At 34.1% G+C, this 52,492-nt stretch carries 49 protein-coding genes and 3 tRNA genes; 12 read left to right on the top strand and 40 right to left on the bottom strand.

Annotated features, from left to right (window positions below; translation table 11 throughout):
- The 13 genes from CLV62_RS21660 to CLV62_RS04125 all read right to left on the bottom strand — a co-directional run.
- On the bottom strand, positions 1 to 1,211 hold a 1,211-nt coding region (locus CLV62_RS21660; protein WP_170120010.1), incomplete at its 3' end, for a leucine-rich repeat domain-containing protein.
- 259 nt (positions 1,212 to 1,470) lie between these two features.
- A complete protein-coding gene (locus CLV62_RS04180; protein ID WP_110309539.1) occupies positions 1,471 to 2,583 on the bottom strand; it encodes an ABC transporter permease in 1,113 nt (370 codons plus the stop codon).
- Between the two features lie 2 nt (positions 2,584 to 2,585).
- Positions 2,586 to 3,695 carry an ABC transporter permease gene (locus tag CLV62_RS04175; RefSeq protein WP_110309538.1) on the bottom strand — a complete coding sequence of 370 codons (1,110 nt, stop codon included), beginning with the start codon at positions 3,693 to 3,695 and terminating at the stop codon, positions 2,586 to 2,588.
- Positions 3,692 to 4,219 carry an HXXEE domain-containing protein gene (locus CLV62_RS04170; protein WP_170120009.1) on the bottom strand — a complete coding sequence of 176 codons (528 nt, stop codon included), beginning with the start codon at positions 4,217 to 4,219 and terminating at the stop codon, positions 3,692 to 3,694. Before CLV62_RS04170 ends, CLV62_RS04175 begins: the two co-directional genes overlap by 4 nt.
- 13 nt (positions 4,220 to 4,232) lie before the next feature.
- On the bottom strand, positions 4,233 to 4,976 hold the full coding sequence (locus CLV62_RS04165; RefSeq protein WP_110309536.1) for an ABC transporter ATP-binding protein: 744 nt from the start codon (positions 4,974 to 4,976) through the stop codon (positions 4,233 to 4,235).
- Positions 4,973 to 5,887: an ABC transporter ATP-binding protein gene (locus CLV62_RS04160; RefSeq protein WP_110309535.1), complete on the bottom strand. Its 915-nt coding sequence runs from the start codon at positions 5,885 to 5,887 to the stop codon at positions 4,973 to 4,975. Before CLV62_RS04160 ends, CLV62_RS04165 begins: the two co-directional genes overlap by 4 nt.
- 18 nt (positions 5,888 to 5,905) lie before the next feature.
- Positions 5,906 to 6,802: an HlyD family secretion protein gene (locus tag CLV62_RS04155; RefSeq protein WP_110309534.1), complete on the bottom strand. Its 897-nt coding sequence runs from the start codon at positions 6,800 to 6,802 to the stop codon at positions 5,906 to 5,908.
- A 129-nt stretch (positions 6,803 to 6,931) separates the two neighbouring features.
- On the bottom strand, positions 6,932 to 8,191 hold the full coding sequence (locus CLV62_RS04150) for a TolC family protein (protein WP_110309701.1): 1,260 nt from the start codon (positions 8,189 to 8,191) through the stop codon (positions 6,932 to 6,934).
- A gap of 70 nt (positions 8,192 to 8,261) precedes the next feature.
- Positions 8,262 to 8,876, bottom strand: a complete 615-nt coding sequence (locus CLV62_RS04145) for a TetR/AcrR family transcriptional regulator (RefSeq protein ID WP_170120008.1) — start codon at positions 8,874 to 8,876, stop codon at positions 8,262 to 8,264.
- A 189-nt stretch (positions 8,877 to 9,065) separates the two neighbouring features.
- Entirely contained in the window at positions 9,066 to 10,139 is a 1,074-nt protein-coding gene (locus CLV62_RS04140) for a toxic anion resistance protein (RefSeq protein WP_110309532.1), read from the bottom strand.
- 15 nt (positions 10,140 to 10,154) lie between these two features.
- A complete protein-coding gene (locus tag CLV62_RS04135; RefSeq protein WP_110309531.1) occupies positions 10,155 to 12,209 on the bottom strand; it encodes a BREX system ATP-binding domain-containing protein in 2,055 nt (684 codons plus the stop codon).
- Between the two features lie 93 nt (positions 12,210 to 12,302).
- Complete coding sequence (locus tag CLV62_RS04130) at positions 12,303 to 13,103, bottom strand: metal-dependent hydrolase (RefSeq protein ID WP_110309530.1); 801 nt, start codon at positions 13,101 to 13,103, stop codon at positions 12,303 to 12,305.
- A 6-nt stretch (positions 13,104 to 13,109) separates the two neighbouring features.
- Positions 13,110 to 14,357, bottom strand: a complete 1,248-nt coding sequence (locus CLV62_RS04125; protein ID WP_110309529.1) for a tellurite resistance TerB C-terminal domain-containing protein — start codon at positions 14,355 to 14,357, stop codon at positions 13,110 to 13,112.
- A gap of 167 nt (positions 14,358 to 14,524) precedes the next feature.
- On the opposite strand from CLV62_RS04125, the gene CLV62_RS04120 reads away from it, so the two are divergent.
- The 4 genes from CLV62_RS04120 (at position 14,525) to CLV62_RS04105 (ending at position 18,930) form a co-directional block, all read left to right on the top strand.
- Entirely contained in the window at positions 14,525 to 15,430 is a 906-nt protein-coding gene (locus CLV62_RS04120) for an ABC transporter ATP-binding protein (protein WP_110309528.1), read from the top strand.
- Entirely contained in the window at positions 15,427 to 16,713 is a 1,287-nt protein-coding gene (locus CLV62_RS04115; RefSeq protein ID WP_110309527.1) for an ABC transporter permease, read from the top strand. Before CLV62_RS04120 ends, CLV62_RS04115 begins: the two co-directional genes overlap by 4 nt.
- A 98-nt stretch (positions 16,714 to 16,811) precedes the next feature.
- A complete protein-coding gene (locus CLV62_RS04110) occupies positions 16,812 to 17,705 on the top strand; it encodes a bile acid:sodium symporter (RefSeq protein WP_110309526.1) in 894 nt (297 codons plus the stop codon).
- A 169-nt stretch (positions 17,706 to 17,874) separates the two neighbouring features.
- Positions 17,875 to 18,930 (top strand): hypothetical protein, encoded by a 1,056-nt coding sequence (locus tag CLV62_RS04105; RefSeq protein ID WP_146212697.1) that lies wholly within the window; start codon positions 17,875 to 17,877, stop codon positions 18,928 to 18,930.
- A gap of 92 nt (positions 18,931 to 19,022) precedes the next feature.
- Here CLV62_RS04105 and purN read toward each other — a convergent pair whose 3' ends face one another.
- On the bottom strand, positions 19,023 to 19,598 hold the full coding sequence (purN, locus tag CLV62_RS04100; RefSeq protein WP_110309524.1) for a phosphoribosylglycinamide formyltransferase: 576 nt from the start codon (positions 19,596 to 19,598) through the stop codon (positions 19,023 to 19,025).
- Between the two features lie 156 nt (positions 19,599 to 19,754).
- On the opposite strand from purN, the gene CLV62_RS04095 reads away from it, so the two are divergent.
- The 4 genes from CLV62_RS04095 to CLV62_RS04080 all read left to right on the top strand — a co-directional run bounded on the left by CLV62_RS04095 (position 19,755) and on the right by CLV62_RS04080 (position 22,670).
- Positions 19,755 to 19,991 carry an acyl carrier protein gene (locus tag CLV62_RS04095; RefSeq protein ID WP_050710464.1) on the top strand — a complete coding sequence of 79 codons (237 nt, stop codon included), beginning with the start codon at positions 19,755 to 19,757 and terminating at the stop codon, positions 19,989 to 19,991.
- A gap of 19 nt (positions 19,992 to 20,010) precedes the next feature.
- Positions 20,011 to 21,273, top strand: a complete 1,263-nt coding sequence (fabF, locus tag CLV62_RS04090; RefSeq protein WP_110309523.1) for a beta-ketoacyl-ACP synthase II — start codon at positions 20,011 to 20,013, stop codon at positions 21,271 to 21,273.
- Positions 21,274 to 21,283: 10 nt separating this feature from the next.
- Entirely contained in the window at positions 21,284 to 22,138 is an 855-nt protein-coding gene (gene rnc / locus CLV62_RS04085; protein WP_110309522.1) for a ribonuclease III, read from the top strand.
- Positions 22,139 to 22,277: 139 nt separating this feature from the next.
- Positions 22,278 to 22,670: a DUF1398 domain-containing protein gene (locus CLV62_RS04080; protein ID WP_110309521.1), complete on the top strand. Its 393-nt coding sequence runs from the start codon at positions 22,278 to 22,280 to the stop codon at positions 22,668 to 22,670.
- Positions 22,671 to 22,689: 19 nt separating this feature from the next.
- Here CLV62_RS04080 and CLV62_RS04075 read toward each other — a convergent pair whose 3' ends face one another.
- From CLV62_RS04075 to CLV62_RS03965, 23 genes are all read right to left on the bottom strand, one after another.
- Positions 22,690 to 23,307 carry a tetratricopeptide repeat protein gene (locus CLV62_RS04075; RefSeq protein ID WP_146212696.1) on the bottom strand — a complete coding sequence of 206 codons (618 nt, stop codon included), beginning with the start codon at positions 23,305 to 23,307 and terminating at the stop codon, positions 22,690 to 22,692.
- Positions 23,308 to 23,482: 175 nt separating this feature from the next.
- Positions 23,483 to 23,545 (bottom strand) — tRNA-Ser (locus CLV62_RS04070).
- 91 nt (positions 23,546 to 23,636) lie between these two features.
- Positions 23,637 to 24,260, bottom strand: coding sequence for a hypothetical protein (locus tag CLV62_RS04065; protein WP_110309519.1), 624 nt, complete (start codon positions 24,258 to 24,260; stop codon positions 23,637 to 23,639).
- Between the two features lie 11 nt (positions 24,261 to 24,271).
- A complete protein-coding gene (locus CLV62_RS04060) occupies positions 24,272 to 24,856 on the bottom strand; it encodes a hypothetical protein (RefSeq protein WP_110309518.1) in 585 nt (194 codons plus the stop codon).
- Between the two features lie 70 nt (positions 24,857 to 24,926).
- Positions 24,927 to 25,736, bottom strand: a complete 810-nt coding sequence (locus CLV62_RS04055; protein WP_110309517.1) for a leucine-rich repeat domain-containing protein — start codon at positions 25,734 to 25,736, stop codon at positions 24,927 to 24,929.
- A 16-nt stretch (positions 25,737 to 25,752) separates the two neighbouring features.
- A complete protein-coding gene (locus CLV62_RS04050) occupies positions 25,753 to 27,075 on the bottom strand; it encodes a WG repeat-containing protein (protein WP_110309516.1) in 1,323 nt (440 codons plus the stop codon).
- A 547-nt stretch (positions 27,076 to 27,622) separates the two neighbouring features.
- On the bottom strand, positions 27,623 to 28,672 hold the full coding sequence (locus CLV62_RS04045; protein ID WP_110309515.1) for a DUF3871 family protein: 1,050 nt from the start codon (positions 28,670 to 28,672) through the stop codon (positions 27,623 to 27,625).
- Positions 28,644 to 29,519: an AAA family ATPase gene (locus CLV62_RS04040; protein WP_110309514.1), complete on the bottom strand. Its 876-nt coding sequence runs from the start codon at positions 29,517 to 29,519 to the stop codon at positions 28,644 to 28,646. The genes CLV62_RS04045 and CLV62_RS04040 overlap by 29 nt, the downstream gene beginning before the upstream one ends.
- Before the next feature lie 90 nt (positions 29,520 to 29,609).
- The gene (locus CLV62_RS04035; RefSeq protein WP_110309513.1) at positions 29,610 to 29,882 is read right to left on the bottom strand and encodes a hypothetical protein; all 273 of its coding nucleotides are present in this window, start codon (positions 29,880 to 29,882) and stop codon (positions 29,610 to 29,612) included.
- 162 nt (positions 29,883 to 30,044) lie between these two features.
- Positions 30,045 to 30,710 (bottom strand): hypothetical protein, encoded by a 666-nt coding sequence (locus CLV62_RS04030; protein ID WP_110309512.1) that lies wholly within the window; start codon positions 30,708 to 30,710, stop codon positions 30,045 to 30,047.
- Complete coding sequence (locus CLV62_RS04025; RefSeq protein ID WP_110309511.1) at positions 30,707 to 31,186, bottom strand: hypothetical protein; 480 nt, start codon at positions 31,184 to 31,186, stop codon at positions 30,707 to 30,709. The genes CLV62_RS04030 and CLV62_RS04025 overlap by 4 nt, the downstream gene beginning before the upstream one ends.
- Positions 31,187 to 31,405: 219 nt before the next feature.
- Positions 31,406 to 32,071, bottom strand: a complete 666-nt coding sequence (locus CLV62_RS04020) for a DUF4145 domain-containing protein (RefSeq protein ID WP_110309700.1) — start codon at positions 32,069 to 32,071, stop codon at positions 31,406 to 31,408.
- A 49-nt stretch (positions 32,072 to 32,120) separates the two neighbouring features.
- Positions 32,121 to 34,265 carry a DEAD/DEAH box helicase gene (locus CLV62_RS04015; RefSeq protein WP_110309510.1) on the bottom strand — a complete coding sequence of 715 codons (2,145 nt, stop codon included), beginning with the start codon at positions 34,263 to 34,265 and terminating at the stop codon, positions 32,121 to 32,123.
- Between the two features lie 587 nt (positions 34,266 to 34,852).
- Complete coding sequence (locus tag CLV62_RS04005; RefSeq protein ID WP_110309508.1) at positions 34,853 to 35,218, bottom strand: hypothetical protein; 366 nt, start codon at positions 35,216 to 35,218, stop codon at positions 34,853 to 34,855.
- An 18-nt stretch (positions 35,219 to 35,236) separates the two neighbouring features.
- Positions 35,237 to 36,178, bottom strand: a complete 942-nt coding sequence (locus CLV62_RS21875) for a hypothetical protein (RefSeq protein ID WP_185144245.1) — start codon at positions 36,176 to 36,178, stop codon at positions 35,237 to 35,239.
- 189 nt (positions 36,179 to 36,367) lie between these two features.
- Positions 36,368 to 36,592, bottom strand: a complete 225-nt coding sequence (locus tag CLV62_RS21870; RefSeq protein WP_185144244.1) for a hypothetical protein — start codon at positions 36,590 to 36,592, stop codon at positions 36,368 to 36,370.
- A 644-nt stretch (positions 36,593 to 37,236) separates the two neighbouring features.
- Entirely contained in the window at positions 37,237 to 38,187 is a 951-nt protein-coding gene (locus CLV62_RS03995; protein ID WP_110309507.1) for a hypothetical protein, read from the bottom strand.
- A 52-nt stretch (positions 38,188 to 38,239) separates the two neighbouring features.
- Positions 38,240 to 39,109 carry an Abi-alpha family protein gene (locus CLV62_RS03990; protein WP_110309506.1) on the bottom strand — a complete coding sequence of 290 codons (870 nt, stop codon included), beginning with the start codon at positions 39,107 to 39,109 and terminating at the stop codon, positions 38,240 to 38,242.
- Between the two features lie 80 nt (positions 39,110 to 39,189).
- Positions 39,190 to 40,389, bottom strand: coding sequence for a site-specific integrase (locus CLV62_RS03985; protein ID WP_110309505.1), 1,200 nt, complete (start codon positions 40,387 to 40,389; stop codon positions 39,190 to 39,192).
- Positions 40,390 to 40,502: 113 nt separating this feature from the next.
- Positions 40,503 to 40,575 (bottom strand) — tRNA-Phe (locus tag CLV62_RS03980).
- A 56-nt stretch (positions 40,576 to 40,631) separates the two neighbouring features.
- The gene (locus CLV62_RS03975) at positions 40,632 to 43,589 is read right to left on the bottom strand and encodes a glycoside hydrolase family 3 N-terminal domain-containing protein (RefSeq protein WP_110309699.1); all 2,958 of its coding nucleotides are present in this window, start codon (positions 43,587 to 43,589) and stop codon (positions 40,632 to 40,634) included.
- Positions 43,590 to 43,715: 126 nt separating this feature from the next.
- Entirely contained in the window at positions 43,716 to 44,543 is an 828-nt protein-coding gene (locus tag CLV62_RS03970) for a bifunctional metallophosphatase/5'-nucleotidase (protein WP_110309504.1), read from the bottom strand.
- A gap of 76 nt (positions 44,544 to 44,619) precedes the next feature.
- Positions 44,620 to 45,372 carry a 5'-nucleotidase C-terminal domain-containing protein gene (locus CLV62_RS03965; protein WP_110309503.1) on the bottom strand — a complete coding sequence of 251 codons (753 nt, stop codon included), beginning with the start codon at positions 45,370 to 45,372 and terminating at the stop codon, positions 44,620 to 44,622.
- Between the two features lie 555 nt (positions 45,373 to 45,927).
- Here CLV62_RS03965 and CLV62_RS03960 point away from each other — a divergent pair.
- From CLV62_RS03960 to CLV62_RS03950, 3 genes are all read left to right on the top strand, one after another.
- Positions 45,928 to 48,723, top strand: a complete 2,796-nt coding sequence (locus CLV62_RS03960) for a TonB-dependent receptor (protein WP_110309502.1) — start codon at positions 45,928 to 45,930, stop codon at positions 48,721 to 48,723.
- Positions 48,724 to 48,841: 118 nt separating this feature from the next.
- A tRNA-Lys gene (locus CLV62_RS03955) sits at positions 48,842 to 48,914 on the top strand.
- Between the two features lie 240 nt (positions 48,915 to 49,154).
- Positions 49,155 to 50,381, top strand: coding sequence for a site-specific integrase (locus tag CLV62_RS03950; RefSeq protein WP_110309501.1), 1,227 nt, complete (start codon positions 49,155 to 49,157; stop codon positions 50,379 to 50,381).
- 113 nt (positions 50,382 to 50,494) lie between these two features.
- Here CLV62_RS03950 and CLV62_RS03945 read toward each other — a convergent pair whose 3' ends face one another.
- Together CLV62_RS03945 and CLV62_RS03940 are read right to left on the bottom strand one after the other, a co-directional pair.
- Positions 50,495 to 50,671 (bottom strand): helix-turn-helix domain-containing protein, encoded by a 177-nt coding sequence (locus CLV62_RS03945; protein ID WP_110309698.1) that lies wholly within the window; start codon positions 50,669 to 50,671, stop codon positions 50,495 to 50,497.
- 126 nt (positions 50,672 to 50,797) lie between these two features.
- Entirely contained in the window at positions 50,798 to 51,091 is a 294-nt protein-coding gene (locus CLV62_RS03940; protein ID WP_110309500.1) for a helix-turn-helix domain-containing protein, read from the bottom strand.
- A 320-nt stretch (positions 51,092 to 51,411) separates the two neighbouring features.
- Between CLV62_RS03940 and CLV62_RS03935 the strand changes: the two genes are divergently transcribed.
- Positions 51,412 to 51,924, top strand: coding sequence for a helix-turn-helix domain-containing protein (locus CLV62_RS03935; RefSeq protein ID WP_110309499.1), 513 nt, complete (start codon positions 51,412 to 51,414; stop codon positions 51,922 to 51,924).
- A gap of 83 nt (positions 51,925 to 52,007) precedes the next feature.
- Here CLV62_RS03935 and CLV62_RS22330 read toward each other — a convergent pair whose 3' ends face one another.
- Positions 52,008 to 52,379 (bottom strand): transposase, encoded by a 372-nt coding sequence (locus CLV62_RS22330; RefSeq protein WP_221409213.1) that lies wholly within the window; start codon positions 52,377 to 52,379, stop codon positions 52,008 to 52,010.
- Between the last annotated feature and the right edge of the window lie 113 nt (positions 52,380 to 52,492).

Here is a 52,492-nt window from a genome sequence, read left to right as displayed (position 1 = left end):
TCGGAAAAGTTCAACGTCTCAACACTGATATTACCAAATGTATACTGACCGATATACGCTAGACTGCCTTTGGTTTTACTCAAATCAAAGCTGCTTTTGATTTGGTATAACGCACCATTGCCCAGTGATTCAACACTGGAGGGGAAAATTAATGGACTAGTCAGAGTAGTATTCTTAAAACAATTATCGCCGATAGTTTTTATACCTTCATGCAGGGTAACACTACCGGTAAAACTCTCAAAAAGACAATTCGGTAAAGATATTAGATGCAAGGGTAAAATAACATGACCTCTGTACTCTTTAAAAGGATTATTGACACCATTTATTCCAAAACTACTCAGTTTGGTAAAATCGGAAAAGTTCAACGTCTCAACACTGATATTACCAAATGTATACTGACCGATATACGCTAGACTGCCTTTGGTTTTACTTAAGTCAAAGCTGCTTTTGATTTGGTATAACGCACCATTGCCCAGTGATTCAACACTGGAGGGGAAAATTAATGGACTAGTCAGAGTAGTATTCTTAAAACAATTATCGCCGATAGTTTTTATACCTTCATGCAGGGTAACACTACCGGTAAAACTCTCAAAAAGACAATTTGGTAAAGATATTAGATGCAAGGGTAAAATAACATGACCTCTGTACTCTTTAAAGGGATTAGAAGACCCATTAATACCAAAACTACTCAGCTTGCTAAAATCCGAGAAATCCAATGTTGCAGCACTGATATTACCAAATGCATACTGACCGATATACGCTAGACTGCCTTTGGTTTTGCTTAAGTCAAAGCTGCTTCTGATTTGGTACAACGCACCGTTGCCCAGTGATTCAACACTGGAGGGGAAAATTAATGGACTAGTCAGAGTAGTATTCTTAAAACAATTATCGCCGATAGTTTTAATGTCTTCCGGCAATACAATCCTATCCATAACTCTATTCTCAAATGCCGAAGCCGGTATCGCCCCGTTTACAATATTAACAGTAGACATATCCAATACCTTGAGTAAAGACATCTGCTTGATTGTAGTAAAATCGGCGTCATTAATAGTACCGGTAAGGGTCAGTTCACTGACTTTTGTTTTATCATCTCCAAGAGAGAGGGACAATGTTCCCGGGGTCGTGACATCAATTGTCTTCGACAATTGTGCATGCGAATACGTTATACTCAGAAAAACACTGAGTAATGTTAAGAAAAGTTTGTTCTTCATTTTGTTTTTGTTAGTTTATAATTAAAAGCTGATTGTGTTTTCACAAGAGAGGCTCTATCGAAATCTAATAGATAAAATTGGGTCGCACATCTTTGGAAATTAAAACTTAGACGACCTCCTTGTGTTAATTAAAAATCAAATATAACAATTAAAAATAAACAAAATCTCTTTTTATTTCTAAAAAAATCTCACATAGGCTAATACTTAGAAAAAGAGATCCCAATTAACAGTTAAATGAAAAAACAGAATAATACATAATCTAACTACTCTTTCTATAACTCAACACAGCCCAACCGTTAAAGAATAATGCGAAGCAACATAAAGCAATCATCTGCATTGTGAGATCTGTAATACCACTACCTTTCAAATACACCATTCTCATTACCTGTATAAAGTATTTCAGCGGATTAAAAGCTGTAATATCTTGTGCCCACTGGGGCATACTTGATATTGGGGTAAATAGCCCGCTCATCAGAATAAAAATCATAATAAAGAAGAACATCACAAACATAGCCTGCTGCATCGTATTGGAATAGTTCGACACAACTAACCCAAAGCCGGAAACAACTAAGATATACAGACTGGCAAATAGGTAAAGAGTCGTTAGACGACCTGCGGGTATCAATCCATATATAGTTGCAGCCAATGTAATACAAAGTGTAAGAGCTAACAGACCCACTATCCAATAAGGAATTAGTTTAGCCAAAATAAAAGTTAACTTATTAACAGGAGTAACATTCATCTGCTCGATAGTACCTATTTCTTTTTCACCCACAATATTCAATGCAGGTAAAAATCCACATAGCATAGTTAATAATGTTACCATTATTGCAGGAGCCATAAATACTTTATAGTCCAAATACGGATTGAAACGATTTTGAGGTACTATATTTATTATTGGTAAAGTTGCCATTACAGGAGCCTGTTTCCATTCATCTCTTATTTCACTCGTATAATCCTGCAATATTATAGAGAGATAAGAAGCTCCTAAACCGCCCTTCATACCATTGACCGAATTGGCTGAAATCATCACATTGGCTGATCCTTCTGTTATCAAGTGCCTTTCGAAATCGGCTTGAATTTCTAAGATTATATCCGCTTTATCAGATTCTATACTTTGCAAAGCTTCATTATTGGATGCAGAAACATCTGTCAAATTAAAATACCCCGAAGCTGTTACTTTCTGAATCAGACGTTCCGAGTATGTACTATGATCATTATCAACAATGCTCAATCTCAAATTCTTTATTTCCTGATTAGCAGCCCAGGGAAAGACAAGCATCATCATGAGTGGCATGGCAATAATCATTCTTGGAAGAAACGAATTTCTAAGAATCTGCTTAAACTCTTTTTCTAAAAGAAATTTTATCATGATCAATTAAGTCTGGTTTTGAAATTCTTAAGACTAACGGTGATTAAAAAAACTCCCATACCTAATAGTACAGCCAGTTCTTTATAGACCGAAGTAATGCCTAATCCTTGTATCATCAACTTCCTGACAGCTGAAATATACCATTTTGCAGGAATAATATCCGATATCCATTGAAGGACAACAGGCATACTTTCTATAGGAAATATCATTCCCGACAGAATCATCACCGGAAGTATCATTCCCATCCCTGAAACCAGCATGGCAGCAACTTGTGTTTCGGCAATAGTCGAAATAAGTATACCCAGCGACAGTGCTACCATTATGAATAACAGAGAAATCCCAATCAATGAATAGAAATTTCCCGATACTGGCACTTTCAATATATAAATAGACAGCAATAGAATTGTAGTAAGATTGATTATGGATATTGCAAAATAAGGAATAGCCTTCGCAACAATAATATAAATAGGTTTCATCGGTGACGCCAACAAAATCTCCATTGTACCCGTCTCTTTCTCACGAACAATTGATATAGAAGTCATCATAGCGCATATGAGCATAAATATCAACCCCATTACTCCGGGAACAAAATTATATGCACTCTTAATCTGAGGATTATAAAGCATCTTCATCTCCGGTTTTATTCGTATCGGAATCTTATACTCCTGTAAAAGTTCCTGCTGATATGAGTTTATTATACTTGTTGCATATCCCGAAAGGGTTGTAGCCTGATTGGGGTCGGTAGCATCTGCAATCAATTGTATAGATGCTTCCCCTGTATGTAAGAGGTTTTCATTGAATTTTTCATCAAATACAACAACCAGATTAATATTGTGATTCTCCTTAAATACTGCATTTATCTCATCAGGATTATTCAACATCTTCACCACATGAAAATATTGGCTGGCATCCAGTTGGTTAATTATGCGCTCTGTTGAAATATCTTTTGATGGATCGAACACAGCAACTTGTACATTCCTTACCTCTGTTGTTATAGCAAAACCGAAAAGAAGCATCTGTATAACGGGAATCCCCAATATAATCATCATCGTTCTTGTATCGCGAAAGATATGGAAGAACTCTTTTTTCACAAATGATAAGAACTGTTTCATTCAATTGATCTTTTTTTATCGAACTTTTCTGCAAGGCCATGAGCTAGAAGAAGATTTACCACCATAAAAAACACACCTGCCAATGACAGCAAAATAATTTCGGGTACAGTAAATAACTGACTTCTCAAAATTACTATAAACCCATATATGCAATATAATAAAGCAAGTATAGCAGTCACTATAGCAGGTATGTACCTTCTGAGTACAATCCATTGAATAATATGGGCAAACAGATGAATAAAAAAAGCCATAAATACTGCCAGCCAAATACTGTAATAGTCAAAATAGAAAGCAGTGAAAGTTATTATACACAACAATATAAATTCCTCAAAAACAGCTAAAGCAAATGCAGGCACAGATAATGCTTCCATACGTGGCAATAAGCGTTTGTCTAAAAATGGAAATCGTTTTTTCAAGTAGAGACTATTTTTAGTAACCCATGGTTTGAAGAAAATTATTTCCTCAAAGTCATGCATTATAAAAACAATAGGCAATAACCATACTATTATTTGAAGTTCGTCCATATCTAACTCAACTTTAGTTGTCCGATCGTGTTGCCTTTCTTGCCAATTGCTGAAATACCTCATCCATAGTATCAGCTTCAAATTGCAACTTCAGTTTTTTAGGTGTATCCAAAGCCTCTATTTTACCATCAACCATAATCGATACACGATTGCAATATTCCGCCTCATCCATATAGTGAGTGGTCACAAAGGCAGTAATTCCTCTGTCGGTGGCTGCATAGATAAGTTCCCAGAATTGGCGGCGGGTTACAGGATCAACGCCTCCCGTGGGCTCATCCAAGAAAACTACTTTCGGCTCATGGAATATAGATACCGAGAAAGCCAGTTTCTGCTTCCATCCCAATGGCAATTCTCTTACGAGCGTATTACGCTCAGCTAAGAAACCCAGTTCATCGAGGATTAAATCTGTTTTTGATGCAATCCGCTTTGATTCCATTCCATAGATTCCTCCAAACAAGCGGATATTTTCCCAGACTTTCAAGTCTTCATACAACGAGAATTTTTGGCTCATATATCCTATGTTTTTCTTAACTTTTTCAGACTCTTTCAGGATGTCATATCCGGCAACAGCACCTTTACCCGATGTAGGATGGCTCAACCCGCAGAGCATACGCATAGCTGTGGTTTTCCCTGCTCCGTTAGCTCCCAGGAAACCGAATATTTCACCCTTATCTACACTGAAGGATATATTATCGACAGCAGTAAATGCTCCAAATTTCTTTGTCAGGTTTTCGGTATATATTACAGGTTCATTCATATAGCTACCTTTTGTGCCAATTGCATATAACAATCCTCTATATTTGGTTTCATCGGATAGATTTCGATATCCACATGACCTTTTTCTTTTAGATAATTTTCCAGCTTTTCCATCTTCAAATCCTCTTTTACCGTTATATGGTGGACTTCGCCAAATGTAAAGCAGGTCTTTATAGGATCATACTGCCTCAAATCATTCAGAAGCCTGAACATCTCTGCACTTTTCACAGCCCAAAGTATTTCAGTAAACCGTTCAATGATATTATCAGGTGTATCAACTTGCAGAAAAGTTCCTTCCTGAATCAGAGCAATACGGTCACAAAGCATAGCCTCATCCATATAGGGAGTCGATACCAGTATTGTTATATTCTGTTCTTTCAGATTCCGGAGCATCTCCCAAAATTCTTTTCGGGAAACAGGATCGACACCCGTTGTAGGCTCATCCAAAAATAATACAGTCGGTTTATGAATCAAAGCACAGCTGAGTGCCAGCTTTTGCTTCATTCCTCCTGACAATTTTCCGGCTCTACGATCTTTAAACGGTTCTATCTGGCTGTAAATATCTTTGATCAGATCGTAGTTCTCCTTTATAGTGGTATTGAAAACTGTGGCGAAGAATTCGAGATTTTCCTCCACTGTCAAATCCTGATAAAGAGAAAACTTTCCGGGCATGTACCCTATCCTATTTCGAATCTGCTTATAATCTTTGACAATATCCAATCCATCTACTTTTGCGGTTCCACTTTCAGCAAGCAAAAGAGTGGTAAGAATACGAAAAAGCGAAGTTTTACCTGCTCCATCGGGACCGATAATACCATATATTTCCCCTTGCCGAACCTCGAAACTGATATTATTCAGTGCCTGAATATCTCCGTATTTCTTATTTATATTTTGTACTGAAATCGCAACCATATCTTTAAGTACTTTACCTTATAGTTTTATTTCTCCGTACATTCCTCGTTTGATATAGCCATCGTTCTTTACGGCTATCTTTACAGCATAAACCAGATTAGCACGTTCGTCCCGTGTTTGTATCGTTTTAGGCGTAAACTCGGCTTTATCGGATATCCATCCTACCGTACCCGAATATTCCTTTCGGTCTGCTTCTCCCAAATCGGAGAATACTTTCACGGTTTGTCCTACTTTCAATTGAGTCAACTGGCTTGCTGTGATGTATGCCCTAAGGATCATATTTTCAATGTCTCCCACTTTAAACAAAGCTTTACCTTGCACGGCAAGTTCTCCTTGTTCTGCATATTTAGATAGTATCGTTCCTTTGATAGGGCTTTTAATCACCGATTTTGCAATCTGGTCATTTAATTGGGCTACTTGTATTTGCATGGAAGAACTTTCTTCGGAGATACCTCGATTCGAATTCATCAATACTTCAGTCTGTGCAGCCAATTGTTTTTCGAGGTAAAGAATCTGTGCATTGATGTCATCCAATTGTTTTTGATTGGCTGCATTCGATTTCACCAGATTCTCGAAACGTGCCTGTTCTTTTTTTTGTGTAGCAATCTGTTGTTGTATTGCCGCAATTTGTCTCGGCACATCCGTTTGTTTACTTTTTACGGCCTGATTACTTGCCAATAACTGCATCTTTTTAAGATATAGTTGTGTTGTATCAATATACCCCAGAGGCACATCAGGATTGACGATTTGCCCCTCTTCCAGATTAAATTCTAATATTTTTCCGTTTGCTTCGGATGAAACGATAACCTCCGTAGTTTCGAATATTCCCGAAGCATCATAGTCGCCCTTTTTATTTCCGCATGCAACAAATAAAAAGCTTATAACTAGAATGAATACTGCTTTTATAGTTCTCATATATTTTATCTTAAATATTTCCGAGCTGTGTCAGACCTTAATTAAGGTCTTAGACCTTTTTATTGCTTTGGTAAGCATAACAGTGAGTAGCCTGTTATAATCCGAAAGTATATCATTAAATATTTTCATTTACTTATTAGTTGTATATTTCAGATTATAGATAGATAGTAAGAGCTCTATTTCATGCTGAATTTTATCTTGTTTAGCTAAATCCTCGGCATTTACTTCTCTCATAAGATCTGTTACCGTTAAAGTTCCATTTGCAACCTTTACTTCTGCCGATTTCTTGACATTGTTGCGAAGAGTTATTATGTCATCATCATACTTAAGTAAATCGCGATTTCTCTTCACTTCACTTTGTTCCTGAGTTACTTCCAGATTGGTATTGAAGAGGAATGTTTCCTTTTCGGCGGCTAACGAACTCTGATTGGCTTCGATCAGTTTATGATCGTTCTTTTCAGTATAAAGTCCTCCAAAATTCCACGACAAACGAACACCTGCTATATAATAAGCTGCAAATTTATCTTCCAGCATATTCAAGCCGGGTCTTCCATATCCTCCGGTAGCAAACAGACCCAGCTTTGGCATATAACCTGCCTTAATTTGTTTTTTCTGTGTTTCGAGATCATTATACTGTGCATCAAATAAGTGTAATTCAGGACGTCCAATTTGTGACGATAATAACTGATTCTCCGAATTTGGTTTCTCCAAAACAGTATTTTCATTGATCGATTCTCCGATCAATACGGACAACATATCAATAAAAGCTTTTCTATTCGAAGCTAATTGAGTTTGTGTCTGTATCGTTTTTAGCTGTTCCACTTTTATGGCATCCAAATCAGACTGATTGGCAACTCCATTTTCAATATAGCTTGAAATGAGATTAAAATTTCGCTCTAGCTCCTCTTGAAGTAATTGATTCTGCTTGATTTTTGCATCGAACAATAGTATACCAAAATACAATTGATTTACTCTGTCATTAATAGTATACAGATTAACTTCCAGCTGTTTAGCAGCAACCTCTGATGCTGTTTTAGCCATTTCCTTTTTAGAACTGATAACTCCACCGTCCCAGATTGACTGATTCACATCCAACGTTACCCCATATTGATCCTGACTCAGAGGTCTTATATTAACTCCCGGTACAGAAATAGGAAGATGCGGAACATCCGATTGATAGGTAGCTTTAGCTGACATCGAGAATTGAGGTAAGTATCCTTTACCTGCATTCGACAAGTTATATTCCTTTGTCTTCTCTATCAAGCCGTACCGCTTAATCAAAGGATAATTCTGCTTCGCTTTTTCCTGACAAGCCTCAATTGTCAGTTGTGCAGATGCCATAAAGCAACCGTTTATCAAAACACACAGAATGAGTAATATTTTTTTCATATTTTCAGATGAAGTTTCCATTCCACGAACATTATTACTTAACAATTTTGTTAGTTGTAGTCTAAAAAAATTAAACTCTCAACCCATTTATAATAAACAGAATATTATTTTCTCTTCTTTGGAGAAGAAGCTTTTCAACCTCTTTGCTATCTCGTCTTATAACCTGCAATAAAGGCATAGCCAGAAATGTAATTGCATTCAAAGCAATTATGTTCATCAACAATTCGGTAGGTCGGATAAAACGGATAGTGCCATTCTCCACCTCAGTATCTATTCCCTCTTTTAGTCTTCTTACTATATTCTTCAATTTAGGGAATACACTCTTTACAAGCATTTTTTTCCGTTCATCATCTGTTATTATTTCACCATAAATAAAAAAGAGTAACCTGGGGTTAGCAGCGACAAAATCGTAATGATTGCCTATAGCTAATCTTAACTGTTCTGAAAAAGGTAGATCCTGATTAAATGACTGCGAGAAAGATTCAGCTAGAGTCTTTATTTTTTGCTGATAAACCATAGAGAACAAATTCTCCTTGGTTCTGAAATAATAATGAATCATTGCATGATTTACCCCTGCACGCTTTGCAATGGCAGTAGTTTTAGCTCCGGCAAAACCCTTCTCCAGAAATTCATGCTCGGCAGCCTCTAATATGGTTTGTTCGGTAGTTATATCTTTCTTTTCCACTATCAACTTATTTGTTTAATAATTTTGTTAACAATGCAAATATAGGAGATATCTTATAAAATACAAACATTTACAGAATAAAATTATAAAGTAAAAAATCCGGGTTCTTAAATTACAGGCTAACTTTTAGAACTTAGAATCACCTATTTACAACCTAGCTGAACAGAGAAACGGCTAAAATATCCTTCCTCAGATATTCTCCAATCCACTAGCCAGTTGGCTCAACTCTCTTTCGGCACTAAGCAAACCGGATTCAGCTTGCCCTCTCAATCGACTCCCTTCTTGCTGTACATTCAAAACATCACGGACAGTTGTTAGTAAACTACCGTTTATCTCTTGAAGAGTAGATAAGCTTACAATTTCGCGCTCATTTTCTCCAGCAATCTGAGAGCTCAATTTACCGAGTGTCTTACTATTACGCCTCATGGCTTTATTGATAAATAAAGACAAAGTACGCTGAGCCTCCAACACTTGTTGAGAGTTAGCAATATTCAACGATAAAATCATCTGATTTTTCCACAAAGGCAAAGTATTCAACATACAGGATTGAAGTTTATCCAACAATGATGTGTTATTACTTTGTATCAACCTTATTTGTGCCGCCAGTTGCATGGAGACAACCTTACTCAATTTCAGGTTATGTACTCGCCTCTCCAGTCTTTGGAGTTGCTCTTCGAGCTTTTGAGCTTCAAATCTCAACTGAGAATCTTGATTTTCTTGTGCCTTTGCTTTTAGATATGGTAACTCTTTCTTTAAGTCTTGTACTTTTAATTCTCCTGCATATATGTAAAGTGAAAGATTCTCAAAATGCTGCTTATTTTGCTCAAACATTTTTTCGAGTATCTTCAAATCAACTGACAATGTCTGGTACTGTTTTTCTAGCTGACGATCTATATCAGAGACAGTCTTTTCTGTTTTTTTGTATTCATTATTAATTCTGAAAATACGCTTTTTATTACTCTCAAATAGTCGACAGATGCTCCATTTAGTAATCGATCTATCAAAGTTTTTTAATTCAAAAACCAATGTGCTTAATGTATTATCAATAGCAAGAGTATTCTTCGACCGCATTTGCTTCAAGACTATTTCCGAAAATGCTCCCAGTTGGTTTTGAGAGACAATGCCATATTGCATGGCTGAAGTATTATTCAAATCTATTTTCGATTTTATTTTTTCGATCTGCTCTTGATACAGAGGCGTAATATCCACTGATTTCTCAATCAGATCGTCACCGAGGATACTTATCTTAAACAATTCTCCCATTTAAAATGCGTTTTTTTATGACTCTATAAAACCTTTATTCCGCAAATTATCAAGATATACTTCCGATTCTGCATCTACGCTCATCATCTCCGTTTTAAAGATAGTATTTAACTCTTGTTCAAAAGCACTTCCTGCCGTCCTTATAGCTTCCTCTATACGTTGCATCGAAGTTTTTGTTTCTTCTGTCTCTAAACCCGAATTTTCAAGAAGACAATATTGACTCAGAAGTTTAGATAAAGTTTCGGTATGCCTTAGAAAGAATGTTTCTTCTGTTGATGAATCTTTTTCCTGAATAATAAAAGCAACTCGTTCCATTTTAGAAAGACTCATTTTTATCTCTGCATTTTTAATCAGCTTATTCCAATAAGCTAATTCCGCAGCCAGAGTTTTTCGCTCTAATATTTCTATTTGAGATTCTAAAAGAGCAATCAAAGGCTTTATTTGAACATTAGGGATCAAATCAACACTCAACTTCTCATCATTACGGGTTATATATAAAGAACTGTTCTGAGTACCTCTGGCATAATGCAATTCAGTAATCTGACTATAAGGGAAAGACTCAACAAAATTCAATTGCTTATTAATAAAAACCAATCGCTTCTCGGTAGCAATCAGAGTACCTGCTTTATTCTTGAATGAACCGACTACTACCCTCAGGCAGTTTTCATCATCTAATAAGGTTTCTACTAATTTATCGGTGAATTGAGGCGAGAAGTTCAAACTCTTATACTGTTTCATTATCTTCTTGACTTTCTCGGCTCTGTCTATTTCTTGCGCTTCTTCCAGATCAAGAGGTCTTTCATCCGAAACCTGAATTTCTGCGATCAACAGGTTCTTATCCGTTTCGGGATTTTGACGAAGGATATTCAGAATATTCAAGAAATCACGAATCACCTCACGGGGAGTTAAAAATTCTGCTGCATTGGGTTTGTTATAGACCTCTTCCATAAAATGCTGGATATCTCCATCCGAAAAATCCATCGAAACATTATAGTTAAAATCGAATATCTCTTTCAGGTTTTTAAGCAGTACAAATATCTCATTATCGCTTAAAGGCATTAAGCGGATAACCGGCTGAGCAAAATCCCGAATTTTAGCAGTCTCAAACTTATTGACCTTTAATCGGGTTTTTAAGGCATCATAACTATAAAAGCCTCTGACTTTATCTTCAAGAGTTTCACTCGTTCCTGCAAAATTAAGAAACAGATGTTCTATTTTTCCCTGAAAACAATCGTTATACATGCTCATCAGTTTTTCATAGTTTTTCTGCCGCATTCCCGTATTAGATATCTTATAAAGATTGATACATTCATCAAGATTGATAACAAACCCGCTATATCCTATCTTCACAAATAGTTTCGTCAGATTTTTCAACATCTCGTAATAATTACGATCATTGATAATATCGGAAACCCCTAAATCGTTCTTAGCTTCAGTTTTAGTAGTATATTCTCCTTTAAGCCATTTCAATGCATTTTTCTTAAGCTCGTCATCCGCTGCTATAAATCCCTCGTAATATTTCACTATGACCAGACCGAAATCGAAACCTCCAACCTCTGTTATCTCATTGGTGGTTTTCATTATTGTATTCCTTATTGCAGGAAGATACTCAGTATCGCGTATTTTAGTTAATTCAATACTGTTTTCCGCAGCTGTTTGCATGATTGCCTGCTCTATCCATTTTTCCAGTAAGATAGACAAGGCTCCACCTTCGGGCTTGGTAAGAACTGCAATATTATCAACCAATGAGGTATAGAGAGATTGAGCCTTTCCATCATTAGAATAAAGACGGGTGTGTGGTGTAAAATCGGCATTACTTACCACAAATCGCTGTTTTAAAGCGACAGTTGTCAAAAGATGTAGCATGAATGATTTTCCCGATCCGAAATCGCCGATCCAGAATTTCACCATACTATGCCCTTCTTTCACATTATCCATCGCTTTCACAAACATCTCCACTTCGTCTGTTCTCCCCACAGTAATATGCTGCACCCCTATTTTGGGAACAACTCCCCCAATTAACGAGTTTATTATAGCAGTGGCTTCTTTCGGTTTTATATTTAGCTCCATTTTTCGGTTGATTATTTACAAAAGCAGTGTAACACTACAAAGATATTTATTTTCTAAAGGCAATAAGGTTAACATAATTGAATGCCGTTACAATCAAAAATTGATTTTTAAACTTCTATCCAGTTTATCCATATAACGATATAGCCTGTCACCTAGGACTCGCTTTTGTTCCTCTTTCGATTTTTGCTCCATCTTTGTATAATTGGATCTATTATCAGCATATGAATAATCGTAATGACGGGTATTGATCTGCACCAGAATCAAAAGAAAAGTAACAATGGCAACGGATAGGCTGAAAACTCCGGATTTTGACCGAATAGACTTTGAAATTGCAGGCATCGCAATATTTAAGGCAATGCAACATACTATCAGTAGAAAAATATCATAATTATTCCACCACCAGATTTTACCATATCCTCCAATATAGTTTTCCGAAGGCCAAAAGAAACCTATTCCTCCCCATACAGATGCAGGTGTGGGCAAATCTCCCGCAAGATGTGCCCAATACCCCAGTATGAAAGCTATAAAAATACTTGAATAGGTTTTATAGAAAGCCATTAAATCGCGAGATGAGTCTCTTTTTTTGATTAAATAAATAACCAAAAAAAACAAAATCGCTAAAATGAGGCTTCCTGGCAGCGAGTGAAAGAAAGCATGGTGCGAATACCAAAACTTACTTCCATAGATGACACGCCCCGAATGTGACAGATTAAACAATGCTCCAAAGGTCTGATCAAATTCAGACCACATACTTACGGCATCAATATCAGGCAATGCTCCACCGATGGCTCCCGCTGATAATATCTGAGCTTTACGAAGCGGAGTTACCTTATTATAATTGGCTACAACGGTAGCTACAGCTACACCCGAAAGAGTATGGGTTAGAATATCCATAAAAAATCAACCTTCCATTACTTTTTTATAATACTGCTCATTCAAGATATAATTATCTTCGGCTTCTTCTATCAACATATCGTCTAATAAGTCGTAACATAAATCATTGATACCATCGATTAATTGGCTTTTAAATACACCTTTCGAGTTAGCAAAGACATCAACTTCCGCAAAAGAGAGAATATATGATTGGAACACAAACATTTCTAAAAATTCTATTTGAATAATATTAAAGTCTATACTAATAGATGAAGAAGAAACTACACTTTCCATAACGGGAGTCACTTTTACTTCTGCAAACTCGTCATCCTCCAAGTACTCATTTAATAAGCCCACCACACCTATCAGGTCTTCTTTTGCTGATTTTATCGCATTTTCGTCCAGAAGAACTTTCTTTCTCTTTTTCACAAACAAGTCTTCAATCTCACTTAATGCTTTATTCAAGTTTTCATTTTTCTTATAACCTTTCAGTATTTTTTGAAAGTATTTTAATTGAGTTTCATTTTCAAATAAGATTTTTTGATGGGGTTTAGTTATAGTTTTAAATTTAAAAGTATCTGAAGCAGAACCGACATCCAAATAATGCATATAAAATTTCAAAGCTAAGACCTTGTCTTTATCCAACATAAAAGAATAAGAATCATAGCAAAGATTGCGTTTAGCAACCACAGATCCGCTTAAAGGCACCCTGCCCTTAATATCTTCATAGAACTGAATACCATCTGAAAAATCAGCTTTAAGCTTCTCGAAAATGGTTAACCATCTTTTACTATCTTCTCCATATAGTAACCTCTCCTGCTGAGCATCGAGCTCGGGCAAAGCCAAAAATTCTTTTTCTATCAGATCTCTAACCGAATCTGCAATAACTGATTCGAACCTCTTAACCTCAGCCCTTTCAGGGCTGCATACATCATTAGAAGGTAGTAAAAAAACATACTTTATCTTTAATATATAGCTACAATAATAGAACAGATCAAAATATTTACTACCTATAAGAAACGAGGGAAACTTTCGGTACACACTTAAAAACAGCCTGATGGCATTTTCCCTGCAAAAAGCTACTTTGTAAAAAGCATCCGGTCTGATCTGAGTTGAGATTTTATTCAATAAGTCCTTTTCAGCACTGCTTAAACTTAAGTTTTCAGCGTAATAGTTACCCCAACCGGAAGCTAAAGAATTCTTCGGTTTTAAGCTGGCATATACAACTAAAGATACTAAAATTATAAAAAGTACTACTACAAACAGTATTTCCATCGGTTATTCGTTAGTCTCGCAAATTTATACTTTATAATCTAGAATAATAAATTAAATTAGCAGACTAAAAGGTTACAAAATTATAGACAGATAAAAAAAACTCATGTCTCTGTGATTTTCATTACCCTATCAGCTACTAATTATAAAGAAACAACACCTAGATAAATATGATATATCTTGAAGCCAGAAACGTAATAAAGCAATATGCAGGTCATAGGGCTCTTAATGATGTGAGCATAAAAGTTCCACAAGGGAAAATTTACGGTCTGCTTGGTCCCAATGGAGCAGGCAAAACTACATTGATACGAATTATCAATCGAATCACAGCTCCCGATAGTGGCGAAGTATTTCTAAACGGTCGTCCCTCCTCTCAATCCGACATTTACAACATCGGCTATTTGCCCGAAGAAAGAGGACTTTACAAAAAAATGAAAGTAAAGGAACATGCTTTATTTCTGGCAGAGCTAAAGGGACTGAAAAAAAAGGAAGCCAACCGAAGGATAGACGAATGGTTTGAAAAATTCGATATCACTTCATGGAAAGACAAAAAGATAGAAGAGTTATCAAAAGGTATGCAACAAAAAATACAATTTATAACTACCGTTATACATGACCCCGAATTGTTAATTCTGGACGAACCATTCAGCGGGTTTGATCCGGTGAATGCGGAACTTTTGAAGAAAGAGATTCTTGAACTAAAGGAAAAAGGAAAAACAATTATCCTTTCGACTCACAACATGGAATCGGTTGAGGAACTTTGCGATGAAATCACCCTCATCAATAAATCGCAGGTAGTACTTCAAGGTAATGTAAAGGAAATACGCAACAAGTACAAGAAACATGTTTTTACCGTAATTGTAAATGGTAATGGTTTCGATTTCTCCTCCGCCTTATTTTCGTTGGAATCAAAAGAATCGAATATTGAGACCACTAAAGTAAAAATAAAGAAACTAGGGGATTCGTCCAACTCACAAATACTAAGAGAAATTACCGATAGATACGAAGTTCTTTCTTTTGAGGAAGAATTACCATCTATGAACGAAATATTCATCCAAACAGTCACAAACCTATGAATGCATTAAACCTTATTATAAAACGAGAATATCTGTCGCGGATCAAGAAAAGATCATTCGTGGTTCTCACCCTATTAATGCCTGTTCTGATGGTAGCAATAATAGCCGTTCCCCTATTACTTTCAGATATACAGGATTCGGGAATAAAACGAATTTCGGTAATCGATAATACAGGGAAATACGCCTCTCATCTGAAATCTTCGGAACATTATGCGTTCGAAATAGCAGGTAAAGAACAAAACAATCATCTAAAATCAGAAGTAGGAAAAGACATTTTCGGCATACTCCAAATTACGGGAGACTTAGCAGAAAACCCCACAGCAGCTACATTTGTATCCGAAAAACAAATACCTCTCGATTTACAAGGGTATATAAACAATACTCTGTCGGAGGTTATAAAATCGGACAAAATAAACCTGTTGGCTCAAGAGGCAAATATTGATACAAAGATCATAGTTGATATTCGGCAAGTTATCGAAACTTCCGGCAATATAAAAGTTACCACAAAAAGATGGAGTGATGACGGCTCGGAAAAAGAAACATCCTCCTCTATAGCCGCAGGAGTAGGAGGAATCTTTACCTTCATCATGTATATGTTTATACTCATGTATGGCACTATGGTAATGCAGGGTGTGGTAGAAGAGAAAAGCAACAGAATTGTAGAAGTTATGATTTCATCGGTCAAACCTTTCGATCTTATGATGGGGAAAATTATAGGTATCGGTTTAACAGGTATTACTCAACTCTGTATTTGGTTTGGTATCTTAGCTATTATTCTGGGTGCTAAAAGTACTCTTTTTGCAGAAGCTGATATGGGCGGATTATCTTCTCAATTAGCCGGTATAGAAATGTTATTTTCTATCAATTGGGCAGAGATTATTATATCCTTCTTACTCCTGTTTATCGGAGGATACCTTATCTATGCTTCGCTGTTTGCCATGTTCGGTGCTGCTGTAGATAATGCACAGGATACCCAGCAGTTTGTAATGCCTGTAACTCTTATCTTTATATTCTCGTTTTACGTGGGCATATACAGCCTTCAGAATCCCGATGGACCTCTTGCTTTCTGGTGCTCGATGATTCCGCTGACCTCGCCTATTGTTATGATGGTACGAATTCCTTTTGAGATTCCACTTTGGGAAAAAATACTATCTATAGTTATATTATATACAAGCGTTTTCTTCACAGTTAAGTTTGCTGCTAAGATTTACAGGGTCGGGATTCTTATGTATGGAAAGAAACCTAGTATAAAAGAACTTATTAAATGGTTTTCATACAAGTAATTATCAGCCAACAGTTATCAGCCGGGCAGATTTGTTAACTGCTGACTGAAAGCTGTTGGCCGAAAAAGCATATCTTTGCAGCTAAATAAAGCACAGAGATGAATATCAAAAAGATCAAATCGTACATGATGCCTGTATCTATGATTGTAGGGACATTATTTTATTCCTATCTGGCACAGCTGGCATTCATAACACCCTACCTGATCTTTTTTATGTTACTCATCACCTATACTAATATTTCACTTCGAGCTGTTCGGTTTACGATGCTTCATTTCTGGCTGTTGGCAATCCAATTAGTCGGCAGTATTGCTGCTTATGTAGCAATCCGGGGCATCGACCCTATTATTGCACAAAGCGTAATGATCTGTATTTTGGCTCCCACAGCGACTTCGGCTGTTGTTATTACAGGAATGTTAGGAGGCAATACCGCCAGCTTAACGGCATTTAGTCTTCTCAGCAATTTAACAGTTGCACTAGTAGCACCTCTTATGTTTACAATTATAGGTGATCACTCGGGTTTCTCTTTTTGGGAAGAGTTGCAGAGCATCACTCAACGAGTCTTCATTTTGCTTCTACTACCCTTTTTCCTAGCCATACTTTTAGGCAGGTTTCTGCCAAAAGTTCAGAATAAAATAAGAAACTCGCAATCATATTCGTTTTATCTATGGAATCTGGCTCTTATGATAGTAACAGCACGCAGTGTAGACTTTTTACTATTGGAGGGTCGTGCTCACTTCTCTACAGCACTAGCAATCTTCGGCTTAACTCTATTCATCTGCTGTATTCAATTTTACACCGGAAGGCGATTGGGAAGATACTACAGCGACACTGTTGCAGGAGGACAAGGCCTAGGGCAGAAAAATACAATACTCTCTATATGGATGGCTCAGACTTATCTGAATCCTATTTCATCTATTGGACCGGGAGCATACATATTGTGGCAGAACATAATCAATTCAACCCAAGTATGGCATAAACAGAGACGAAATTGACACACTGTCACAGAGTTAACAAAATTATATTTTTTATGTCAAAGATTTGTGTTAAATTTGCAGGTTCCAAGATAACTGAAACGTATAGTTTTACGAAACGCACTTACTTAAGAATACCTTAAAAAAGGTCGGAATGTATAGCTATTTTTTTAACAGAAATGAAAAAAAGATGAAACTCTCAATAACCATAGTTCTGCTTGCTATAGCATCTTATGTATTTGCTCAAAGCAACAATTCGAATTCTCGCAGTACTAAAATTGACGAGAATGAGAAAAAACGTCTTGAAAATCAGTTTAAAACTCTCAACAACTTTTATATAGACGATGATGGATTGGTCGTATATCAAACACAGGAGAATCAATCATCAAAATCGCAAGAAGAAACGCCTGTAACCACTACCGGCAAAACATCTTCGGCTTCAGAAAATGTTAAATCACAGGAAAGTGAAAAACAACATTCGAAAAAAGAAGAGAGTCCTAAAGCTAAAAGTACTCCGATTGAAAAACCAATCAATAACCCGCAGACTGTATCTTCTAATGAATCTCAAGCACCTGCTACAAACAGAGCTTCAACTTCATCCGGCATCATAAGAAAAGAGGCTCTCAGACCAACAGAAGCCATCACAGACACCAGAGCGAGTGAAAGAGTGAGTACAGAAACAGGAAGCGAAACAAGAACAATAAAAAACTCTCCTATTATAACACAACAAAGAGAAGAGTTACCGCAACCGGAGACAAAATTGGCGGAAACAAATACAAAAAATACCGCTCCGGCTAAATCAACCGCCAAGAAGTCTTCTGTTTTTGACAAAAAGGTTAAGCCTAGTCAATTCAAAACAATGGAAGAAGCAGCATTAGCAGTAGAAGCTCTATTGGAAGACCTGCGGAAAGAACAATCACAAACGACAAGTGCCGGTTCTATGTCATCTCGCCTATCAGGTGGGGCGGGTCGGTCGACATTAAGAAAAAAGCCTGCTACAAATCCATCTTATAATACCGACAGCTCATCTGAAGCCACTCCCAAAAAGAACCAGACTATCATCGAAGAAGAGGAATCGCCATTTGGAAATGAACCCACCTACTATATAAATGGCAAGGAAGTTGACAGAGTGGAAGTAAACCGATTAAGGAAAAAAGAGATTATTTCGAAAGAAGTCCGTACCAGAAATACAGTATCAGGCAATCCTAACGGAGAAGTGTGGTATGAAGTAAAATATGATAATTAAAAAGATTATAGATATACTCTAAAAATGGCGAGAAGCTACCTTTCTCGCCATTTTTTATACTCGAAAAGAAAAGACCTGCTCTTCTCTACTTCTTATTTAATTGTATGATTTAATACCTTATCTATAACTTCCGGGAAATGAAGGTATTCTAATTTGTGCACCTTTTCGGCAACATCTTCATACGTATCTGTAGGTAAAACATCACATTTTGCCTGATAGATAATGTTTCCCTCATCGTAGTTCTCATTAATATAATGTATGGTTATACCTGATTCTACCTCTTCGGCAGCCACTACAGCTTTATGAACATTGTCACCATACATACCTTTTCCTCCAAATTTGGGTAGTAACGCCGGATGAATATTTATTATTCTCTGAGAATATGCATCTATTATATTTTGAGGTACTTTTAGTAAAAAACCGGCCAAAACTATAAAATCTATCTGTTTACTTTTTAAACAATCAAGAACTTCATTTGTATTTTCGAAACTATTTTTAGAAAAAGTTACCGATTCTATTCCTAATTTTTCCGCTCTCTCATGTACATAAGCATCCTTCTTATTCGATACAATAAGCTTTATAGAGACGTCCTCTCTTTCTTTAAAATAATTGGTAATATTCTCAGCATTAGAGCCTGATCCGGAAGCGAAGATAGCTATATTGATCATAAACAGGTTTTATATGATTTTGCACACAAAAACAATAAATGTGCAGTTTTAACGAATTTTCTCCTTAAAATATTTGTTTCGTATTAATAAAATACGCTTACTTTGCATCGACAAAATTAGAAATAAAATTTAATTATTCATTAAAATCAAAAAGTTATGTCTGACGTAGCATCAAGAGTTAAAGCAATTATCGTTGATAAATTAGGTGTTGAAGAAACAGAAGTTACAAATGCTGCTAGTTTTACAAACGATCTAGGAGCTGACTCACTTGATACAGTAGAACTTATCATGGAATTTGAAAAAGAATTCGGTATTTCTATTCCAGATGATCAAGCTGAAAAAATTTCTACAGTAGGAGACGCAGTTTCTTATATTGAAGCTAACGCAAAATAAAAATTTCCACAAATAATTTATGGAATTAAAAAGAGTAGTAGTAACGGGTTTAGGTGCAGTAACACCGTTGGGTAACGATGTGCAATCCACATGGAATAGTGCAATCAACGGAGTTAGTGGAGCTGGGCCCATTACTCAATTTGATGCGTCGAAATTCAAAACACAGTTCGCCTGTGAAGTGAAAGATTTTGACGTAGCTAAATATCTTGACAGAAAAGAAGCACGCAAGTGCGACAGATATACGCAGTTGGCTATAGCTGCATCGGAAGAAGCAATTGCTGATTCCGGAATTAAGTTCGAAACTGAAGATTGTGATAAAATAGGTGTAATAGTATCTGCCGGAATCGGAGGTATAAAAACGTTTGAAGAAGAAGTTGGATACTATTTCCAAAATAAGGAAATGGGACCCAAGTTCAATCCGTTTTTTATCCCCAAGATGATTGCTGATATTGCATCCGGTCACATTTCGATGAGACACGGTCTTCGCGGACCTAACTTCGGAACAGTTTCTGCTTGTGCATCATCGACCCATAGTGCAATTTGTTCTTTTGACCTGATTCGTCTGGGCAAAGCAAGTGTAATGGTAGTTGGTGGAGCTGAAGCCTCTATTTGCGAATCGGCTATAGGCGGATTTAATGCAATGACTGCCCTGTCGACAAGAAACGATTCTCCGGAAACAGCATCACGCCCGTTCAGTGCGTCTCGTGATGGTTTTGTTATGGGTGAAGGAGCAGCTTGTCTTATTTTTGAAGAGTTAGAACATGCATTAGCTCGAGGAGCTAAAATATATGCCGAAGTTGTTGGTGGTGGAATGTCTGCTGATGCATATCACTTAACATCTTCTCACCCTGAAGGACTTGGAGCTAAGATAGTAATGAAAGCTGCCCTTGAGGATGCTAACATGACAGCCGAAGAAGTTGATTATGTCAACGTTCACGGAACATCTACTCCGGTAGGTGATCCTTCGGAAATCAAAGCTATCAAGGAAGTATTCGGAGACTCTGCTTACAATTTGAATATCAGTTCAACTAAATCAATGACCGGACATCTTTTAGGTGCCGCCGGAGCAATGGAATCTCTGTTTTGCGTACTTTCTGTACAAAACGACATTGTTCCTCCAACAATCAACTTCACTGAAGGAGATGAGGATAGCGAAATTGATTATAAATTGAATCTAACATTCAACAAAGCTCAAAAAAGAGAAGTTAGAGCTGCCTTATCGAATACATTTGGATTTGGTGGACACAATGCATGTGTAATCGTAAAGAAGTTTAATAAGTAAGTATAAATAAGTGCTTAAAAAACTATATCGAACTATAAGGCTTTTTCCCAAAAGAGGGAGAGAGCCTTATGTTTCGTTTTACAAGATACTAAATTTCTATCCGTACAATATAATGTTGTACGAACAAGCTCTGTTGCACAAATCCTCATCTATCAAGCTTAAAGACGGCAGATGGATTAACAATGAGCGCCTGGAGTTTCTGGGAGACGCTATTTTGGATGCGATAGTAGCAGATATTGTATTTAAGGAATTCGAGTACAAGAAAGAAGGTTTCCTTACCAATATGAGATCGAAGATTGTACAACGCGAAACCCTGAATAAGCTTGCGCTCAATTTAGGACTTGATCGCCTCATAAAATCCTCAGCTAAAACAGGCAACCACAAGACACACATGTATGGCAATGCTTTAGAAGCTTTAATTGGAGCAATCTACCTTGATCAGGGATATAGAATTGCTAAAAAGTTTGTACACGAACGACTCATCGTAGAACATCTTAATATTGAGACTGTGGCTCAACAAGAAGTCAACTTCAAATCACGTCTTATCGAATGGAGCCAGAAAAATAAAATACCTGTAGAGTTCAGACTCATAGAATCATTTACTGACGATAACAATAATCCAATATTTTATACCGCTGTTGATATTTACGATTTTGAATCGGGAACCGGACGGGGTTATTCGAAGAAAGAGTCACAACAAAGAGCTGCCGAGGAAGCTTTGGATAAAATAAATATGGATAAAGAATTCTTAAAAGAAATACTTATTCTTAAAGAAAAAGAATCAGAACTTCCCGCACTAGAGGAAAGCCCTGAGGAAAATCCTTCGACAGACTTCACCACAAACAACGAGACTGAGAAAGCCTAAACAATATACTATGCAAATATTAATTTGTATATCTCTACAACTCAAAAAAAACATCCCTTAACCTCCTAGAACAAAGCTCTCTAATAAATTGTTATAATTGAATATATCGAATTAGTTATAATATATAAATTATAAGATTATGTTCACACTTCATGAGATAGAAGAAATCCATTCAAGAGTAAAAAGCGGAGCAGATTTCCCCCGTTACATTCAAGAATTAACAGAAGTGGGAATTATCAGCTATAGTATTTACGTGAATGACGGACACGCCGATTATCATGGCAAAGATAATTTTCACATTGCCTCCGATGCTAAACACGCTACACTATTAATTGCTGAAAACGGTGACATCGAAAGACTCAAGCACGCCTTAGCAATACATCAGCAAGGACAGACCAACTACATGACCTTTTGCAAGCACTCAGCAGCTGCCGGGGTTCAAAGATGGACAGTTGATATAGCTCAAATGCTTTGTACTTATTACGATAAAAACGGAAAAATAATGTTGCTAGAACATATACCTACAATTTAAAGAAGAGCGGTATATATCCTCAATTTATCTCTGGAATATCTGTTCTTAATTGATTTTTTAATGCCTCTTTATTTGATTGGGGTATATTCAACATATCAAGTTTTGCATATAAGTACTGAGCTAAGTTTGTATTATGCATTTTTTTATATGTAAAAAAAGTATTTCCCACTATAAACTCTGCAAACATCTGATTACTTGGATTCATTTGAGTAGGACTATCCGGATCTACCCTAGTATTTATTTTGTCACAAGTAAGGTCTAACATTTTTATAGCCTCATCTGTTTTGCTGGTTAAATCCAGAATAACAACATATGATGAATAAACAGCAATATTTGTACTATCAAGAAGCCATGCTTGATTTATTCTTTTCATTGCTGTATCGTAATCTCCTTGATGTAAATAATACCAACCCGTATTCATTATATCTATAGCAGCTTTAGCTCTATTTGGCTCTTTTTGATCAGACTCTTTTAAGAATTCGGAATCACTATCCAATTGCTCCTTACACTTTTGAACTCTTCCATACATAGGCAGCAGGTTTATTCCATCTTGGCATGTAGCATCTCCATTACAATTAAAAGAGATCATCCCTAAAGAGATGCACATAAAAAATAGTATTAGAGCTTTATATTTCATAATATTAGTAATAATATATTAGCGCAAAGATAGTGATACTTGCAACAAATTACATCATTTATTGTAACACTTATAGTTTATACAGATTATCTCCCCACCAACAACATCTGTTTTTTTTTAGATAAAAAAAAGAGTTACATTTTCATGTAACTCTTTAATCTAAAACTTTTTAAAGTGGTGCCACCAAGAATCGAACTAGGGACACAAGGATTTTCAGTCCTTTGCTCTACCAACTTATATTCATTAGTAATCAATTAGTTACACTTGATTTATTTCCTTTATCAATTTAGGTTTACACAGTGACTTACACAGGTTGTAATTGTTAATAATTATTTAATTAAATTCTCACTTATCTTACTATTCAAATACTCTTCAATAGCATCATGTAAGATGAATATTCCTTCTTTATCATCTATTGGTTTAGCATATAAATATAACTCATTAAAGACTGCTGAAAGGTTATACACTCCACTATCTTTAATAAATCTTTCTCTATTATCAGTAGAATTTTTCTTTATACTATCAAAGTTACAATGAGAAGGTAAATACTTTTCAAACTTCTCATGTAGTTCTTTAGTCCAATCTATTGAGGTACTTAAAATAAAATCCCATACTACTTTATTTTTAAATTCTTCTAATAGTTCAGCATCCCAACAAAGGATAGATTGATTACTCCAAAGACTAAACCAATACCACTTATCTTGATACTTTTTAATCATTTCAGCAGACCATTTTACTTGTCTATTAGATGATATTGATTCCCAATCTAAGATGGTTTTCCAATCCTCTAATTGGTCTATCTCAAATGGATAGTATAAAGAGAAGTCTTTAGCAGGAGAAATGAACCTGTATAGCTGCTTTATCTTCTCCTGCATATCCATTCTAATATCATCATTAAAACCAACTTGAACAATAGTTCTATCTGCTTTAGTGATACTTTCAATTTTCTTCATCTTTCACATATTTAAGTCATAAAATGAGTTCTGTATTTAATATTTTTTGATGTACACTTAGAACAAAAGATAGGTTCTTCTCTTTCTAAAATTCCTCCACATTCACAATAAATTGGTTCATTGTTATCTATACATCTACTCCAATCATTTAAAGCATGGAACTTCCCACATGACTGGCATTGTAAACCAGTAGATGAACTATCAAATCCATGAATAAATGATACTATTTTTTCCTGATAGTTACAGTCTAAACATTGGATATTTCCTACACCATTTGTCTTCCAGAAGTATAGATTATTATCCTTAACCTCCTCTTTATTAAATGTTTTCTTGTCAATATTTCTAGTGTGCCTATTATATTTGATTAATAAAGGTAAAAGCAGTGGAGTTAATATAAAGAATAGAATCATTACAAATGGAAAGATAATAAAAAGAAAAACTTTTATCATCTTATTGTAACTACCCTTTTCAATAACCCTATAATTCTGAGGTATTGATTTAATAAAATCTTTCCATTGATTCCTTACAGCAGGAATAGCTATTACAGCTAAAGCACAAATAGATAAGTAGATTATAAGGTAAGTAGATGTGTTCATAGTTTGTCATTTCTAATTGTAAAAATAGAAGGGATGATTGGTTCCATCCCTTTGATAATACTATCTCAGATCAATTATAAACAGTCCAACCTTTCTTTTCAGCTATTGACTTATCACATATTTTCCAGCCAGGATTTTCCAAACAATTAATCCATCCATTTACTTTAGGTAAGCTATTGAATAGCTTATTTAATTCTAATTCTGAGAGGTCATTACCATAACATTCTATATTTTTTAAAGATTGACAGTTTTTTAATTCTAAAGAGGTTAACTGATTAGAGGTAAGAATCAACTTTTCTAAACTTGAACAAACCCCTAGTTCTAATTCTGAAAGATTATTATTATAGCAATCTATCATTTTTAGAGACAAGCATCCTTTTAGATTTAAATGGCTTAATTTTAAGCAATTGTATGTACTCAGAGATCTTAATTGGGGACAGTTTCCAAATTCTAATACTGTGAGTTGGGATTGCTGATATGTAGAGAAGAGTTCTAAATCAGGACAATTACCCAACTTTAATTCAGCAAGTTGTCCTCCACCATTAGATTTATAATTATATTCAGTCATACCTTCTGTACTTAAAGATATTTCTTGAAGATTCTGATTGGTGTACTCATGTCTAAATTCTTTACTTACATTGTTGGGAGTTAGTTCATCTACCTGCCCATCTCCCCAATCAATAGTAACTTTCTTTGCATTGAGAGTGAAGTATACAAATTTATTAGTGTTAGGAGTAGTCTTCATCTGTATTTGACCTGTCTTGAGATTGTTACCACCACCTGTTCCCTCATCATCACTAAGAGGATCATCACTAGTACAAGATGAGAAACACATCATCATTGTTGCTAATAAAATAAAAGTAAATAGTCTAGTTTTCATTGTTATATAATTTGATTTATAATATATCTTCCCAGAATTTTTGGTCTTGTTGATCTATATCAAGACCTTCATTGTAATATTCACTATCATAGATAGACTTCTGATTATCATCTTCATATATATTGTCATATATTTCCATCTTAATAATAATACCATCCTTATTTAAATACTCCCTTCCCCATTTATTAGAGACCATGCAAACACCCATATTGAAATCAGTAACAGAATCATAATGAAAACCTATAATTACTTCTCCTTGAGTATTGATGAAGCCCCATTTGTATTTCATCTGTACAGCAGCTAACCCTTCAACAAACCCATTGAATGATACATTATTGAATTTGAATGGAATAACTATTTGATTTTGTATATCTACAAAACCCCATTTGCCATTATTTTTTACAGGAAATAATTTATCAGAAGGTCTTCTGACACTATCATATTTTATAGGAATAATTATATTATCATGCATGTTAGTATATCCCCATTTACTATTTTCAGAGACTATTTTATATTGTTGGGAATAACTAATAGGCTCATACCCAAAATCATATTCAGATATATCTTCTTCTAACACATGAATAGCTTTCTTCAACAGTAAATCATGAAGATATTTATAGGGTTTTTCTATTCCCTCAAAGATTATATCATTATCCAAACTAATGATATAAAACACATCATTCAATGAAGCTTCAAAATAGATCCTATTGGGAAAAGGATTTATATCATTTTTAATGATATTCTGATATATTAAGCATTTAATGTCATTATAAAGACAAGGTATTAATTCTCTATTGTAGACATCTAGCATACCCCATTTACCCTTAACATCTAATACTTTTTTGAAGCCATTAGATAGTTCAATAATTTGAGAGTACTTATTATTATCTATTGTAAGTGACCATTTATCAACAACAATGTAATTGCCATAATAGCATCTACTTGCAATATGATTGTTGTCTATATGCTCTCTAAATAGCCTATCTTCTGAATACATAAGGTTATAATAGATGCAAGGGAATACTTCTTTCCCCTCTTCTGTTATAACTCCATATTTCTCTTTTAACTTGACAATGGAGAAACCATGTTGAAAACCATAAATGAAATCATATTTAGATGGGAGTAGTGTTAAAGGTATATATGACTTCTTACCCTTGTATCTAATGATTACTCTTTCATTTTGGATGTTCCAAATCCAATCATAGATACATTGTAATACTAAACAACCTTCATTGCTTACTAATCCCCATTTACACCCTAATCTTACAGCAAAAAAATTATTATTATATGCTATAACCTCATCAAAATCATCAGATAGATTTGAAATAGAATACCTCATATTCTTTATGGTAAGTGTAGTGAACTAGCTTGTTACTCTATACCATTTTACACAAGGAAGGCATGGTACTTAGCCTTACTGAAATCAGAGGTATCACCACAACACCCATCACTCAAATAAGTTAAGCCCATGCCTATAACATGGGCATCTACTTATTACTTTATGAGTGATATAATATTGAAAAGTGGTGATTTTCTGATTACTCAAGTAATAATGCAAATGCACTATATTAATTATGTTTTAATCCTTTCTAATTCTTCATAAGTAAATTGATCTTGTTTATCCAACAAAAATATTCATTTTTATTGAGATTCAAATCATCTACCTCAAAAGAAGTTAGAACCAAAACATTGGCATGGGCTATATTTTATAGCTTGATATGTATTACTGTTTCAAATATAAGGAAGATAGTTGAACTACATTTTTTGTATCAATCATTCTTTATATAGAAAATCCAATTTCAGAGACAAAAAATGTAGTTATTGACATCTGATCTTTAACAAAGAGGAGAATAGAAAGAGGGGTATAAGCCTCTCCTGTTGCATAGCTACTCAATAAACCATTTATACTCATTATCTCCATGAAGAGCTTTGCTAATTCCGGCTGTCAAATCAGTAGCATTCAATGACCTATCAAGTAGATTATCAACATAGCTGTTTTTGTTGGCAGTAGTGAAAAGATTATATACTCTCCATAAGTTAATAGCATTAGCACCCTCTTCTATTTTGAAATTCTCATCATTGTAATAAGCTTTGGCTACTGCATTGATGTGATTATCTCCAAAATCAAAGGAGGGTAAAGATTTCTTTATTGGATTGGGTAAGCAGTTATACAACTTTGATTTACCTATCAATTGGGCAAACTGATGTTCTGTTAGATAAGAATCTTTAAAGCTACTCATCAGATGCAAATGTCTTGCTACATTATACTGCTGAAAGAGAGTAATTACAGCCTTAAACAACTCTTGAATACTCATTACTTTGATCTCTTCTTTATAACCATCTGTTGAAACACATAGGTTACAGCAGACCAAATTCTTAAACCCTATAAAGACTTTAAATTTTTCAACTCCTTTCTTGCTATATAAATTCTCATGGTTATAAGCTCTTACTCCTCCAATAGTTAAGTTTAGCCTGTTACCCTCAATATCTTCATGAATAGATGGTATTTCAAAACAGAATGCCATTCTTTCATAATAAATGGTCTTATCCCTATCTAAAAGCTGATTGACAGGCTTATGTATTGCTTCTGGTATTCTTCCTTTGATTACATGAGATACTCTTATATCAGGCTCTAAGAATCTTTCATTGGGAAAGAATTTATTAGATGCTTCCCAAACTGTTTCAATAAAATTAGGATGGCTGATTGTTAGTTCATTATCTTTAGAAAAGACAGGTACAACACATTCATTTTTCAGATGGAATATATCTACTTCTTGAGTATTAGATTCAATGAAATGCTTAGCCTTGCCCTTCTCTAATGGTCTTTCAACAAGTGGGGTAATATCAATAATATTTGGAGTATAACCTAAATTATTATTCCTGCTTACTGGTAGTATAGCATTGGTTTTAACTGGTAATAGCTGCATTGTTTCCATAATTCAATATGTTTGAAGGGTTTGAAATAATTGATTGTTTTTCTTGGGATTGAAGGGTTAGTTTTCTGTTCATTAGAGCAGGAGTTAATTGTTCTCTCCATTCTGGATATTGATGATAGATAGAATAGAGTTCTTCTTCTGTTTGAGCATTTTTCAAAGCCAATATAACAGTATTTATATCAGCACCACTGTTACACCATTGGAGTATTCTTTTTCCAATATCAGATGATATTAAAAACTCTGGTTTACCAACAAACATACCTGTCCTATCCTTATTGGCAACAGCATTGTGTTTTATATCAATATCAAAGACTATGGTAAATTCATAATCTACTCCATCTCTCATGACTGCTTTAAGACCAACTTTCTCTGGTATCATCTTACCATTCTTTTCAGTCAGGACATAATCCTGTTTGGTTCTCATGGTACAAATGATATGACTATTACTGCTCAAGACCTTTTGAATAAAAGAGTTCTGTCTTGGTGTTATCTTTCCCCAATTGGTAAAGCTGTTCCCTTGAAGCCCTGAATGATACTCTAATAGATACTCCCAACAATGAGAAATACTATCAATAATAATGACTTCCATTCCTGCTTTTTCACATACTTCAATAGCTTGTATATACTTCTCAGGAGTGAATGGAGTTTGTAATGTCAATACATTATAGTTACCCAAGTGTGCATATAAATCAGCACTACCATTCTCAGAATCAATGATTGCTATTTTATTCCAACTTGTTATACCACTGGCTAGTAGTAGACTTGAATAGGTCTTACCACTACCAGAGCATCCTTCTATAGCAAGCTTAATTTTAGCTTGCATCCTTTGTGACTGTCTTAAGTTCATTTTGTTATTTTTTAAGTTCTTAGAGGCTGTAAAAAAAAGGTAAGGAATAATTAAACTCCTTACCTTTAGCTGTTAAAGTAAAATATCTTATTAAAGTTTAGCTAGTGTTGTAGCTCCTCCTGTTTCTCCCTTTTGATGTAACAGGAAGAACATCTCTCCTGTCATAGGTACACATACTTGAGATATAACAGGTAGAGTTACTTCTCCTGTTGCTACTCTTTTGGAACAAGCACCTGTTTCAAATCCATAAGTAAAGAAACATTTACCTGTTGATTCATTCTTTTTAATCTCAATCTCCTGCACTTGCTGATTGTTCTTGAAGTCTTTTACAGACCAAGTTTGTAAGAATTTTAAATTTTCCATATCAATATTGTTATTTAATAATTAAACATAGGGGGTATTAACCCAATTTCCAATGGCAGGGGGGAGTTAAGTTGTGGTTATCTCATCGGCTAACACATTCTATTAAATTATTTTATGGATTCTTGAATACAAGGCTTGAATTAGTTTGAGCTTTAATCCTTCTCAATTATCAACTTCTTTCAAGGTTAAAACATCTATAGTCTTACCATTAGATTTTGTAGTTATTGCTCTACAATGTTTATTTGCAGGTACATCAACAAAAGAAACTTCTTCTATTTCCATTCTTGAAATTATTCTTGTGCAACATTCTCCATTATAGATTTTACCTTTAATATGATTACATTTGTTATAGTCATCATTACATAAAGAGCAAAGACTCTCTCTTATAATTCCACCAACACTAGTGAATATCATTGGAGGGAAAAGTAATCTTTCATAAGCTTCTAGTCTCTTAAGATATCCTTCCTCTGATTCAATAGAAAAGAAACTATTTTTTAGAACTGTTCCATATGTTACTTGTGCATCAACCAGATTATCCCAAGCTTCATTCATCCTACCCTCTTTAATATTAACTAGCATCATTAACTCATGTTCTAAAGCTAATAAAGAATTCTCAAGACAGTAAATAAGATTAGCTTCATTTTCTAATTTTTCTACTTTATATATTTCTTTTTTTTCTACTAGTTGGATTCTATATTTTTGTATAGTTTCTATTTCTTCTTTTTGCAGTTCAGTATCAACTGTAATAAAAGCCTTTCTTTGAGCAAGTTTAGCTACTTTATTAAACTCTTCTAATATCACATTGGGATTAATCTTAAAGTTTTTCATTTCATTGCCTTTATTATTTTCTCCAACTTAGCAAATCCTTCAGAATCTCCTTTATAACTTATCTTCTTTGTTTTTCCTTTTTCTTTTGTTTCAATGTAAAAATCAACATTTACAGTTTTCTTATGTAAACTACCTTTACATAAATCAAATATATAGTTAGAAATAAGATTCAATGAAATAGTTATTAATGCAGAATTCTCTAAGACTGTAGCAAGACTAAAAAGTATAGCTGGTAGATAAATCTGATTACTTTTTCTTGTCCTATAAAGATTATTATCACCTCCTAGTATATCAAAATCTATTTCATTCTCTTTAAATATTTTGTTGAGTTCTACAAAATTATCTGTAAAAATGAAATCTTTATCAGTACTTGCTGTTTTTAAATTTTCTGGAAGAAATGAAAGTCCACTAGGTTGAGTTAATCCTAATCTTTCAATATCTTTTTGTATGTCTATATCTTCTACTGTATAATCCATTCTATATTTAATTTTAATAAAGTCATTTATAAAGATAAGTATAACTCTTGAAGTAGATAAAATAGTTATGTATATTTTATTGTCTTAAGCAGTGGCGAGTTCAATATATTGTCAAAAGGATATGGTGGTATATACTCTTATGAAAGGTTACATAAATAAAAAGCTAACAGATTATTAATTTTTCTGTTAGCTTATATAAAATTCTAATTCTAGTATTAGTCATTTACCATCTCTATCATTGATTGCTTGAACTTTATCTGATGGTAATGAGGAATATAAGCCACTAACTTTTTTAGGTAAAGCTATCATATATTCAATTATAATATTGATTAACTCAAAGAGTTTAGTAACAGTTTCTTGGTTATCAGTATCAATTAATCCAGGATGAACAGCATCATTTCCTGTTACTCTAACTATATCTAATGATTGTTGTACAATCTCAGGAAGACCTTTCTTAACAAGATTAGCTATGTCATTATTAATGTTCTTACCTGATTCACCTAAATCTTTACATAAGATTTGAATTGATAATCTTAGTAAGGCAGCAGCTCCTCTTGGAGAATTAATATATATGCTTTCTGCTTCTTTATAAAGTTCTAATACAGACTGAGGCATTTCAGAGTTTGGTTCTGGTGCTGCTATATTGGGATAAACCATCTTATCATTAATCCAAACTGTTTTTTGATAACATGTAGCACACCTTGAAAAAAATAGATTTGAGATTTCTACTTTCTTATGTTCTTGTTTGCTGAAAAAATCCAAACCGCCAAGAGATAAATTTACATCTTCTTGGTATTTATACTCTCCCCATTCATGTGTGGATACTGTTTTACAATGAGGGCATGTAAAAACTAATAGATTCTTTTTAGGTTCTATAGACTTCATATCTTGATACTTTAGTGACAAAAGTAAGGAATAAATATCTAGTCTATTATTATATCTCAAAATAGTTATATAAAATTTCCTCTTTAGCAGATATTTTTTTTATTGGCTCTGGTACTGCTAAAGGATTAGTCCCTTTAATAAGGTATTTTCCTTGTGTATAAGTCCAATCAAAGAAAATTTTAAATAGTCCTACTAGCCTGCTTTGGTTTAAAGTTTTAAAGAAATGATATTTGATTATTGGTTTCAGTATTTCTGCTATTTCTTGAGAAGAATACTTTTTAGAATGGTCTTTAAAAGCCTCTGATATTTGCATCTTAAAAGAATGATTATCATCTAATATCCAAAAAGATAGTGCATTCTTAACCCCTCTATATGATTTCTTATTCTCTAAGGAAATATCATAAAGTTTATCTGCTAAATAGTTAATGTCAATATATTGGTAATGAGCCTTTATTCTCTTATAATAGTCAGCTTCTTTTCTTTTGGTGTGTCTGATCTCATAGTTTAACAGATCATCAGTTAAGGTATTATTTCTTTTCATCTCAAGCACCTTATCTTTACACAGTTGAACTTTATTCAGAATAATATCTCTACTATCATATTCATTGGTTTGCAGCTCTTCTACATCAAAGGATATTTCATTGAATATCACTTCATGATTAGCTTTAATCAATTGTTCTTTTAGTGCATCTTTTGTTGAGTATAGAGAGGAATAAACCTCCATTTGTTCATATAGAGCATCAATATTGAAATAGGATATTTCCCTTTTCTTATCAATATTCTTTCTGATTAATTTTATGGGAGTATCAAAGAAAAATCTTTCATCAGCTTTCTCAATAATAACCTTCTCTATTCTGCTGAATAAATCTGTTAGGTCATTATCTCCCTCTTTCAGTTTGTCAGCAGACTCTAAAAGATCAATAACTTTCTGAGCTTTATATTTTAATTTATCTTTATAGTTATTGATATATCTGAATGATTTTTTATTAGAGTTGTATATGATTGTATCACTTATTATTCCATTCCTACATCTTCCATAAATTTGAGTCATCTTGTTGATTGATAATAAAGAATATCCTTTGCTAACATTTGAAACTGCTATTAGATGGCACTTATCTTCAATATCTATCCCAGCAAAGAAAGCACAAGTCATAAAGTTTATTTTATGAGTTAATCTATCATTCTCAATAACAGATTTATAATTTCCTACTTCATCTGTGCTTGCATCACTACATAAAATTCCAAAATTTTCCCTTGGAAGTTCTGGGAGTAATAAGTTGATTGTTTTTAAAGCATTCTGAACAGAGTTGTAAGCAATAAGTATCTTACCATTAGGATATTTCTTTGTTATTCTTTTTATCTCATCTGATAGTAATTGATTGATGTTATTGGTATGTAATAAATTTATTTTTCTTCTTAAAGGTGATTGACAAGTTATTGTTATATAGGGTTCTTCTATCAGTTTAGGGTGGGAGAATCCTTTGATAGTAGCAGATACTAAAGCTCTATTATCTTGTCTGAATTTAAAATAATAATCTACAACATTAGATAACTGAGGTCTGAAATGATTATCTGATTGTAAGGTATCAATCTCATCAACCATTAAGAAATATTCTCTATAAATATCTATTCCTGTATTAGTTATAGTTCTGATAACCTTATAAAGACTATCAGCTACTACCAATATTTTCTTAGGCTTGATATTCCTATCTAAATAATCTTGTATTTCCTTATCTGATGTTGTCTTACCATTAAGTTTAGTACCTACATATAAATACTTATCAGGCTCTTTTAGGGATTTATTATAAGCCAAAGTCCTTGTAGGAGTTACTATGATTGAATTTCTACTTGAGTGCATTTCTAAATAAGTAGCACCTATACCTGTCAGTTGTTTATTAATAAGACCATAAGGTATACAATCCAATATCTCTGATAATCTTTTCTCATTAGATTTAAGATATATAACAGCTTCTTTATTGGTACTCTTTACTTCAATTCTTGGAACTGCTTTAGCAGCATCAATATAATACTTACCTGTCTTGATTGTAGCCTCTCTGATAGTTGATCTACCATCATCTATATCTCCAAATAGAGGGACTGAGACTTCAAATATTATATCAGACCAATCTTTTAAGGCTTTCTCTTCCTTAATTTTTTCTTGAGGAAACAAAGGTACTTCTTCAATAATTCCCATATCATATTGAGTTAATGGTTATAATACAAAGATAGCACACTTACTTTATATTATTATATATTGTAAATGTGCTATTATCTATTTAATTAAGATTACTACCATATGATAATACCTCTTACTATTTTTCCATTCTTATTTATATAGCAAGGACTAGTTTGGAATAGAAGATTAAGGTCTGTTGATTTAGCTTTCTTATCTATATCTAATTTTAAGTATATGACCTTTAGTATCATCTTTATATATTTAATAGGGTATTTTCTAGTCTTATGTACAATTCTAAGAACTAATTCCTTGATTACTTCTTGGTATGTAGTAAACAATTCATTATTGATTCTCCTCTTGTTATAATTAAGTTCTCTTACCCTATCCATCCCCACATTAATATATACACTACTAATAAGAGGATATTCTTTATCTATAAATTGTACTATTGATGTCTGCCCAGATTGAACGGCTTCATCATACTTAATAAGTGTTCATTTGAATTTTGATTGGTTTTTCATAATTTTATCTGTATTTTTTGATTTTATTATACTCATATTTTCTTTTCTCTCAGTTATATTTTCTTCTTTCATATTCATAATTATTTACTTTAAATTTGTTTTTTCTTTAATTAATTCAATCTGTATAATGGTTTTACCATCTCTTTGTTTTGAGGATTCTTTGATGATAAAATAGTCTTTAAGTTTAGATGCTGTTGCACCTCTATTGATACCTAATATCTGATATACTTCTCTGAGATATTTTTTGCTGGCATCTCTATCAACTGGATTTTGATAACCTATCTTCTTAATTAATAGCTCAATAATCTTCTTTACTAAAGGTCTATCAGAAATCTTTACTAATTCTCTTTTTATAAGAGTTGTATTATAAGCTAATTCTCTAATTCCATCAATACCAAGTTGATAATAAGCATCATTGATAAAACTATATCTACCTTTGATTATCTGCATTCTCTCAGTATTATTACCTCAGTTTTGGGAGGTTGCCAAAAGATAGTATTCCTCTATTGCTTCTTTAAAGTTGCCTTTTGTTGAAGTATTAGCTTTTAATTTATCAGAGTATTTGATATATTCAGAGCTTCTTACATTTAATCCATTCTCTTTATAACTCTGAATCAAATAGGTACTTTTGTTGTATACTTCTGACTTTAGCTTATAGTCTAACAAGCTCTTATTGAGCAGATTTCTATCTAGCTCAAAGGTATATTCCTCATTTACATAAATAAATCTGTTCTCAAAATGCTCTTTACTCCATTTCTCAACTCTCATTTTTTTTAGATGTACAGGTTCTGAGTTATATTCATTGATACAAGAAGCTGATACTCTATATTCTCTATCTGCTATACCCTTAAACTCATCATAAGATACATCTCCTGCATAGCTACTGCTTGAGTGGATATGATATACCTCATTCCCATATTTAGAATCTCTTATCCTCCCTATAATTTGAATAAACAAGGTAGATATATCATATAATGTATTGGGATTTCTCCCCTCACTAACTACATAGGTTTTACCTTCTTTATCAAAAATGTCACATCCCTCAAAGCAAGTAGATGTATAAAAATTTATTTTACAGGCTTTATCTGATGGTTTCTTTATCTTATAAGCTCCTAATTTTCTGTCATTATATGGATTATCAGCACAAACAACCTTGACATCTACTGAATTTATATTAGTTCTTTTCAATATATTGCTGATAACCTTCACACTATTTACAAAGAAATGAAGATTACCAAAACTCTTATCTTCTAATTTTTTAGTTATTAGTTCAGAAACATATCTTTGAGGGGAAGATACAGGTTGTCTTACAACTGTAACTTTTCTCCTGTTAGACCAAATAACCTCTAGGATAGGAAGTTCTTTTAACTCCACTAGCATAAATTCTTCTTCTATGGGGGTTGCTGTCATATAAGTTACTTCCTTGAAGTTAGGAGCTAATTCTAATAATCTTTTAACAGACTTATTCCTAAATACATATTGAGCAAATAGTACATGGTATTCATCTACTAAGAGGAAACATTTTTGATAAGGGTTTATTCCTAAATCTTGGAAGATTTTAATTACTTTGGGTAATGAGTCATAGACTACTGCAATCTTTCAGACCTTATGAACTCTTATATATTCCTCAATTTCATGAGTTGGGGTATCTCCATATATAGCTAGCACTTCTCCTTTATGTTCCTCCTTCTCAGCTTTATTATTTACCAAAGAAATGAAAGGCATAGCAACAATAGTATGCTTATCATTTTTCAATGCTAGTTCAGTTCCCCCACATCCTGTCACTCCTTTATTAAACAAGCAATTGACAGGTAGCTCTGTCATAAACTCTCCTAAGTAACTAGCTCACTCTGGAGCTTTAATTTTAATAGTATTCTTCATATTTATATTAATTATTAAATAATTCTGCTGTTAATGAGCAGTTTAATTGATATACTTTTTTTGTTTTAATTGATTCTATTATAGAGATTGGTATTTCAGACACAAAAAAAGCATGAAACTAGAATGAAATACTACTCTTATCTTTCTCTTGGAGGAGACTTATTACTAATGCTTCACATATGGAAAGTATTATAGTTAAACAACAAGAAGTCCTATTGACTCTTAGTCAATAAGGTTGATATAAAAATATGATGTATATGGATTATGTGAGAATGGAATCTTATTCTCTTGATTTATAGATACAAAGGTAGGTTAAATTATTGAGATTTCCTAATTTTTAGCCAACTATTTTTCTGTATTTAGTATAATTTAACTAAATATAGTTAAAGGGTAATATGCTCATAATGAGATTATTGACCTATCTTTTTTAGAACTAGAGAAGAGTAGCATGCTTCTAATTGTTAAATTGAGAAGATGTAGTATTCCTACCACCTCTAAGTTGTTTTTACACCTCTAAAATTTTAGGTCTACAGCAGTAGTAAATAACAAGTTGCCAGTTGATATGCTCTTGAGAGATTTTACTTTATTTATGAAGTCAATTCATCATATGATATAGTAACCTTATTTAATTTCTTCAAGTTGCTAGCTGTTGCATCATAATTCAGATTGACAATAATTATATAATAGGTCTTACCATTAAATATAATTCTATTAGGGAGTTTATTATCAGGTTCTATATTCTCAATTTCTATCTCAACTTGATCAAGATTGAAAACTACTAAATAACCTATATTCTTATGATAGTCATTAGCATACTTCACTATCTGAGTAAAGCCACTAATTATTCTATCTTTCTTATATCCTTTCTCTGAATCATAGATTTTAATTTCCATCACCAGAGGGTCTTCTGTATCAACTAAACTAATAACATCTGCTCTTCCAGAAGCTGATTTAGGAGTAGAGAAAGGATAATTTATTCCTTGGTCAAATAAATACAATCTAATATCATCTTCTAAGACTTGTTCATACTGTCTGTTAAGGGTATTCTTATATTTATCCCTTAAAGAATCTTTAGTAAACCACTCTGTTCTTAACTTATATTTTTCTAAGATATATAGTATATAGCTAATATTATCAAGAGATTCATCAACGTAGTTGATTATAGGATATATTATTCTATTCAAAAAATTCAGATTGCACTCAAGAGGTTGTGTGCCAAATGAGTCATCCCAAGTTGGGGTATATTCTGATTTATAGTAATGCTCCAGTGTATGAATTAAATAAGATAGCTTGTGCTCTCTGTCTTTATATTTTACATTATTGTAACTTAATTCCCTTAACCAATTATTAAGAGTCATATTATTTATTGGATACTTTATAATAATATTGTTGATGATTTCTTTTAATATAGGTTCACTCTGTATTCTATCATAGAAAAAATTTAACTCATCATGAAAATCATTAAAATCACAGCTAGTTAATTGTTTTTTATAAATTTGAAGATTATCTTTTAGATGAAGATTATAGTATTTACTCATTTTTTGTATTTTATGAAGATTCAATTATTGTAGATAATTATGAAGTTATATCTCACTTCTCATTAATGTCTTTTATGCACATATTTAAGAATCCTTTACCTAGTTCTGTAAGTTGTAAATATCCATATTGAATTATAATTTCAGTTTTATATTCAAGGTCTTCAGTGAATACTTCATTAATTACAGAATGAGCTTCATCTATTACATTTTTATATTTTTCCTCTAAATTTTGATAAGTAAGAATCCTATTTTTATCATATGAATCTTTAGAGTCTAGTAATCCATTTAATTTAAGATTTTCTAGGTATATATTTATATTATTGGGATAATTTAAATTAAAATCTACTTCTATTCCTGTTAGTTGTTTAACTAAAATAGAATCTTTAGCATGACCATTCTCTATAAATTTAGCTTTTTCTAAAAGAGAATTAATTAATGCATCTGAGCCATTTCCTTCTTTGGGATTTTTTCTAACTGCAATATTTATATATGGAATACAATCTTTAATTTCAGAAAGGATTATTGCCTCATCTGTAGATATTCTATTTAAGATATCTAGATATGCAGGATGTATGAAAATTAAAGTTTCTTCAAATGAAGCCTTAGCTAGTAAATTTATAAATGCATTAGATAAATCCTCTTGATTTAGATATGTCAATTTTTCTATTATAGGAAGACCTATATGTTGAGGAACTTCTGTTAAAGTTAAACCTTCTACTGCATTTATTTTTTCAGAGTATTTTTCTATATTCTTCTGAAAATAAACTTTAGATCTTTCATTCAATAGTCTTAAGGGTAGTAATATTAAAGTAGCACTATCCATTACTACAGCCAAAGCTTCTCCAGCTTTTTTCATACTTGGCTTAAATAAATCTTTATACACTTCGTTAATTGGAAGTTGTTCAAATAATTTTCCTAGCATAGTTTCAAGTTTTTCTTTTAGTAAAAATACATAATCTAATGAAAGAATAGTTATTAATTCAATAGATTATGTATTAAATCTTATAATAAATTCTTCATAGCTTCATTAATTTGACTATTCTCAAAGCTATCTAAGTAGGTCTGAGTAACTTTTTCATTACTATGACCTAATGACTCACTAATGATAGAAGTAGATACACCAGACCTCTTTAAAACAGTAGCAAATGAGTGTCTTGCAACGTAAGTTGTTAAGCTGATTGGTATATTCAATTCTTCTCCAATAGCTTTTAATTCTCTGTTAACCTTAGTTATCACCTTATGAACTCTATTGATTCTTTGCTGCTCAGTTATATGGTAATCAGATAAAATAGGAAAGATATATTTACTTTCATTATATTTTTGATGCAATTCTATAGCTACCTGATGGATAGGCATTTTGATTAACTTCTTAGTTTTTCTTCTTGAGTAAATTAATTGATTACCAATTATATTATCTTTTGTTAGATAAGCCATATCAACAAAGTTAATACCTCCCATGACATAAGAATAGGTAAATAGCTCTATAGCTAATAGGGTATAACCCTCTCTATTTGCAGTATCATAGTATATTATCTTGTATATATCCTCTTTTTTCAATGCTCTTTTAGCAGTCTTTTGATGTAGTTTAGATACTTTATAGGCTTTAAATGGATAATATTCAGCTTTAACTATTCCTTCTTCCAGAGCTGAGTTATATATAGCTCTCAAAGTCCTAAATCTAATACCTATAGTATTTTCTTTTAAGCCTCCCTCTCTTAACCATGATTCATAATTTCTAAGCCATGCAACATCAATATCTGAAAAATATATATTCAGATGCTTATTATATTTGATAAGTGAGTTATATACTTGTAGTATAGAAGCTGCATATCCACTCCTCTTTTGAACTTTTAGAGAAGATATATACTTTAAGAAGTAATCTCCTACTGGAATATTCTTTATAGGCTTATTAACTCTCTCTAATAAAGTAGATAAGGTATAATCTTTATCTTCTGCTTTAAACTCCAATACCAACTTTCTATACTGTCCTATTAGTTTGGCTGAAAGTTCTAATATCAAATCTCTATTTGGAGTGTTAGGTTTAGGTTGATTTTTATTAAAATCCCAATCTTCAAATTTGGTTGACACACCAATACTTTTATACTTCCTCTGCCTATCCTTAGTCAATCTTAGCATTAAAGGATACTCATTGTTTTTCAATACCTTTGAAGTGTAGCATATCACATCAATAGTTATACTCATGGTTTACACACTGGTTTACACAACCTATGTAAATCACCATCTAAACATAGCTTTAAGGGAATAAAAAAAGAGCTACATTTTCATGTAACTCTTTAATCTAAAACTTTTTAAAGTGGTGCCACCAAGAATCGAACTAGGGACACAAGGATTTTCAGTCCTTTGCTCTACCAACTGAGCTATGGCACCTTAACCGTTTTGCGATTGCAAAGGTATAACAATTTTCTATATCTGCAAGCGGATGCCTATTTTTTTTCTTTATTTATCGCATTATATATAACCGACTGTATTCGCGGACGGATATTCAAGCTGGACAACTTCTTGTGTGTACGAGAGGGATTCACCCTGTTAGACAAGAAGATATAGATCATATTATTGTCGGGATCGACCCAGAAACAAGTACCTGTAAAACCCGTATGCCCATATACACTCACAGGGGTTTGGGGAGCTGTTGGGCTTGATCTGTTATTACGGGGGTCGGGTTTATCGAATCCGAGCCCTCTCCTACTGTTCGGACTTTTAGTTGTAGTAAACAAACGTGTTGTTTCTTTACTTAAATATCTTTCGCCTCCATAGGTGCCCAAATTAAGCCACATTTGATAAAGCTTAGCCAGATCATTGGCATTTGAAAATAGTCCTGCATTTCCCGACACACCGCCTAAAAACGCTGCTCCTTCATCGTGCACATAACCTTGCAATAATTGCTTCCTCAGAAAATCATCCTGCTCGGTAGGAACAATCCTGTTTTTCTCAAACTTTGTAAGGGGATTATACATAGTTGTTGCAGCACCCAATTTCTGATAAAAATTATTCTGCAAGAATGTACTTAAATCTGTATCGCTCACTTGCTCCACAACCTCTTTAAGCAACATAAAATTCAAACAGCTGTAAAGATACGATTTATTTGCTCTCAATTTACTTTCGGCTATACGATAAAGGATTGTATCCTGATAAGTGTCGCTTATATATAAATTTTCAGAAACTCTCTTTGAAAAGCCGGGCTTCGAAACTTCGGATATCAAATTCGATTTATATTTGAAATCAGTTCTCGCCCATGCTCCGTTATCAATTAATGCGGGATAAGAGACTTCTTGTTTATAACTAATAAGTCTACCCGAATAACTATCGGGATCAATCGCAGGCATGTAATACTGAATAAAAGAGGGCAATCCTGTTTCATGGAACAGAGCCTGTCTTATCGTTAGATTCTCCTTATCCGTATTTCTTAATTGTGATACGGATTTACTCAATGGAGACTGCAGAGTGATCTTTTTTTCATCATACAGTTTCATTATAGCAGGAACGGTAGCTGAGGCTTTAGACATGGAAGCAAGATCATAAATATCCTCATTCGTGACCTCCTGAAACCCATTATATTCGAACGAACCGAATGATTGATTATAAATAACAACCCCATCTTTTGCAATCAAAACCTGACAACCCGGGAAAGCTTGTTGAGCAATTCCATCCTTCACAATCTCCTGTATTTTATCAAGGTCAGACGATTTTATACCCACCTCTTCGGGGAGATTATACCCCAGTCGTGTTTTTGCAGTTTCTATTCCATCCCCTATCGCATACAAGCCTCTTACTGTCACAGGAAGCTTTCCCGAGATGTTATTTCCTCCGAAAATAGCTTGAGCCGCATATTCCTGCGCAAAGGGCGTATTTTCATATCCCAGAACAACAGCATCGGTACTTTTTATGACGGAATTAAATCGAGCCATACTATAAGGCGAGGTAAAGAAGGTAATAACGCTTTGTTTTCCTTCAACCAAACTCTGTATATCATTACTGGAAAAGATTCTGTTAGAATGAACAGAAACCAATACAGTATTATAGCCACTTAATTCCGGTTGCAGCTTTTTCAGTTCGGCAATACTCATTACATTAAAGCAAGTAATATCACCATATAACTTTAAAGTAGTATGGAAGGGATTATTACGAGATGCACCCAAAGAAACTGCTGCTATTTTCTTCTTATCCAAAGACTTTAAAGGAACCATCTTATCTTCATTTTTCAACAAAGTGATTGCTTCTTCATTTAATTTTCGGCAAAGCCATTCAGCAGAGGATGTATTTATTCGTTGAGACAGATTATCTACATCAATAGGTTTCACACCTTTACTTAAACCTAAGAGGTACTTATATTCCAGTATTTTACGACAACGAACATTTATTATTGAATCACTTAATACTCCACTTTCTACAGCAAGCTTCAAAGCCTCAAACTGTTTTTTTGCGTTTAATGGCCCTAACAATAAATCGTTACCGGCCAGAATAGCCCTCACACTCATATCTTTTTCAACGGATACACCTTTCATTGCAAGCCCGTCTGTAAAGATAAGTCCGCTAAAACCCAATTCTGTTTGTAACAAATCTGTTACAATCGGTTTGGATAAAGAACTCGGAGCTCCACTATTATCCCAGGCAGGAATATTAAGATGACCGGTCATTATACTTGCCAAACCTGCATCTATATACTTTTTAAAAGGTACCAGCTCCACACTCTCGAGGCGGTCTTTATCGTGATTTATAAGAGGCAACGTTTTATGAGAATCTGTAGACGTATCACCATGCCCCGGAAAATGTTTTGCTACAGGCAATACTTCGCCGTCTTCCAAACCACGGGCATAAGCAATACCAAGGGCAGCCACACGATTCGGATCTTCCCCAAAGGAGCGTATACCGATCACGGGATTAGAAGGATTACTATTCACATCTATATCAGGGGCAAAATTAACCTGTATACCCATCAATCGGCATTGACGAGCCATCTCCCTGCCATAATAGTAAATAAGGGAATCGTTTTTAATAGCTCCCAACATCATATTTTTAGGAAAACGGGGAGTATTATCCAAGCGCATCGACAACCCCCATTCCCCATCGAAGGTAATCATCAACGGTACACGGGCATTCTCCTGAGCCAGATTGGTCAGTACAGCCTGATTTTGGGGAGTACCTTTAGAGAATAACACTCCTCCCGCATACTGGTCTCTAACTAATCCGACTAACTTCTGACGATTAGCAGCACCGTTATCTCCATTCACATGTATAATTATCAATTGACCTATACGCTCATCCAATGACATATGGTTATAAACAGAATCAACCCATTGCCGCATTTTCAGTTTATCCGCATTTTTCATCATTAAAGGTTCTATCTGATCTTTCGGGAAACACGAAAAAACAGAAAGAAACATACATGCAATCAAATTAAGTAACAGAAAATATTTAATGTCGTATTTCAGAATCATAATTATCAGTTGTTGTTTTGCTTACCAAAGCAATAAAAAGATTTGAGACCTTAAAAATGATCCCCTTTCCCGTTATTTTTTAATTTTATCCAGCTCTACCTCTATTTTATTCACATACGCCCCATTTTTCCCTGTTTGAAAAATCATGACTTCTTTTCCATCCAGATTTTTACGCATGTCAGGTGTTTCCATATAGGTATGAGAATGACCGCCTATAATGATATCCACATTCTTCGATTGCTCAGCCAATTGTATATCTGAATTATAACCTACGTGCGATAAACAGATAATCAAATCACACTGCTTTGACTCTTTGAGTATTTTAGCATAAAAATTCACACTGCTTATAACAGGTTTAAACTCCATCCCTTCGTACTTATTCTTTTGCACAAGCCCTTCAGGATCTACACCAACCCCTAATACACCGATCCTTAATCCAAATCTATTCAAAACAACATAAGGCTTTATATCATCTTTAAGAACTGTTTTAGAAAAATCGTAGTTGCAGTTAAGAATAGGAAAGTCGAGCCTTTCAACGATCATTTTTAACGTATCCAATCCATAATCAAATTCATGATTACCCAAAGTTCCGGCATCGTATTTCATCAGATTCATCGCTTGAGTTTCCACCCTTCCATGAAAAATATTAAAATAGGGCGTGCCTTGTACAAAATCACCCGCATCAAACAGTAACACATTCGGGTTTTGTTTTCTCATTTCTGAGATAAAAGCTTCACGTGCTACAACACCGCCCATACCGCCATAACTCTTGTCACTATCGGGTAACGGCTCTATACGGCTATGAGTATCGTTTGTTCCCAAGATTACAATCTTTTTTTGGGCGTTTACCATCAATCCTACACAGAGCAGAGTAAACAATAATATATTTTTTAGTCTCATTATAAATATTTTCTTTTTTAAAGTCAAACAAACCTTGTTGACTATGCTTATCAAAACAACAAAAAGGTCAGTGACCTTACTTCTCTACAGTTATCCTTCCGTCTAATACCGACGATATTTGTTTGCCATCCGCTGTTTGATCTTTTACATATTGCATCATAGCATCACGCAGTGTTATTCCCGGTTCTATAACCTCCAGAGAGTTCTTGAAAGCTTCCAGACCATCATTACCGTCTGCCAAATAATCAAGGGTAATAATTGTATACACCTTATTCTTATCCACAGGCTGACCTTTTACCGTAGCAGATACTAACTTTCCGTCTTTAATAATTAGCTTTACGGTCGATGATATTCCTGCACCTCCCATTTTTGCATAAGATTCAAACGCATCCAATAAATCATTTCCTTTGAGTTTTATCAAAACAAGCGTATTCTCAAATGAATATATTTCAAAAATATTACCTACCGTTATATTACCTTTAGCCAGATTAGCTCGATGCCCATGGACATTCATACATGCTAAGTCGCATGCTCCATTCATATACTTCCCTCCGTAAGCCTCCATCACATCCGATGTAAGGTTTGTCAACAAACTCTCGGGGCGGGCATAAGTCATATCTTGTGTGGAAATCCCTATCACCTGATTCATCTCATTGTCAAGCTTTACTTTGTATTTATCAACAAGGGCTTCCACTTCATTATCACTTTGAGGATAGTCTGCCGCCACAATCGGATATCGCTGAGCTTGCAGACTTGTAACAACATATTGTTGTCGGGAGCAGGAAAAGCACAATGCAATCAACATCGCACCTCCAATCATTTTTTTCATATATATTCTTTTATTGTTCCAATCAAGAGTTGAAAAGTTCTATTATAAAAACTCATTAAGTAACAAAACACAAACAATTAAGTAACAAAAGAACCGATAAACAGCTAATAAGTGTCACCTTTGAGACCCCTATAAACATCTGTATTTCAGCAAATAAACATCTAGAAAGTTACAAAGGTAACAAAAGTGACACTTATTCCGCGGTTTTATTTCCTCCTTGCTTACTGCTTTCCGATTCGGGCAGGGGCCAGTCCAACTGTTACTTTTTTTCAGACCAATAACTATTGACTTACAGCTATTTACTGATAGATAAAAAGCTCAACTATCCATTCGAATTAAACCTGCAATTTTAAAACAAAGCAGTTTTCATTTAAAATTCAAATTTAGCTAATAAATAATTTTTAACGGATTCTAAAAATTTAATAATTCGTAAATCCGGAGAGATTGCGAAGTTTCTACAAAAAAATATAAAAAAAAGAAGATTTCCGATTAAACCTTTTAATAAAATCTTGGTCTGATGATATTAATCATTCAACAATAATGCCTTTTTAATCAATGAAAAAAATACTGCTTGCATTTGCCATGGTAATCTGCTCTCTTTTGCCTCTTACTGCCCAAAATAATATACGAATCACAGGAACTGTTTTAGATAAAGCGGATAATGATCCAATTGAACAGGCTGGCATACGAATATTACGAGAAAAAGACAGTACTTACGTTAAAGGATTAGCAACGGACGATGCAGGTAAATTTCTCGTCACTGTAAGTCCGGGTAAATACATTATAAATGTATCGTATCTGGGATATAAAGAATCCTTTATAAACGTGGATGCAAGCAAAAAGTCTGTTGTGATGGATAACATATTTTTAAGCGCTGACGGGATTATGCTTAGTGAAGCAGTTGTGACAGCAAAAGCCGCTGAAATTGCAATAAAAGGCGATACAATAGAGTACAATGCCGATTCGTATAAAGTACAACCCAGTGCAGTGGTGGAGGATTTACTAAAAAAGATGCCGGGAGCAGAAGTCGATTCTGAAGGAAAAATAACAATCAATGGAAAAGAAATCAAAAAAATATTAGTTGACGGAAAAGAATTCTTCACCAGCGACCCTAAAGTTGCATCCAAGAACCTTCCTGCCGCAATGGTGGATAAACTGCAAGTACTCGACCGAAAATCGGACATGTCGCAAATGACAGGCTTTGATGACGGCGAAGACGAAACAGTTATCAATTTAACTATAAAGAAAAACATGAAACAGGGTATGTACGGAAGTGCAACCAGTGGATTGGGTAGTGATGATAGATATGGCGTTAGTGGTATAGCCAACTATATGCGCAACGATAATCAGTTTACATTGATGGGCGGATCGAATAATACCAATAATGAAGGTTTTACAGATAATGCCGGTAACTCGTTCAGAGGGCTACGAACCGGAGGTATGAATTTTGGTGGAGGAAACGGTATTACAGAATCGACAACAGGAGGATTTAACTTTTCGATGACTCCCTCCGACAAACTAAAATGGGGAGGTAACACCCGTGTTGGAACGACTGAGAATGATCTAAGAACAAATAGCCGTGTGCAATTCATCACCAATGCCCCTAAGGGTAATCAATTTCAGAATACAGATAGCAAAGGAATCAATAATAGTGACAATGCAGGCGCAGATCTTCGTTTCGAATGGACTCCGGATTCGTTAACTAAGGTAATTTTTTCTCCCAGTTTGCAATATGGCAAAAACAAGACTTCGAGTATAAGCGACTTTCTTACTACGTATGAGAACGTTAATGATAGCTTGAACTGGGGTAATTCGACCTACTTCTCAGAAGGCGAAAGCCGATCGGCAAATGCAAGATTAGAAGTAAGCCGTAAGTTAGGAAAAAAAGGAAGAGTTCTTAGCTTCAGCATATCAGGAGGGTTTAACGATTTAGACAACGATATAGAAAGCTGGTCTAAAAAAACAATGAGATTGAATTCCGGTCGAGATTCACTCTCACTTATCGATATACGTACCAATCAGGATAATCAGGGATATAATTGGAGAGCCTATTTATCGTATGTAGAACCTATCGGAAAAAATAACTTCATTCAGTTTAATTACAGCTTTAGAAAAAACTATTCGGTAGCAGATCAAAACACATACCGAAACGATGGTTTGGGTAATTATACAATTATTGATACTACTGCAACAAAAGATTTGAAAAATATCTTTATAAATCAGGAGATAAGCCTCAACTTCAAATCGGTTAGAGCTAAATATAATTATACTGTCGGGGTAATGCTCCAACCCTCTAAGACGGACAACTGGATTATCACACCTAATAAGAATGACACAATCTCAAACAATGTACTTAATTATGCTCCCGTAGCTCAATTCAATTATCTATGGGATAAACGACATAATCTACGTATCGATTACTCGGGAACAACCACTCAACCAACAACTACCCAACTATCGAGTGTAAGAGATGAATCCAACCCGCTAAGGATAACCTATGGTAATCCTAACTTAAAACCAACATTCAGCAATCGATTCAGAATACGTTATCAAAAATTTAACCCGGAGAAAGCTAGTGCCATTATGGTATTCGGGGGATTCGATTTTGCATCGAATGACATTGTTTCCAGAACTTATTCATTCGAAGGAGGCAGACAAGAGAGTACTTTTGATAACATAAACGGTAATTGGAGTACAAATTTAAGATTGATAATGAATCGTCCCCTGAGAAATAAAAAATTCTCTGTCAACTCGATGACATTCGGAAATTATACCCGAAGTAATGGATATATCGATTCATTAAAAAACACTGCTAACATTCTTAATCTAGCAGAAAGTTTAGGGCTGCAATACCGATCCGAACTCTTCGATTTTGGAATTAGAGGTAACATCAGATATACCACTAGTAATAATAGCCTAAATAGTAATCTGAATCAAGCAATTTACAATTATGGAGGTAGTTTTAATACAACATGGTATTTACCCTATAATCTTATAGTGGACACAGATCTGAACTATTCAGCAAATGCAGGAACGACCCAAGGATTTGAACTTAATGAATGGCTGTGGAATGCATCTATGTCAAAGCAGGTATTTAGAGCAAAAAATGGCACAATCAAATTTAGCATCTATGATATTCTACATCAAAAAACGAACATATCTCAATCACTCCAAACCCAGTCAAATAGTGAAACGATAACCAATGTTTTAGAAAGCTACTTCATGGTAAGTTTCATTTACCGTTTTCAGATATTCAAAGGTGGTGCAAAGATGACGGATATGAACAATAATGATTCTGGTCCAAGATTTGGTCCTCCGGGAGGAGGTGGAAGATCTCCTCGCCGCTTGTAAAGACAGGCTATCTATGAATAGCAAAAGAATCTTTCTCCGAAATATTTTCAATACGCTATTGGATATATAATTTATTATACTACCTTTGCACTCGCTTTGAAAGAAAAGCCAATAGGTAGATTCCGTAGCTCAGTTGGTAGAGCACATCACTTTTAATGATGGGGTCCTGGGTTCGAGCCCCAGCGGGATCACAAAAAATCGAAGAAAACAACTGCAAACTCCTGATAATCAAACATTATCGGGAGTTTTCTTTTTTATAAAATTCACACATTTATGCGAAATAACGCATAGATTTACGTCAAAAAAGGTGGACTTTGTTTTTAAGTATTTTTTTAGTCCACCTTATTGTCTACATTTCGTTGATTCACAGATTTTTGCATAGCTTATTTTTGAAATTGAATGTTTAATTTTAACCGTTCTAAAATTCAAAAATTATGTTGGATCGAAATTATTTTTCAGTGCTTTTCTTTATCAAGAAAACCAAACTGCTTAAAAACCGTGAAGCCCCTATTTGCCTTAGAATTACCGTAAACAAAAAGCGTGCGGAAGTCCAGATTAAACGGAGTGTTCCGGTTAATAAGTGGGATGCTAAAAAAGAATGTTGTAAAGCTAAAGATAAAAGCGGCGAAGAACTGAACCATTACCTGTTGTCGGTCAAGACTAAGGTGCTGCGTATCCACAGGGAGCTTGAACAGGACAATAAGCCTATTACCGCAGAAATCATTAAAAAAAGGTTCTATGGAGAATATATACCACCCAAAATGCTACTGGAAGTTTTCAATGAGCATAACAAAAGGTGCAGGGAGCTTATCGGAAAAGATTATGTGGAAAAGGTTGTTCAGCGTTATGAACGAACCGTAACTTATCTGCAAGAATTTATGAAAGCCTCTTATAAGATAAGCGATATCCCCTTTAACAGTATCAATACAGCATTTATCGTAGAATTCGAACACTTTCTGAAGACAGAAAAAAGTTGTGCTCAAAATACGACAGTTAAATACATTAAGAATCTGAAGAAGATTACCAATTATGCGGCCGCAAACAGGTGGATGGAATCAGCTCCTTTCACTGGTGTAAAATTAAGGCAGGAAAAAACAAACCGTGATTTTCTTGTGGAAGAGGAATTAACCAGAATTATTGAGAAAGACTTTGAGAATCCCAGGCTTATGCTGATAAAAGATATATTCGTCTTTTGCTCGTTTACAGGGTTAGCCTTCTCCGATGTACAGGGACTTAAACAGCACCATATATTCCGGGATAATGAAGGAGCTTACTGGATCAGGAAAACCAGGGTAAAGACAGATATTATGTGTAATATTCCACTGATGGATATACCGTTGAAACTGATAGAAAAATATAGGTCAAATCCTGAATGTGAAATTTATAATAAGGTCTTTCCTGTACCGTCCAATCAGAAGATGAATGAATACCTCAAGGAAATAGCTTCAATTTGCAATATTGACAAGAATCTTTCGACACACATTGCACGTCATACCTTTGCCTGTCTTGCACTGGCCAATAATATATCTATCGAATCCATCGCCAAGATGCTGGGACACACCAGTACAAGGACAACTGCGATATATGCCAGAGTACTTGACAGTACATTAAAAAATCAGATGGAATCCCTGAGAAAGAAGTTTGCAGTGAATGCTTAAGTTTAACCAATTAAAATCATATCTGAGACTTATTAAAGTTTCGGGTATGATTTAATTGAATACATTATGTCAAAGAACGTTCACTTCTTAATAATTCAATTATTTTATTTCCTTTATTTCTCCTCCTTCCAACTATCATAGTAATTATCCGCAAGAAATTTGAGTATATCGGATTGCTTATAGAGTATCTTCCCTTCCAGTTTATAAAAGGGTATCTTCCCGTGATCCCTGTAGTCCTGTAGAGAGCGTTGGCTGATATGCAGAAGATCACTCAGCTCTTTATTATCCAGAAATTGTTCCCCGTTTAATAGAGGTTTGCTGAATTCCTTATAATATAAATAAGCTTTTTATATTTCATCCACCATCTGTAGAATAGATGTTATTTCAGTCGAATTTTTATCAATAGCTTCCATAAATTATTTCTTTTTAGTTTTTGCAACCTTGCCTTTGTGTTCTTCAACAAACTTCAGTACATCTTCCTCTTTATACAGACATTTGCCGTGAAACATGGTAAATGCAAGTAAATCCTTATCTCTGTAATATTGGAGGGTTCTTAACGATATACCCAGTATTTTGCAAACATCATAATTATCCAGCATTTTGGGCATTTTTGCAGTAGATAGTACTTCCTTTGTTACCTGCTTATGAATCTCGGCAATTTTACCATGTATGTAAGAAAGTGTGTCCTTGTTTATTATTTTATAATCCATATGATATATTTTTAAATCATATCGAAATTTATCTTACTTTTCCTATAAAATAAATATATGTCTTTACATTTCACTTGTTTTCATTTGATTACATCTGCGAATCGCATTCATTTTTTAAATGATAACTAAAAAACTGCAATCCATTTAATTATTCATTTTCAAATATTACCTGTTCATCAGATGATTATGCTTCTTTTTGAGACAAGCATATCAGATATTTTATTAAATTTGAAGTATTAACAATTACCGTTGAGAAAAAATATACTATTTTTATAGTAATTTGTAAGTAAGAACCGGATTTGAACTAAAAAAGCAGCGATATGGACATAGATACAGCAAAAAGAAAAGAGAAAAAGCCACATCACGGAAGAAATATCAGAAGGGCAAGGGTATTTTTCGATAAAAATCAGGAAGAACTGGCCATGTTATTAAATACCAATCAGAAGGCTGTCTATAATCTTGAACAACAGGAAATAGTAGATGATAAAATCCTTATGCAGGTAGCTAATATATTTAATCTTCCTGTTGAATTTTTCAAAAAAGTTCAACCCGATGATATGGTACAAAAGTATGTTTTAGAAAATAATACTCTAACTGTTGGAGATAATGCACTTGATAGCTTTAATTTAAATGGAGCCATAAACAATACAATTACAATAACTGGAGATGCAAAGTATATAAAGCTTTGTGAGGATTTAAGTAAAGTGCATGAAAAGGTTATTAAAATAGTTACCAAAGATCTAAATACGGAAACTGCAAAAAACAAGAAACTTGAAGCTGAACTAGCCCGTGTTCAGAAAGAACTGGAAAAATATAAAAATTCAACTAAATAATATTTCTTTAGTTGAATTAAAGTAAATAAGCAGACCACCAAATACAGTAGTGGTCGGAATTTCTTCCGACCACTTTTTGTTTTCTAAGTTCTGAAGAATATTGAGGGGTCACCACCATATTCGATCACAATCATTGAAATTATCAGGTTTCTGATTTCCATGGTGAATCTTCCCTTAGCAGTTTTATAACCAATATTATTGGCATGCTTGTATATCAATATAAGCATCGCAACAATCAAAGTCATATATAGCATGACTTCTATTCCATTCTTATTTAGTGAAACCAAATGACTCCCATTGAGTTCCTGTTTTATGAAGCGGAAAAATACTTCGATATCCCATCTACACCTGTAAGCATCTGTAATTTCTTTGGCTGAGAGATCAAACTCATTAGTAATGCGAATCAGTAGTTGAACTTTTCCGCTGATTTGTTTAGTTAAAATGTTTATAATCAATAAAATAAGCGATTGATTATTTGCTCAATCTCTTGAAAATCATTAACTTAAAAGAATAATCCCCATTATTTTTCAGTTATGATTCCCAAGAAGAAAGAGCTTAAACTGATAAA

Origin of the sequence: Indolivaga alginatilytica (assembly GCF_003201355.1) — a bacterium.
Classification (GTDB): domain Bacteria; phylum Bacteroidota; class Bacteroidia; order Bacteroidales; family Dysgonomonadaceae; genus Dysgonomonas_A; species Dysgonomonas_A alginatilytica.
Note: the sequence above shows the minus strand (reverse complement) of the source record. Positions and strands in the feature narration are given on the sequence as shown.

Coding starts and splice junctions, on each gene's coding strand:
- CLV62_RS04180 (WP_110309539.1), bottom strand. CDS start 2,583: ATGATAAAATTTCTTTTAGAAAAAGAGTTTAAGCAGATTCTTAGAAAT.
- CLV62_RS04175 (WP_110309538.1), bottom strand. CDS start 3,695: ATGAAACAGTTCTTATCATTTGTGAAAAAAGAGTTCTTCCATATCTTT.
- CLV62_RS04170 (WP_170120009.1), bottom strand. CDS start 4,219: ATGGACGAACTTCAAATAATAGTATGGTTATTGCCTATTGTTTTTATA.
- CLV62_RS04165 (WP_110309536.1), bottom strand. CDS start 4,976: ATGAATGAACCTGTAATATATACCGAAAACCTGACAAAGAAATTTGGA.
- CLV62_RS04160 (WP_110309535.1), bottom strand. CDS start 5,887: ATGGTTGCGATTTCAGTACAAAATATAAATAAGAAATACGGAGATATT.
- CLV62_RS04155 (WP_110309534.1), bottom strand. CDS start 6,802: ATGAGAACTATAAAAGCAGTATTCATTCTAGTTATAAGCTTTTTATTT.
- CLV62_RS04150 (WP_110309701.1), bottom strand. CDS start 8,191: ATGAAAAAAATATTACTCATTCTGTGTGTTTTGATAAACGGTTGCTTT.
- CLV62_RS04140 (WP_110309532.1), bottom strand. CDS start 10,139: ATGGGAGAATTGTTTAAGATAAGTATCCTCGGTGACGATCTGATTGAG.
- CLV62_RS04135 (WP_110309531.1), bottom strand. CDS start 12,209: ATGGAGCTAAATATAAAACCGAAAGAAGCCACTGCTATAATAAACTCG.
- CLV62_RS04130 (WP_110309530.1), bottom strand. CDS start 13,103: ATGGATATTCTAACCCATACTCTTTCGGGTGTAGCTGTAGCTACCGTT.
- CLV62_RS04125 (WP_110309529.1), bottom strand. CDS start 14,357: ATGGAAATACTGTTTGTAGTAGTACTTTTTATAATTTTAGTATCTTTA.
- CLV62_RS04120 (WP_110309528.1), top strand. CDS start 14,525: ATGATATATCTTGAAGCCAGAAACGTAATAAAGCAATATGCAGGTCAT.
- CLV62_RS04115 (WP_110309527.1), top strand. CDS start 15,427: ATGAATGCATTAAACCTTATTATAAAACGAGAATATCTGTCGCGGATC.
- CLV62_RS04110 (WP_110309526.1), top strand. CDS start 16,812: ATGAATATCAAAAAGATCAAATCGTACATGATGCCTGTATCTATGATT.
- CLV62_RS04105 (WP_146212697.1), top strand. CDS start 17,875: ATGAAACTCTCAATAACCATAGTTCTGCTTGCTATAGCATCTTATGTA.
- purN (WP_110309524.1), bottom strand. CDS start 19,598: ATGATCAATATAGCTATCTTCGCTTCCGGATCAGGCTCTAATGCTGAG.
- CLV62_RS04095 (WP_050710464.1), top strand. CDS start 19,755: ATGTCTGACGTAGCATCAAGAGTTAAAGCAATTATCGTTGATAAATTA.
- fabF (WP_110309523.1), top strand. CDS start 20,011: ATGGAATTAAAAAGAGTAGTAGTAACGGGTTTAGGTGCAGTAACACCG.
- CLV62_RS04080 (WP_110309521.1), top strand. CDS start 22,278: ATGTTCACACTTCATGAGATAGAAGAAATCCATTCAAGAGTAAAAAGC.
- CLV62_RS04075 (WP_146212696.1), bottom strand. CDS start 23,307: ATGAAATATAAAGCTCTAATACTATTTTTTATGTGCATCTCTTTAGGG.
- CLV62_RS04065 (WP_110309519.1), bottom strand. CDS start 24,260: ATGAAGAAAATTGAAAGTATCACTAAAGCAGATAGAACTATTGTTCAA.
- CLV62_RS04060 (WP_110309518.1), bottom strand. CDS start 24,856: ATGAACACATCTACTTACCTTATAATCTACTTATCTATTTGTGCTTTA.
- CLV62_RS04055 (WP_110309517.1), bottom strand. CDS start 25,736: ATGAAAACTAGACTATTTACTTTTATTTTATTAGCAACAATGATGATG.
- CLV62_RS04050 (WP_110309516.1), bottom strand. CDS start 27,075: ATGAGGTATTCTATTTCAAATCTATCTGATGATTTTGATGAGGTTATA.
- CLV62_RS04045 (WP_110309515.1), bottom strand. CDS start 28,672: ATGGAAACAATGCAGCTATTACCAGTTAAAACCAATGCTATACTACCA.
- CLV62_RS04040 (WP_110309514.1), bottom strand. CDS start 29,519: ATGAACTTAAGACAGTCACAAAGGATGCAAGCTAAAATTAAGCTTGCT.
- CLV62_RS04035 (WP_110309513.1), bottom strand. CDS start 29,882: ATGGAAAATTTAAAATTCTTACAAACTTGGTCTGTAAAAGACTTCAAG.
- CLV62_RS04030 (WP_110309512.1), bottom strand. CDS start 30,710: ATGAAAAACTTTAAGATTAATCCCAATGTGATATTAGAAGAGTTTAAT.
- CLV62_RS04025 (WP_110309511.1), bottom strand. CDS start 31,186: ATGGATTATACAGTAGAAGATATAGACATACAAAAAGATATTGAAAGA.
- CLV62_RS04020 (WP_110309700.1), bottom strand. CDS start 32,071: ATGAAGTCTATAGAACCTAAAAAGAATCTATTAGTTTTTACATGCCCT.
- CLV62_RS04015 (WP_110309510.1), bottom strand. CDS start 34,265: ATGGGAATTATTGAAGAAGTACCTTTGTTTCCTCAAGAAAAAATTAAG.
- CLV62_RS04005 (WP_110309508.1), bottom strand. CDS start 35,218: ATGCAGATAATCAAAGGTAGATATAGTTTTATCAATGATGCTTATTAT.
- CLV62_RS21875 (WP_185144245.1), bottom strand. CDS start 36,178: ATGACAGCAACCCCCATAGAAGAAGAATTTATGCTAGTGGAGTTAAAA.
- CLV62_RS21870 (WP_185144244.1), bottom strand. CDS start 36,592: ATGACAGAGCTACCTGTCAATTGCTTGTTTAATAAAGGAGTGACAGGA.
- CLV62_RS03995 (WP_110309507.1), bottom strand. CDS start 38,187: ATGAGTAAATACTATAATCTTCATCTAAAAGATAATCTTCAAATTTAT.
- CLV62_RS03990 (WP_110309506.1), bottom strand. CDS start 39,109: ATGCTAGGAAAATTATTTGAACAACTTCCAATTAACGAAGTGTATAAA.
- CLV62_RS03985 (WP_110309505.1), bottom strand. CDS start 40,389: ATGAGTATAACTATTGATGTGATATGCTACACTTCAAAGGTATTGAAA.
- CLV62_RS03975 (WP_110309699.1), bottom strand. CDS start 43,589: ATGTTTCTTTCTGTTTTTTCGTGTTTCCCGAAAGATCAGATAGAACCT.
- CLV62_RS03970 (WP_110309504.1), bottom strand. CDS start 44,543: ATGAGACTAAAAAATATATTATTGTTTACTCTGCTCTGTGTAGGATTG.
- CLV62_RS03965 (WP_110309503.1), bottom strand. CDS start 45,372: ATGAAAAAAATGATTGGAGGTGCGATGTTGATTGCATTGTGCTTTTCC.
- CLV62_RS03960 (WP_110309502.1), top strand. CDS start 45,928: ATGAAAAAAATACTGCTTGCATTTGCCATGGTAATCTGCTCTCTTTTG.
- CLV62_RS03940 (WP_110309500.1), bottom strand. CDS start 51,091: ATGGATTATAAAATAATAAACAAGGACACACTTTCTTACATACATGGT.
- CLV62_RS03935 (WP_110309499.1), top strand. CDS start 51,412: ATGGACATAGATACAGCAAAAAGAAAAGAGAAAAAGCCACATCACGGA.